The sequence below is a fragment of the Dickeya oryzae genome (assembly GCF_009372235.1).
GTDB lineage: Bacteria > Pseudomonadota > Gammaproteobacteria > Enterobacterales > Enterobacteriaceae > Dickeya > Dickeya oryzae.
Genome location: NZ_ML762920.1, coordinates 625,325 through 682,995, shown reverse-complemented (window position 1 = coordinate 682,995; position 57,671 = coordinate 625,325). Strand labels below are relative to the sequence as shown.

Below are 57,671 nucleotides of genomic sequence, written 5' to 3'. Positions count from 1 at the left end.
GTTGGGCTTACCCACTATGTTTATATTTTTGTTGGTCATGGACTCGGTGCCGGGATTATCGTTGACGGTTTGCCGTTTCAAGGTGCCTTCAACAATGCCGGTGAGATTGGCTTACTAAGTTGGCCATCAGAACTACAACCTGTTGCGGCTGATGTGACCCCTTTTTCATTAGAAGAACTGGCTATTACCCTGGCAGTGGATTTGAGCGCACTTGAACAGCCAGATTTTCTTAATTCGCTCTATCAGCAACGCAACAGTGAGTTGATGGCATGGCTTGAACTCAACAGTAAACGTCTGCGCATTCTGGTTTCAATCATTGAAAACATGTTTGATCCCCAAAAAATTTTAATCGGCGGATGTCTTCCTCCCGCACTTTTCGCATCGCTGGTGGATCGTACTTATCCATTACTTCCCTCTGTGGCTGCCAGAAAAGTAAGACATATGCCAAGACTGGAACATGCCAGACTGGGGGCTGAGGCCGCTGCTATCGGCGCGGCATTGCTGCCGATTATTGCGCACGGTAGCCCATTTTTCAGGCGATTGTCACTGATGCGAGCAAGGACGGTGGTGATTGACCCCGAAATCTATTTTGATCGTGTTGCTGGCCTGCCAGTAAGCTGAATAGCCATCATGAACCGATGCCGCTCGTCAGTGTTACCAGCGGTTGGTTTATGGCAGAATAACGCCCTTCGTTTTGTCGCGGCGACGCGGGTGTCGTCAGCGGTCTATCAGGAAAGCCAACGTGAAAATCCTTGTTGATGAAAATATGCCTTACGCTCAGACGCTGTTCAGCCGCCTTGGCGAGGTAACGGCGGTACCGGGCCGCCCGATTCCGACAGAGGCCCTGAACGGGGCGGATGCCCTGATGGTGCGCTCAGTCACGAAAGTGAATGCTGACCTGCTGAGCGGCAAAGCGGTAAAGTTTGTCGGTACGGCAACCGCGGGCACCGACCATGTGGATGAAGCGTTTCTGCGCCAGCAGGGGATCGCGTTTTCCGCCGCCCCCGGCTGCAATGCGATTGCGGTGGTCGAGTATGTGTTTTCCGCGCTGTTAATGCTGGCAGAACGTGATGGCTTTGCGTTGACAGACCGTACCGTTGGGATCGTCGGGGTAGGGAACGTGGGGTCTCGCCTCAATGACCGGTTGACGGCGCTGGGGGTGCGGACGTTGCTGTGCGACCCGCCGCGGGCGGATCGCGGTGACGAAGGGTCATTTGTATCGCTAGACGAGGTGGTGGAGCAGGCTGATGTGCTGACGTTCCACACACCGCTATTGAAAGCGGGGCCTTATGCCACCTTACATTGTGTGGATGCCGCACTGCTGGCGCGCTTGAAAGCTGGCACCATCCTGATTAATGCCTGTCGCGGGCCGGTGGTGGACAACGCTGCCTTGTTGGCTGCCCTTAAACGCGGCCAACACCTTAGCGTGGTGCTGGATGTGTGGGAACCCGAGCCTGAGTTATCTCTTGAACTGCTGGAGCGCGTTGATATCGGTACGGCCCATATCGCCGGTTATACGCTGGAAGGCAAAGCACGCGGCACCACGCAGGTGTTCGAAGCCTGGAGCCGTTTTATCGGTCAACCGCAGCAGGTCGCCTTGTCGTCGTTGCTACCGACGCCGGAACTGGCGGAGGTGGCCCTGACGGTGCCACTCGATGAGTATCAACTCAAACGACTGGTGCATCTGGTGTATGATGTGCGCCGCGATGATGCCTTATTGCGTCAGGTCGCTCAGATTCCCGGTGAATTCGACCGGTTGCGTAAGTGCTATCAGGAGCGGCGCGAGTGGTCATCGTTGCATGTCATCTGCGCTGATCGCGAAAGTGCCGAGCAACTGAACCGGTTAGGTTTCACCGCGTCGGTGAACGAACGCTAATTTCCTGTATCAAAATCAGAGTAATCCGGGCGATGTCATCATCGTCCGGTGTGTTTTATTCATTATTCTTGGGGAGTACAACCACATGTCCAATGGCTGGAATATCGCGTTGCTGGGAGCGACCGGCGCTGTCGGCACTGCGTTGCTGGAGCTATTGCAGGAGCGTGAGTTTCCCGTGGGTGAGCTCTATGCGCTGGCGAGTGAAAACAGCGTCGGTGAGAGTTTGCGTTTTAACGGCCGTTCGCTGCGGGTAGAAGACGCGGCTGATTTCGACTGGTCGCAGGTGCAACTGGCCTTTTTCGTCGCCGGTATCGATGCCAGTGCTCGCTATGCGCAAGCCGCAGGTGACGCCGGGTGTCTGGTGATTGACAGTAGCGGCCTGTTTGCGCTGGAACCGGATGTCCCGCTGGTGGTACCGGGGGTGAATCCGCATGTACTGGGGGATTACCGTAATCGCAATATCGTGGCGGTGGCGGATAGCCTGACCAGTCAGTTACTGACTGCGATCAAACCGTTGACGGAACAGGCTGGGTTGTCGCGTTTGCACGTCAGTAACCTGTTGTCGGTGTCGGCGCATGGTAAAGCGGCGGTGGATGATTTGGCGGGGCAAAGCGCTCGTCTTCTCAACGGTATTCCGGCCGAAGCGGGGCTGTTCCCGAAACAACTGGCGTTCAATATGTTACCGCTGCTGGCCGACAGTGAAGGCAGTGTCCGTGAGGAGCGTCGGCTGGTCGATCAGGTGCGCAAGGTATTGCAGGATGATGGCCTGCCGATATCGGTCAGTTGTGTACAATCACCGGTGTTTTACGGTCATGCGCAGGTGGTGCATTTGGAAGCGTTGCGCCCGCTGTCTGCCGATGAAGCGCGTGATGTGCTGGCGCAGGCGGCGGATATCGCGTTGAGCGAGGAAGACGACTATCCGACGCAGGTGGAAGATGCCTCTGGCAATGTACAACTGAGTATTGGGTGTCTGCGTAACGATTACGGCATACCTGAGCTGTTGCAGTTCTGGTCGGTGGCCGACAATATCCGCTTCGGCGGTGCGTTGATGGCGATAGAAACCGCGGAACGGCTGATTGAGGAGTACCTGGGGTAATGACGGCGTTGCAGCACGCGGACGATGAGGCACCGCTGAAAATCGCCCTGGGGATTGAGTATGACGGCAGTCGCTATTACGGCTGGCAGCGTCAGGCCGAGGTAGACAGCGTTCAGGGGTGTCTGGAAGCGGCATTGTCTCAGGTGGCGAACGAACGTATCGATGTGTTTTGCGCTGGCCGTACCGATGCCGGGGTGCATGCAACCGGACAGGTGGTGCACTTCACGACCCACGCGGTGCGCAAAGACGCCGCCTGGACGATGGGGGTGAATGCCAACCTACCACCGGATATCGCGGTGCGCTGGGTCAAAACGGTGGATGAGGCGTTTCACGCCCGTTTTAGCGCCACGGCACGCCGTTATCGCTATGTGATTTATAACCGGCGTTTTCGGCCAGCCATCCTGTCGCACGGGGTGACGCATTATTACCTGCCACTGGATGCCGAGCGCATGCATCGAGCCGGGCAGTGCCTGCTGGGCGAGAACGATTTTACCTCGTTTAGGGCGGTGCAATGCCAGTCACGTACGCCCTGGCGTAACCTGATGCACCTGCGGGTAACGCGTCTGGGTGATTATGTGGTGGTAGACATCAAAGCTAACGCCTTTGTGCATCACATGGTGCGTAATATTGTCGGCAGCCTGATGGAGGTCGGGTGCGGCAACCAGCCGGAAAAATGGATGGCTGAGCTGCTGGCGGCGAAAGATCGCACGCTGGCTGCCGCGACGGCAAAGGCTGATGGACTGTATCTGGTTGCCGTGGACTATCCACCGCATTTCGGGATTCCCTGCGCGTCGATGGGGCCGCTTTTTTTACCCGATGAGGTAAAAGACACCGGTGTGACGGTGATAAACGGCGAAGCCGATGTTGATATGAATTGAGTTGGTATTGAACTGAATAAGGACGCGATTATGCTCGATGTTGTACGGTTTATCATAGATTTTATCTTGCACATTGATGTGCATCTGGCTGAGCTGGTAGCGCAGTATGGCATATGGGTTTACGCCATTTTGTTCCTGATTTTGTTTTGTGAAACCGGGTTAGTCGTGACGCCATTCCTGCCTGGTGACTCGTTGCTGTTTGTTGCCGGTGCGCTGGCCTCGCTGCCGACCAACGATTTGAACGTCCACACCATGGTGGCGCTGTTGGTGGTCGCGGCGGTGCTGGGGGATGCGGTGAATTACACTATCGGTCGATTGTTCGGTGAGAAATTGTTCCGCAATCCTCACTCACGCATTTTCCGCCGCAGCTACCTGGATCGTACCCATGCGTTTTACGAACATCACGGTGGCAAGACAATAATTCTGGCGCGATTTGTACCGATTGTGAGAACATTCGCGCCCTTTGTCGCCGGTATGGGGCATATGCGCTATCGTGAGTTCGCGCTATATAACGTGACTGGGGCCGTGTTGTGGGTGTTGTTATTCACCTATGCTGGTTACCTGTTTGGCGACTTGCCGGTGGTGCAGGAGAACCTGAAGTTATTGATCGTGGCGATCATCTTCATCTCCATTTTGCCGGGGTTGATCGAGTTCTGGCGGCATAAGCGGGCCATGACACGGCAAAATATGAAATAAGTGGAAAATTATTTTAACATCCGGTTTGACCAGTTTTTTATCCACACGCCCGGATCGTTATGGTTTAATGAGCAGCATTTACGGCTGTGTTTGTATTAACAAGCCTTAATACCTATAGTCTTGCCCCGGCTTGCCGGGATGGGACATCGCTTTATCGGCGGCGTTGCCAGGGATTGGGCAACGTGTAGCAGCGTACTGGCTGGTGCCAGGTTCAAGCAGAAAGGTTATCAATGAGCTGGATTGAACGAATTCTCAATAAAAGTAATGTCACACCTACCCGTAAGGCGAATATTCCTGAGGGGGTCTGGACGAAATGTGACAGTTGCGGTCAGGTGCTTTATCGCGCTGAGCTGGAACGTAATCTGGAAGTGTGTCCGAAATGTGATCACCACATGCGGTTATCTGCCCGGGCTCGTCTCCATGCGTTTCTGGACAAGGAAGGTATGGTCGAACTGGGCAGTGAACTGGAGCCCAAGGACGTCCTGAAGTTCAGAGACTCGAAGAAGTACAAAGACCGTATTGCTTCAGCGCAGAAACAGTCTGATGAAAAAGACGCGCTGGTGGTGATGAAAGGAACGTTGTACGACATGCCGGTGGTTGCGGCATCGTTCGAGTTTTCTTTCATGGGCGGTTCTATGGCGTCGGTGGTAGGTGCGCGCTTCGTTCGTGCCGTGGAGCAGGCGCTGGAAGATAACTGCCCGCTGGTTTGCTTCTCCGCCAGTGGCGGTGCCCGTATGCAGGAAGCGCTGATGTCGCTGATGCAGATGGCGAAAACCAGTGCGGCGCTGGCGAAAATGCGCGAGCGTGGTTTGCCGTATATTTCGGTACTGACTGACCCGACCATGGGCGGTGTATCCGCCAGTCTGGCGATGTTGGGTGATTTGAATATCGCCGAACCGAAAGCGTTGATCGGTTTTGCCGGTCCGCGTGTTATTGAGCAGACTGTTCGTGAAAAACTGCCGCCGGGCTTCCAGCGTAGTGAATTCCTGCTGGAAAAAGGTGCTATCGACATGATCGTTCGTCGTGCGGATATGCGCTACAAACTGGCCAGCATCCTGTCCCGGTTGACTAATCGCCCGGAACCGCAGGAACCTGCGGTGGTGCGGTTGTCCGCCTCGCACGAAGCACAGAGTGATGCCTAATCAATGATGAACCGGGAGCAGGGCGGCGTTGTTGCCGTGTTCCCGTCAGTAATCAACCGTAAGTCAGTGAACGGGACTCATGGACAATCTTCAGACACCTCGAGCCACGTCGCCTTTGGCCACGTGGCTTCACTATCTTGAACATCTGCACAGTCAGGCCATTGATCTGGGCCTCGATCGCATCCGGCATGTCGCGGAACATCTGCAGCTACAACAACCCGCTCCCCGCGTATTTACCGTGGCGGGAACCAACGGCAAAGGCACGACCTGCTGTACGCTGGAATCCATCCTGAGTGCTGCCGGGTTACGTGTTGGGGTGTACAGTTCGCCACATTTGCTGCGTTACACCGAGCGCGTACGCATTCAGGGACAGGAATTAGCAGAATCACTGCATACTGAAGCCTTTGCGGCGATCGAAGCCGGTCGCGATGGTACGTCGCTGACCTATTTTGAATTCGGTACGCTGGCGGCATTGTGGCTGTTCAAGCAGGCACAACTGGATGTGGTGATACTGGAAGTGGGTCTGGGGGGGCGCCTGGATGCCACTAACATTGTGGATGCCGATGTCGCGGTGGTAACCAGCATCGCGCTCGATCATACCGACTGGCTGGGTAACGACCGTGACAGCATCGGTCGGGAAAAAGCAGGGATCTTCCGTGGTAACCGACCAGCAGTGGTGGGTGAGCCGGACATGCCGGTATCCATCGCCGCTGTCGTGCAGGAAAAAGGTGCCCGACTGTTTCGCCGTGGTGCGGATTGGCAGTTTTCATTGCAGGATGGCGGCTGGCGCTGGCAGAGCGGTGACGTTTGCTATGATGCGCTGCCTATCCCCTCTGTGCCGTTGGCCAATGCAGCCACCGCGCTGGCAGCGTTGCAGGTTTCTGACATTGCACTGCGTGTCGATGTCATTCGCCAGGGATTGCGTCAGGCGCAGCTACCGGGCCGCTTCCAGATTGTGAGCGAAAAACCGTTGTTGATTCTGGATGTCGCGCATAATCCTCATGCAGCCGCTTACCTTGCGGCCCGACTGGCCGATTTGCCGCGTACCGGCCAGGTGCGGGCGGTAGTCGGTATGCTGGCCGATAAAGATATTCCCGGTACGTTGGCGCATCTTAAGTCGCAGGTGGATGTGTGGTACTGTGCGCCGCTGGAAGGCCCGCGCGGTGCCAGTGCTGATCAATTGGCTGAGCATCTGGCGCGTTGTACCCGGTATTCGGATGTGGCGACAGCCTGGCGTCAGGCGATGCAGGATGCCGGAGAAAATGATGTGGTGATTGTTTGTGGTTCTTTCCATACTGTCGCGCATGTGATGGAAGCGTTGGACGGGAGCGGAATGCATGGCGAGTAAGTTTCAGAATCGCCTGGTGGGAACCGTTGTGCTGGTGGCGCTGGGTGTTATCGTGCTGCCTGGGCTGTTGGATGGCAAAAAAAAGCATTACGAAGACGAGTTTGCTGCCATCCCGCTGGTTCCCAAGCCGGGCGATACACTGGAGGCGGAGTCGATGCCGCCGGTCAATCAGTCGTTGCCTGTCCAGCCGCCTGAAGGCGCTGAAGCCGCGATGCAAAACAAAAATAACGCTGATGCCGACACGGTGCCTGAGCCGACCCCGGCACCCGCTGTACCGGAGCGGCGTGGGGCATCATCGTCGCCTTCTCATCCGGCGATGTCTGTCCCCCCGGTGGTGACCGAGCCGCGTCAGCCAGTGCAGCAGCTTGCTCCGCCAGCGATGAAAGCGCAGCCAGCGAAACCGGAACCGAAAAAGCCGGAAACGAAAGCGGACACCCGGCCTAAGCCCGACGTGAAAACGGCTGAAAGCAAAACGCCTGATAACAAGTCGTCTGACAGCAAGCCGAGCGAAAAACCGGTAGCAGAAGCTAAAACCGACACCCGATCGGCAGAAAATCGATCGACGGAAAACAAGCCAGCGGACGCTAAAGCGACATCGCAGGAGCAGGCTCCGGCTGGTCAGGCTTTTGTGGTGCAGTTAGGGGCGCTGAAGAACGCTGACAAGGTCAATGAAATTGTCGCGAAGTTGCGCTTGTCGGGATATCGTGCCTATACCGTGCCATCGGCACCGGTAGCCGGGCAGATTACCCGTATCTACGTCGGGCCGGATGCATCGAAGCAGAAACTGCAGTCAGCATTGGGAGACTTGCAGCAACTGAGTGGGTTGAGCGGGCAGGTCCGGTCGTACAGCGCGCGCTGAGTCGGCCAATCGTCAGTCAGTACATCGAGGGGTAGGGGAGCATAGCGACCTTGCCCCTTGTGTTTTGTGGGGCAGGGCAATACGGCAGGTAGCGAACAGCAGGCGTTATTTGTCTCGCGACAGGCGGTTTTTTTAATTTCTTCGCCTATCGAAAAAATCGGCAGGAAATACGCTACGCAAACGTTTTCTTTTTCTGTTAGAATGCGCCGCGAACAGGATGAGCGGCGTTATGATTGTCATCGTTCATTATTAGGATAGTTCATGGTTTGGGTTGATTACGTCATTATCGGTATTGTCGGATTCTCGGCTTTGGTCAGTCTCATCCGGGGGTTTGTACGTGAAGCGCTGTCGCTGGTGACCTGGGGGGCGGCGTTCTTTATCGCCAGCCACTACTATGCCTATCTCGCGGTCTATTTCACGCGGTTTACTGATGAGCTGGTGCGCAACGGTATCGCTATTGCCATTCTGTTTATTGCGACGTTGATTGTGGGTGCTATCGTCAATTATGTGATCGGTTCGTTGGTGGAACGCACAGGATTATCAGGCACTGATCGGGTACTGGGGATTTGCTTTGGTGCCTTACGGGGGGTGTTGATAGTCTCTGCGTTACTGTTTTTTCTTGATACCTTCACCGGTTTTTCACAGAGTGCCGACTGGAAGCAGTCCCATTTAATCCCGCAGTTCAGTTATATCATCAGGTGGTTTTTTGACTACCTGCAAAGCACGTCGAGTTTCTTGCCGCGGCACATCTAGCCGCGGTAGCGCTGATGAGGAAAAGACCACATGTGCGGTATTGTCGGTATCGCCGGTTTTACACCGGTCAACCAGTCGATTTATGACGCGTTAACGGTGTTACAGCACCGTGGGCAGGATGCCGCAGGCATCGTCACCATTAATGAGACCAATTGCTTTCGCCTGCGTAAAGCCAATGGTCTGGTGAAAGATGTGTTTGAGGCCCGGCACATGCAACGGTTGCAGGGCAATATGGGGATCGGCCACGTGCGCTATCCCACCGCGGGCAGTTCCAGCGCCTCAGAGGCTCAGCCTTTCTATGTCAACTCCCCGTTCGGGATTACGCTGGCTCACAACGGCAACCTGACCAACGCCCATGAGTTGCGTCAAAAGCTGTTTGAAGAAGGCCGTCGTCACGTCAATACCACATCGGATTCCGAAATTCTGCTGAACGTCTTTGCCAAAGAGCTGGACCGTTTTCAGCATTATCCGCTGGAAGCGGATAACATTTTTGCAGCGGTGGCAGCCGTACATCAGCAAATTCGTGGCGCTTACGCATGCATTGGCATGATTATCGGCCATGGCATGGTGGCGTTCCGCGATCCAAATGGTATCCGTCCGCTGGTGATCGGCAAACGTGAGTTGGAAGATGGGCGTAACGAGTATATCGTGGCCTCGGAGAGCGTCGCGTTGGATACGTTGGGCTTTGAGTTTCTGCGTGATGTGGCACCGGGCGAGGCGGTATACATTACCGAAAACGGCCAGCTGTTTACCCGTCAGTGTGCGGAAAACCCGAAAAGTCACCCGTGCCTGTTTGAGTACGTCTATTTCGCGCGCCCTGATTCCTTCATCGACAAAATTTCAGTCTACAGCGCGCGTGTGCGTATGGGGCAGAAGCTGGGTGAGAAAATTGCCCGCCAGTGGGAAGAACTGGATATCGATGTTGTGATTCCGATTCCAGAGACCTCTTGCGATATCGCGCTGGAAATTGCTCGCATTATCAATAAACCGTACCGTCAGGGGTTTGTGAAAAACCGCTATGTCGGCCGTACTTTTATCATGCCGGGTCAGCAAACCCGCATCAAATCCGTGCGCCGTAAGCTGAACGCTAACCGGGCCGAATTCCGCGGTAAAAACGTCCTGCTGGTGGATGACTCTATCGTGCGTGGCACCACGTCCCAGCAGATTGTGGAGATGGCACGTGAAGCGGGCGCTCGCCGGGTCTATCTGGCGTCTGCCGCACCGGAAATTCGCTTCCCGAACGTATATGGTATTGATATGCCAAGCGTGAATGAGCTGATTGCTCATGGCCGTGAAGTGGACGAAATCTGTAAGATCATTGGTGCCGATGCCCTGATTTTCCAGGACCTGAACGATTTGATCGAGGCGGTGCGGGAAGATAATCCGGAAATCGTCCAGTTCGAATGTTCAGTGTTCAACGGTGTTTATGTCACCAAGGATGTGAATCAGGACTATCTCGACTACCTGGAAGCGTTGCGCAATGACGATGCCAAAGCGATGCGTAGCCAGAATGAAGTCGAAGATCTGGAGCTGCACAACGAAGGTTGAGCATCATCAGCTATCGACCGATAACGATACAGGGAGCGCAAGCTCCCTTTTTTGTTGCTGTTATTCTTGCCAATCTGTAGGTGATGCGGCAAAGTCAGCGCACAAGTTGTGAGTACCGCTGCGGCGGTGGTCCGTGAGGTGAAAATGAAACGACTGATTGTCGGTATTTCTGGTGCCAGCGGCGTGATATATGGGGTGCGGTTGTTGCAGGTGCTGCAACCGGTAAATGGGGTTGAAACCCATTTGGTGATGAGCCCGGCAGCCCGACAAACACTGGCGTTGGAAAGCGATCTAACCGTGCGCGATGTGCAGTCGCTGGCTGATGTGGTGCATGATTCGCGTGATATTGCCGCCAGCATTTCATCCGGTTCGTTTAAAACCGCAGGGATGGTGATCCTGCCATGTTCTATCAAAACGCTATCTGGGATTACCCACAGCTATACCGATAGTTTGCTGACTCGTGCGGCTGACGTGGTGCTGAAAGAACGTCGCCCGCTGGTGTTGTGTGTGCGGGAAACGCCGCTTCACATCGGCCATTTACGCTTGATGAATGCCGTAGCAGAAATGGGGGCTGTCATCATGCCGCCAGTGCCTGCGTTTTACCATCGCCCGCAAACTGTGCAAGATATCATCGATCAGACGGTCAATCGGGTACTTGACCAATTTGATATCGAGTTGCCGCAAGATCTCTTTACACGCTGGCAGGGTGCGTAAGCCTTTCATGTGATATCCCTTCGCGGCGCTATTATCGCGTCAGGCTGCCTGACGACAGCGTCATAAGTTGCACTATTTCGATGCATATTATTTTCATGGTGCATATCGATGCACCATGATTGTGCTCATCATGCAGGGCGGTGTTGCACTATCCCCCTCGCTATTGCTGATACCAGGATAATTTATTGATTATATTGATGTGATTGTCATGATCACGGAATCTGATTTTATGCAGAGTGGCATATTTTTTATGGCATAAAATTTGCTATATTTTGACAAAAAGCACATAAATTAATGCACACAGCAAACGTATTCATCACAACGGTTTTGCGTTCGCCGTCAACATCACTTAGGCATAGACAATCATAAAATAAGGGTAATGCAATGAAAAAAATGTTGAAACTTTTGCCCCTTGCACTGGTATTCGCTGCAGGCAGTACGTTCGCCGAGGTTCCGAAAAATATTAAAATTGGGACTGACCCGACGTACGCGCCGTTCGAATCCAAGGATGCCAGTGGTCAACTGGTCGGTTTTGATATCGATCTGGCAAAAGACTTGTGCAAACGCATTCAGGCCAATTGCACCTTCGTGGAAAGTGATTTCGACGCGTTGATCCCGTCGCTGAAAGCGAAAAAGATCGATACCATCATCTCCTCCTTGTCTATCACTGAAAAACGTCAGCAGGAAATTGCGTTTACCGACAAGCTGTACGCTGCGAATGCTCGCCTGATCGCGAAAAAAGGCTCACCGATTGTGCCGACATTGGACGCACTGAAAGGTAAGCGTGTCGGCGTATTGCAGGCATCCACGCAGGAGGCTTACGCCAACCAGTACTGGCAGCCGAAAGGGGTGGATGTGGTGGCCTACCAGAACCAGGATCTGATCTATGCCGACCTGACTTCCGGGCGCATTGATGCCGCCTTCCAGGATGAAGTGGCGGGCAGCGAAGGTTTCCTCAAGCAGGCTGCGGGTAAAGATTATGCGTTTGCTGGCCCGGCGGTGAAAGACGACAAACTGTTTGGCGTTGGTACCGGTATGGGGCTGCGTAAGGACGAGACCGATCTGAAAGTGGCGCTGGATAAAGCGTTTGCTGATATGCGTAAAGACGGTACCTACGACAAACTGGCGAAGAAGTACTTTGACTTCAACGTGTACGGTGATTAAGCCTTCCTGATTAACCACTGCCTGCCCGGTGCGGGCAGTGGCATGTCTTTTCTGAGCGGATTGATGTAATGCTTTATGGCTATTCCGAGTTAATCATGGATGGCGCGCGCATGACGCTGCAACTGGCGTTGTGCTCACTGGTGCTGTCACTGCTGATTGGTCTGGTGGGGGCGGCGGCGAAGCTCTCATCCAGTCGATTGCTGTCCGGCTTTTTTTCTGGCTATACCACCCTGATTCGCGGCGTACCAGACCTGGTGCTGATGCTGCTGATTTTTTATGGGTTGCAGATGGTGCTTAACAGCATCACCGAAACGCTGGGCGCGGCTCAAATCGATATCGACCCGATGGGTGCCGGGATTATTACGGTGGGATTCATCTACGGCGCGTACTTCACTGAAACCTTCCGTGGTGCCTATCTGGCCGTGCCGCGTGGCCAGATTGAAGCGGCTGTGGCGTTTGGCTTTACGCCGATGAAGGTGTTTTGCCGCATTATGTTTCCGTCGATGATGCGTTTTGCGTTGCCGGGCATCGGCAACAACTGGCAGGTTATCCTGAAAGCGACGGCGCTGGTGTCGCTGCTGGGGCTGAGCGATGTGATCAAAGCAACGCAATTGGCGGGGAAAGGTACGCACCATCCGTTCTTTTTCGCCATTGTTGCCGGTGTGCTGTATCTGATTTTTACCACCCTTTCCAACGGGGTGCTGTGGTGGCTGGAAAAACGCTACTCGCAGGGAGTCCGGAAAGTAAATTATGAGTGAGATTCTACAACAATATTGGCAGGCACTGCTGTGGAGCGACGGCTATCGCCTTACCGGGCTGGCGATGACACTGTGGCTGCTGATTATCTCGGTGACCCTCGGTGGTCTGATGGCGGTTCCGTTGGCGGTGGCCCGCGTTTCGCCGCGTCGTCGTTACTGGTTGCCGGTATGGGTTTTTACCTACGTGTTTCGCGGTACACCGCTCTACGTGCAACTGCTGGTGTTTTATTCCGGCGTGTACAGCCTGGAGATTGTGCGCGGTACCGATTTGTTGAACGCCTTTTTTCGTAGTGGTCTGAATTGCGCTATTCTGGCGCTGGCGCTCAACACCTGTGCCTATACCACGGAGATTTTTGCCGGTGCTATTCGTTCGGTGCCGCATGGTGAAATCGAAGCGGCACGTGCCTATGGCTTTTCGCGTTTCAAACAGTATCGCTGCATCATTTTGCCGGGCGCATTGCGTATCGCCTTACCGGCTTACAGCAACGAAGTGATCCTGATGCTGCATTCTACTGCGCTGGCGTTTACCGTCACGGTGCCGGACTTGCTGAAAGTAGCGCGCGATATCAATGCCGCCACCTATCAACCGTTTTACGCCTTTGGCATTGCGGGGGTGATGTACCTGGCGATATCGTTTGTACTGATTGCGTTGTTCAGGAAGGCAGAACGCCGCTGGTTACGGCATCTTCACACCCGTTCATCCCATTAACCGTTCATTCCATGAAATAGTGCAGGAACAGATAAAGCATGCAGAATAATAAGCTGATGGTGACGGAATTGCGTAAGCGTTATGGTCAGCATGAGGTGCTGAAAGGCATTTCATTAGAGGCTAAAGCCGGGGACGTTATTTCGATTATTGGATCATCAGGGTCGGGGAAGAGCACCTTATTACGGTGTATCAACTTTCTGGAAAAACCGTGCGAAGGATCTATCCATGTGAATGGACAGGAAATCCACATGGTGCGGGACAAAGACGGTCAGCTCAAGGTCTTTGACAAAAAGCAGCTACAGTTGCTGCGTACCCGGTTGACGATGGTGTTTCAGCATTTCAACTTGTGGAGTTTCATGACGGCGCTGGAAAACGTTATGGAAGCGCCGGTACAGGTGTTGGGGCTGAGTAAGGCGGAAGCCCGTAAACGCGCGGAGTTCTACCTGAATAAGGTTGGGATCACCGGGGCGTCACAGGAGAAATACCCTTCTGATTTGTCGGGTGGTCAACAGCAGCGTGTTTCCATTGCCCGCGCACTGGCGATGGAGCCGGATGTGTTACTGTTTGATGAGCCGACTTCCGCGCTGGATCCAGAACTGGTGGGTGAAGTGCTGCGCATCATGCAGCAACTGGCCGAAGAGGGTAAAACCATGGTGGTGGTGACCCACGAAATGGAGTTTGCCCGGCATGTGTCGAGCCATGTGATTTTCCTGCATCAAGGGGTAGTAGAAGAGGAGGGCCCGCCGGAGGCCGTATTCGGCAACCCGCAAAGCCCTCGTTTACAGCAGTTCCTGTCTGGTGCGCTGAAGTAACGCGGCGTACGTCACACGCTCCTCGCGCTGGTTGATATAATTCAGCTGGCGCGAGGGTGCAACAAGTCGTTCAAGGCTTCTTCCAGCTCGAAAAAGCGAAAACCGAACCCGGCTTTCTCCAGTTGTTGGGGAATGGCACGTTGTCCACCCAACAACAGTGTCGCGGCTTCGCCCATCACTATCCTGAGTGCCCAACCGGGTGTGCGCATAAAACCGGGGCGATCCAGCACATTCGCCAACATGGCGGAGAATTTCTCGTTACGCACCGGATAAGGCGACACCATGTTGAAGGGGCCATTCAGCATGGGGGTATCCAGCAGGTATAAAATAGCGTTGGTCATATCATCAATATGAATCCACGGCAGGTATTGCCTGCCAGAGCCTATCGGGCCACCTAACCCGAGGCGGAAAACCGGCAGCATTTTTGCCAGCGCGCCGCCTTCTGCCGATAACACCACCCCGGTACGCATCAGGCATACACGGGTCTTATCGCTTTCAGCCTCCAGTGCCAGTGCTTCCCAACGGGCGCAGAGTTCATGGGTAAAGTCATCGTGAGGCGGTTCATCTTCGGTTACCAGCGCTTGCCCCTGATCGCCGTAATAACCAACGGCTGAGCCGGACAAAAACACCGCTGGCGGCGTCTGACTGTGGCGGATCAACTGTGCCAGTTGCCGGGTGATGTCCCAGCGGCTATGGCACAGACGGGCTTTCTGGGCTTTGGTCCAGCGCTTATCAGCGATAGGCTCCCCCGCCAGATTGATAACGCCATCAAAGCCATCCAACGAGGTCTTATCTTCCAGTCCATGCCAATACGTAACCTGATCGCCCAGAAGTCGTCGCGCGCGTTCCGGCGAGCGGGAAACGACAGTGACCTGATGTGACAGGGACAACAAACGCGCAATCAGATGACGCCCAATAAGGCCGGTTCCCCCAGTAATCAGTAGCTTCATAAGCTGGCCTCGCTTCGTGTATCAGGTTATTCCCCTGGGAGTGATGGTGGTGTTTTATACGCTGGTATCGCGTTGACTCACTCTGATTTCAGCATAGATGATTCATCTGCACCTGCCGGTGATATTACCCACATCTCAGGGAATTTTTATCAGTGGAACAAGCACTTTTCAGGGTAGTCGAAACAGCATAGCGTGCTGGGATGACAACACAAAGTGCAGTGACAGCCTTCGTGGCGATAGCGAAGGGAGAGGAAGTGCGAGGAAGGGAGGACGAAACCACGCCCGGTACACCGGACGTGGCACTTTCATCCGATTTTTATCAGGCTTTGGTTGCCAGTTGGTAGGCGCGCTCTGTGGCCGGACGTTCGCGGATGCGCTCAAACCAGCTTTTCACCGCCGGGAAGTCGTCAAGGTCAATACGCTGGCGTTCATGTGACACCACCCAGGGATAGGTGGCGATATCGGCAATACTGTACTCATTGCCAGCAAGCCAGGTGTGCTCGGACAACTGTGTGTTCAACACGCCGTACAGGCGTTCCGTTTCTTTCTGATAGCGGTCGATAGCATAGGGCACCGGCTGCGGCGCATAGTGATTGAAATGATGGTTTTGTCCCAGCATTGGGCCAAAGCCTGCCATCTGCCAGAATAACCATTGCAGGGTGGTAGCGCGCTCCCGCATGTCAGTACTCAATAGCTTGCCGGTTTTTTCCGCCAGATAGAGCAAGATAGCCCCGGATTCGAACAGGCTGAGCGGAGCTCCCTGATCTGCCGGTTGGTTATCCACAATCGCGGGGATTTTGTTATTCGGGGAAATCGCCAGGAACGCGGGCTTGAACTGGTCGCCTGCGCTGATATCTACCCTGTGCAATTGGTAAGGTAATTGTGCTTCTTCCAGGAACAGGGTGATTTTGTGGCCGTTAGGCGTCGGGGCGTAATACACATCAATCATGAATCATCTCTCCAGTGAGGGAGTCATTGACCTGAGGTTGAAGACTCCGAAAAGCAATCGGCAGACAAAAGCCTAGCACCTTCGCGGATAAGACATAAATAACCGTTATGGCTATTCTTTTCCTTTCATACAGACAGCGCTACGGTATGGGCTCCTCTCGAAAAGCGTCAGGGCTGATAATTTTGCCTGTGATGACATGGGTTTTTGGTACTATAGCGAGACTGAATGTATTCACACATCGGGATAGAACCATGAAACTGATGTTTGCCTCTGACCTGCATGGCTCACTGTCAGCCACTGAAACCCTGTTGGAGCGTTTTGAACAAAGCGGTGCCGACTGGCTGATTCTGTTGGGCGATTTTCTTAATCACGGCCCCCGCAACCCGTTACCGGATCGTTATCAACCTGCGGATGTCGCGAGTTTGTTGAACCGTTATGCGTCGCAGATTATGGCGGTGCGGGGAAATTGCGACAGCGAGGTTGACCAGATGCTGCTGCAATTTCCCATTACTGCCCCCTGGCAGCAGGTGCTGTTACCGGGCAACCGCTTATTTTTAACCCACGGGCACCTTTATCATCCGGAAAAACGACCACCGCTGCACGCTGGTGATGTGCTGGTGTTTGGTCACACTCATATCCCGGTAGCCGAGCGACGTGATGATATTTTTTGCTTCAACCCCGGTTCCGTCAGCCTGCCGAAGGGCGGTTACCCTGCCAGTTACGGCTTACTGGAAAACGGCGTGTTGCAGGCTGTGCCATTACAAGGCGGGGAGACTATTGCACAGGTTGCGATTAGCCACTAATTTAGACGCTACTACTCTCAGGTTACATCGATAATTCCAATATTTCTAAAAACTGATGCGCATCAGCGCGTGATGACGAAAGGGTTTCAGAGGATGGTGGAACAAACACAGACGGCAGGTACAGAGTGGGTCGACATCGTTGATGAGAACAACGAGGTGATTGCCCAGTCGAGCCGCCAACAGATGCGTGCTCAGCATCTGCGACACCGCGCTACCTATATTGTCGTACATGATGGCATGGGCAAGATTCTGGTCCAGCGCCGTACCGAAACCAAAGATTTTTACCCCGGCTGGCTGGATGCGACCGCAGGCGGCGTGGTGCAAACGGGTGAGAATCTGCTGGAGTCGGCGCGCCGTGAAGCGGAAGAGGAATTGGGTATCGCGGGTGTTCCGTTTGCCGAACACGGCCTGTTTTATTATGAAAGCGATGATTGCCGGGTGTGGGGCGCGCTGTTCAGTTGTGTCATGCATGGCCCGTTTGCCTTGCAAGCTGAAGAGATTGACGAGGTGAGCTGGCTGACACCAGAGGAGATTACCGCGCGTTGTGATGAGTTCACCCCAGATTCACTCAAAGCATTATCGCTTTGGCTAAGCCGCAACAGTGGCAGCAACAATGATTACATCAAGCCGACACGTGTGACGTCACGCGCTCAAAACGAGGAGCCAAGCGGAACACAAGACCATGATACCGTAGAAGAAGAGCATTAATTGTCGTTGCGGTAATAATGGGTTGAATAAAAAACGCCAGCGGATGCTGGCGTTTGTGTTTCTGTCGTAGCGACGTATCAGTTGATGCGCCGCCACACCCTCATCAGGCAATCTGTGTTGCCTGAATAGCAGTCAGGGCTACGGTATAGACGATGTCGTCTACCAGTGCGCCACGGGACAGGTCGTTAACCGGTTTACGCATGCCTTGCAGCATTGGCCCGATGGAAATCAGGTCGGCAGAACGCTGTACCGCTTTGTAAGTGGTGTTACCAGTGTTGAGGTCCGGGAACACGAACACGGTGGCTTTACCCGCAACCGGTGAGTTCGGTGCTTTGGACTGGGCAACGTCAGCCATGATAGCCGCGTCGTACTGCAGCGGGCCGTCAATGACCAGATCCGGGCGTTTTTCCTGCGCCAGACGGGTTGCTTCACGAACTTTATCTACATCGCTGCCCGCACCAGAGTTACCGGTGGAGTAGGAGATCATCGCCACACGCGGGTCGATGCCGAAGGCGGCAGCCGAGTCGGCGGACTGGATAGCGATTTCAGCCAGCTGTTCGGCTGTCGGGTCCGGGTTGATGGCGCAGTCGCCATACACCAGCACCTGCTCTGGCAGTAGCATGAAGAACACGGAAGACACCAGTGAGCTGCCCGGTGCGGTTTTGATCAACTGCAACGGCGGACGAATGGTGTTAGCGGTGGTGTGAACGGCACCGGAGACCAGACCGTCAACTTCGCCTTGTTCCAGCATCAGGGTACCCAGAACCACGTTGTCTTCGAGTTGTTCGCGGGCGACCACTTCGGTCATGCCTTTGCTCTTACGCAGTTCAACCAGACGCGGGACATAGCGTTCACGGGCTTCAACCGGGTCGATAATCTCGATACCTTTGCCCAGTTCAACACCCTGTGCAGCGGCGACACGCTGGATTTCATCCGGGTTGCCCAACAGCACGCACTGTGCGATACCGCGTTCGGCACAGATGGAAGCGGCTTTAACGGTACGCGGTTCGTCGCCTTCCGGCAGTACGATACGTTTGCCAGCCTGACGTGCCAGTTCGGTCAACTGATAGCGGAAGGCTGGCGGAGACAGGCGACGTGAACGCTCAGAGGTAGCGGTCAGGGAGTCGATCCACTGGGCATCGATGTGGCGAGCTACGTATTCCTGCACTTTTTCCACACGCTCATGGTCGTCCGGCGGCAGTTCCAGATTGAAGCTCTGCAGGTTCAGTGAGGTCTGCCAGGTATTGGTCTTGACCATGAATACCGGCAGGCCGGTTTGGAAGGCACGTTCGCACAGCTTGCTGATAGCCGGGTCGATTTCGTAACCGCCGGTCAGCAGCAGGGCACCGATTTCAACACCGTTCATGGCAGCCAGACAGGCGGCAACCAGTACATCCGGACGGTCAGCAGAGGTCACCAACAGTGAACCAGGGCGGAAATGCTCCAGCATGTGCGGAATGCTGCGGGCGCAGAACGTTACCGATTTCACGCGACGGGTCTGAATGTCGCCGGTGTTGATAACGCGTGCGTTCAGGTGGTTGGCCATATCGATAGCGCGGGTGGCGATCAGATCGAAACTCCAGGGTACGCAACCCAGAATCGGCAGCGGGCTGTTGGCAAACAGCAGCTTCGGATCGATGTTGGCCACGCTGGCTTTGGTCGAGTCGTCAAAAATCTCAGACAGATCAGGACGGGTGCGACCCTGTTCATCGACCGGTGCATTCAGTTTGTTGATGATAACGCCGGTGATGTTTTTGTTCTTGCTGCCGCCGAAGCTGGAACGGGCGATGTCGATACGCTCTTTCAACTGTGCCGGGGAGTCATTACCCAGCGCCAGTACGAAGACGATTTCCGCATTCAGCGTTTTGGCGATTTCATAGTTCAGCGCGTTGGCGAACTGGTGTTTACGGGTCGGAACCAGACCTTCAACCAACACGACTTCTGCGTCTTTGGTGTTTTCGTGGTAGCGAGCGATGATCTCTTCCAGCAGAACGTCCTGCTGGTTGCTGCTCAGCATGGATTCCACGTAGCTCATTGCCAGCGGTTCAGCGGCTGGAATGGCGGATGTGGCACGAACGATAGTGGTGGTCTGATCCAGTGTGCTATCACCAGAACGCGGCTGGGCGATAGGCTTGAATACGCTCAGGCGCACGCCTTTTTGTTCCATGGAACGAATGACACCCAGGCTGACGCTGGTCAGGCCCACGCTGGTGCCAGTAGGAATCAACATGATTGTACGGGACACGGCTTAACCTCTGTTTGCGGTTGCTCGTTGTTCAAAAACGATGCGGCTAAAACAACTCCGTCAGCCTGGGCTGACGGAGTGGGGGAGACTTAGGCGGTCAGGCTCAGTGCATCCTGAGCGATGACCAGTTCTTCGTTGGTCGGGATAACCAATGCCGGACGGGTACCGTCTTTAGCGACGTTGCCACCTTTGCCGAAGCGGGCAGCCAGGTTGCGCTCATGGTCAACTTCGAAGCCCAGCAGACCCAGTTGCTTCAGCGTCAGCTCACGCACCATGGCGGCGTTTTCACCGATACCACCGGTGAAGATAACCGCGTCCAGACGGCCTTCCATCAGCGCGGAGTAAGAACCGATGTACTTGGCCAGACGATGGCAGTACACGTTCATCGCACGCTTGGCGTCTTCTTTGGTCTCGTAGTTATCTTCCACGTAACGGCAGTCGCTGGTCACTTCAGTCAGGCCCAGCAGACCAGATTCTTTGGTCAGCATTTTGTTGATGCTGTCTACGCTCATACCCAGGGAATCGTGCAGGTGGAAAACCACCGCCGGGTCGATATCACCACTGCGGGTACCCATCACCAGACCTTCCAGCGGTGTCAGACCCATAGAGGTATCAACGCATTTGCCGTTGCGAATCGCGCTAACAGAACCGCCGTTGCCCAGATGGCAGGTAATGACGTTCAGTTCGTCTACTGGCTTGTTCAGGACTTTTGCCGCTTCACGGGAAACAAAGTAGTGGCTGGTACCGTGAGCGCCGTAACGACGGATGTGATGTTCTTTGTATAATTTGTACGGCAGGGCGTACAGGTAGGCTTCTTCCGGCATAGTCTGATGGAACGCGGTGTCAAAAACAGCGACGTTCTTGTCTTTCAGGTGCGGGAATTCTTTCAGTGCTTCTTCGATGCCGATCAGGTGAGCCGGGTTATGCAGTGGTGCGAATGGAACCGCATCTTTGATACCCTGCAACACTTCGTCGTTGATCACAGCGGACTGGGTGAACTTTTCGCCGCCATGTACGATACGATGACCAATCGCTACCAGTTGAGCGGAGAGTTCCGGCTTCTGACTGAGGATGGTGTTAACGATAAAACTCAGTGCTTCACTGTGGGCGGCACCGGCACCCAGTGCGGCTTCCTGTTTGCCGCCATCGATTTTCCATTTGATGCGCGCTTCGGGCAGATTGAAACATTCGGCCAGACCAGACAGGTATTCATCCCCGTTAACGGCATCAATGATGGCGAACTTCAGAGAAGAACTACCGCAGTTAAGAACCAGTACTAACTTACTCGACATGGAAGTACCTACTTGTTATACGTGGTTAAAAAATGTCATACAACGACTAGCGTAGCGCAGAAGACGGTCGACATTTATGATTAACATCATGGCCGGGTCAACTTTCCAGCCATGACAACGGAAAGCACCGATATTGATCGACTGGCGGCGTATGGACGCCCTGACGAAGTGACATCGGCGCAGCAAAAAACGGCGACAGCAAAAAAACGCGAGGTGCGCTGCGCGCTAAATCAACAACAACAGTGGGCCGACCCGCTGAATGACAGGGTAACATGCTGCCTGAAAATACACAGATACGACAGTAACACGACAGCGAATACCAAACGGCGTCAGACGGCTTTTATCGCGGCCAAAAGGCTATTTTAGAATACCGATAGCAATCATTAAACACAAAATATATTTTAAGTTTGTCAATTGCAGTTGGTGATTTGTACAAATTTTTTATTTTTTATACATGAAATTGAGGTTAAGCGTGACAACGAAACCCTCCGGTAAAACAGGATGGCTACAACGGTTCCGTCTTGGTCAGCACTATATGAAAACCTGGCCTGCGGATAAGCGTCTGGCGCCGGTGTTTCCTGAAAATCGAGTGGTGCGAGCCACCCGGTTTGCCATTCGCATCATGCCACCACTGGCTGTATTTACCCTGACCTGGCAAATTGGATTGGGCGGGCAATTAGGCCCGTGCGTGGCAACGGCGCTGTTTGCGCTTAGCCTGCCAATGCAAGGGTTATGGTGGCTGGGACGTCGTTCGGTGACACCGCTACCGCCTTCTTTATTACACTGGTTTCATGAAATTCGTCATAAGCTGCTGGCGTCGGGGATGGCGTTGGCACCGGTGGAGGGGGAGCCCACTTATCAGATGCTGGCGGATGTGCTGAATCGTGCCTTCAAGCAACTTGATAAGACATTCCTGGACTCTCTTTGATGTAAACCCGGTTTTTAGCCAAAGACGCTGAATTTTTTTCCATTCGATTCTGTTTTAAATCAAGAAACGACTGCCAGTCAGTGTGCGATTCTGCTGTCAATATCCCTTTCGTCGGAATCAGATTCAGGAGTGCACCATGGAAATGACCAATGCTCAAAGACTTATCCTGTCTAACCAGTACAAAATGATGTCGATGCTGGATCCCGATAACGCAGAGCGTTACCGTCGCTTGCAAACCATTATTGAGCGAGGATATGGGTTGCAAATGCGGGAGCTGGATCGTGACTTTGGCGATTTGAGCGAAGAGGTATGCCGCACCCTCATCAATGTCATGGAAATGCACCATGCGTTGCAGGTGTCCTGGGCCAACCTGAAAGAAAAACCGGATATGGATGAGCGCCGCCTGGCGTTTCTAGGGTTCGATGCGGCAACGGAGGCGCGTTATCTTGGCTACGTGCGCTTCATGGTGCATGTGGAAGGCCGTTATCCTCATTTTGATTCCGGCACGCATGGCTTTAACTCACAGACCAAAATGTGGGATAAATACGTCCGCATGCTGGCGATTTGGCAATCCTGCCCGCGTCAGTATCACCTGAGTGCGGTGGAGATCGCGCAAATCATCAATGCCTGATTAGGTTCAGGGGCAGATAAGTAAAGAAGGGGCTTTTTGTGGAGTGTAAAGGTTTTCTGTTTGATCTTGACGGCACGCTGGTGGATTCATTGCCCGCGGTGGAGCGGGCCTGGAGTAACTGGGCACGAGATCATGATATTGCGCCGCAAACGGTCCTGGATTTTATTCATGGTAAACAAGCTATTACCTCGTTGCGTCATTTTCTGGCAGGTGCCAGCGAAGAGACTATCCAACGCGAGTTTGTTGAGCTGGAGCAGGTTGAAGCGACGGATACGGCAGGTATTGTCGCCATGCCAGGCGCACAGGCGTTGCTGACCCGTCTGGACGAACTGGATATCCCGTGGGCGATAGTGACGTCAGGAACGGTGCCGATTGCCCATGCCCGCCATCGCGAGGCGGGGTTGTCTGCTCCGCATGAGTTTATTACCGCGGAGCAGGTAGCACGGGGTAAACCGAACCCGGATGCTTACCTGCTGGGTGCCGAACGATTGGGGTTGTCACCCGCAGAGTGTGTCGTGGTGGAAGATGCGCCAGCTGGCGTGCTGTCGGGTTTAGCCGCCGGGTGCAAGGTTATCGCGGTGAAGGCACCTGCCGATACACCACGTCTGGATGAGGTGGATGCCGCATTATCTTCTCTTGAGCAATTGCAGATTTCGCGTACAGCAGATGGCTGGGTGAATATCACCCTGAAATGATGACACAAACCCCGCTAACCATGATCAAGAGGGTTTTTTTTATGGCATTCTGGACTTAAGCGGCTCCTTTGGAAGAACCACTTCTGACCGGAGTGCCGCCTGATGAATAAGGACTGTTAACGTCAGGAGGAGGCATGTTGAGCAGTTCGCTAGTCTGGGTCGTCATTCTGTTATCGATTGCGATTGTGTTGTTTGCCACCGGTAAGCTGCGCATGGACGTGATCGCGTTGCTGGTGATCGTCGCGTTTGTCTTGAGTGGTACGCTAACGCTGCAGGAGGCACTGATTGGTTTCAGTGATCCAAACGTATTCCTGATCGCGGCGTTGTTTGTGATTGGTGAGGGTCTGGTGCGAACGGGCGTCGCTTATCAGGTCGGCGACTGGCTGATGCGTGTGGCCGGGCAGAGTGAAACCCGCATGCTGATTTTGCTGATGTGCACGGTGGCGCTGCTGGGGGCTTTCATGAGCTCGACCGGCGTGGTGGCTATTTTTATTCCCGTTGTGCTGAATGTTGCCGCACGAATGAAAACGACGCCAGCTCGTCTGATGATGCCGCTGGCTTTCGCCGGGCTTATCAGTGGGATGATGACATTGGTGGCGACGCCACCCAATATGGTTGTCAGTAGTGAGTTGATGCGAACCGGAATGGCCGGGTTCAGCTTTTTTAGCGTCACGCCTATCGGTGTCGTCGTTCTGTTGACCGGGGTCGTGTATATGCTGGTTGCGCGTTTCTGGCTGACCGCAACCGATAGCGATGGCCAGAAAGACAGGTGGAAGCGTAAAACGTTTCGGGACCTTATCAGGGAGTATCGGCTGACCGGACGGGCGCGTCGGCTGGCAATCCGAACCGGATCACCGCTCATCGGTCAACGTCTGGACGATTCGCAATTGCGCCAGCGCTATGGTGCCAATGTGGTCGGGATTGAACGCTGGCAAAAATTCCGGCGTATTATGGTGAGCGTCAGCGGTAATAGCGAGTTACGGCTCAATGATGTGCTGCTGGTGGACATGTCGGCATCGGAGGTCGATCTGCGTGAGTTTTGCGCTACCCAGCGGCTGGAACCGATGGTGCTGCGTGGCGAATATTTCTCTGAGCAGGCTCGCGATGTCGGTATGGCAGAGGTCTCGCTTATCCCGGATTCCGGGCTTTTGGGTAAAACGTTGCAAGAGGTCACATTTCGGAGTCGCTATGGGCTAACGGTTGTCGGCATTCGCCGGGGCGGAGAGGCGATGGAAGGGACACTGGCTGACGAAGCATTGAAGCTGGGCGATATCCTGCTGGTTATCGGCGACTGGAAAAACATCCGTTTGTTACACCAACATAAGCGTCATTTTATTGTGCTCAATTTACCAGCGGAAGTCGATGAAGTCGCTCCCGCCAGTAATCAGGCCCCACACGCATTATTTTGTCTGGCGCTGATGGTGGCGATGATGCTCACCGACGAAATTCCTAATGCGATTGCTGCCTTGATTGCGTGTCTGTTGATGGGGCAGTTCCGCTGTATCGACATGGAAAGCGCCTACCGCGCAGTACACTGGCCGAGCCTGATTCTTATCGTCGGGATGATGCCGTTTGCGCTGGCATTGCAGCAAACAGGTGGGGTCGCGCTGGTGGTAAAAGGGCTGATGGAAATTGGCGGTGATGCCGGGCCGCATGTGATGTTGGTATGCCTGTTTCTACTGTGCGCATTGACGGGGTTGTTTATTTCCAACACGGCGACAGCGGTCCTGATGGCGCCGATTGCGATTGCTGCGGCAGAACAGATGCAGGTTTCGCCTTACCCGTTTGCAATGATCATCGCGATTGCTGCTTCGGCTGCATTTATGACGCCGGTTTCCTCGCCAGTTAATACGCTGGTACTGGCACCGGGTGGATATCGTTTCAGCGATTTTGTTCGGGTCGGCGTACCCTTTACCCTGGTGGTGATGATCGTTAGTGTGGTGATGGTGCCCTGGTTATACCCATTCTGACCGCGAACGAGGAGAACAGCCTGAGGCCTGACTCAGGCTGTTTGAGTTGACCTGCAAGAGCGATTACAGCGGCGATTCCTGGCTGATTTCGTCCAGCGACAGGCTAAAACTCGGAATAAACACCGTCATGAAGTAATCCATTTCCGGGCTATGGCGTTGCTGGAGCGTTTTTTCCAGTCGCGCTTTGGCCAGCAGAAACTCATTATTGCCTGCCGACAGCTCCTCCAGACACTTCAGGTACGCGCAAAGCGCATCCGCCTGTTTAACAATCGCCTGTTCCTCTTCACTGATGTGGGATTCGTCCAGCAGTGGGCTGAAGTCCTGTTGCAGTTCGGCAGGTAACATAGTGATCAGGTTATGGCGGGCAATTTTTTCGATTTTCTTATATTCGTGGGCAATCTGTGCGTTGTAATACTTAATCGGCGTGGGCATATCGCCGGTCAACACTTCGCTGGCATCATGGTACATGGCCAGCAAAGCAATACGGCCAACATTGATATTGCCGTTGAATTTACGGTTTTTGATCACGGCCAGCGCGTGCGCGACAAAGGCGACCTGCAAACTGTGTTCTGAGACATTTTCTGTCCGGACATTGCGCATCAGCGGCCAGCGGCTAATGAGTTTCAGGCGGGATAAATGAGCGAAGAAGTGACTCTGGACCATGAACATCTCTCGGCGTAAGGCAATAGAGGTTTATTGTGGCGGCTCTGACAGCAAGAAGCAAATCAGGGCTAGCCTGAAAAAGCAGCTGTGGTGAAAGGGGCAGGAGAAGATAACGGGTCAGAATAATAGGAAGGTTCGGAATAAAGGTTCGGAATAGATAGAAGGTGCGTCCGGCACCGTGCAGCGCCGGACGCAACGCATTACTGGTGATACCCTTCCAGGAAACGGCCCAGTTTGCTGATTGCCATGTCCAGATCATCAACACGCGGCAGCGTCACGATACGCAGGTGGTCCGGTTCCGGCCAGTTAAATGCGGTACCCTGTACCAGCAGCACTTTTTCTTGCAGCAGCAAGTCCAGTACCAATTTCTGGTCGTCGTGGATGTTGAACCGTTTGGCGTCAATGCGGGGGAACATGTACAGCGCGCCATTCGGTTTTACACAGGAAACACCGGGAATCTGGTTAATCAGTTCCCATGCACGATTGCGCTGTTCATACAGACGCCCGCCCGGATGAATGAATTCACTGATACTCTGGTAACCGCCCAGCGCCGTCTGGATCGCATGCTGCATCGGCACATTAGCGCACAAGCGCATGGATGCCAGCATTTCCAGGCCTTCAATATAACCGCGGGCGTGTTTTTTCGGGCCATTGAGCACCATCCACCCCTGGCGGAACCCGGCGACACGATAGGTCTTGGACAGGCCATTGAAGGTCACGGTCAGCAAATCGGGTGCCAGTGCGGCAATGGAATGATGTTGGGCGTCGTCATAAAGGATTTTGTCGTAAATCTCGTCGGCAAAAATGATCAGGTTATGCTGACGCGCGATTTCAACCACTTCCAGCAGCAGTTCTTTACTGTATACCGCCCCGGTCGGGTTGTTCGGGTTAATAATGACGATCCCCCTGGTACGAGGGGTGATTTTGCTACGGATATCATCCAGATCCGGGAACCAGTCGGATTCTTCATCACAACGGTAGTGCACGGCGTTACCGCTGGAAAGCGAAACGGCGGCTGTCCACAGTGGATAGTCCGGTGCAGGCACCAGCATTTCGTCACCGGTATTCAGCAACGCCTGCATTGACTGGACAATCAGTTCGGATACGCCATTACCAATGTAGACGTCTTCCAACGTGACATCACGCATATCGCGCGCCTGATAGTGCTGCACGATAGCTTTACGGGCAGAGTACAACCCTTTTGAATCACAGTAACCTTGCGCGGTTGGCAAATTGCGGATGACATCCACCAGAATTTCATCCGGAGCATCAAACCCAAAAGGCGCCGGGTTGCCAATATTCAGCTTAAGTACCTTGTTGCCTTCTTCTTCCAGTCTTTTTGCTTCTTTTAGTACTGGGCCACGAATATCGTAACAAACGTTTTCCAGTTTTTTCGATTTTTCTATCGGTGACATGTAACAAGCCTTTTACAGGATCCTATTCCTGATGAGTAATCGCCTAACGATACTAATGTACTCTTCTCGTTGTGTGTTTTGAAGAATCATTACTATGGCTGTGATGATGCTTCCAGATTAGTGATTATCGACATAGCGGCGATAAAAAGTGCTTTTTGTTAACGGAATGTTCTGAAATTGTGGCAGCGTTTTTGTTTTTCGACCACATCCCGAAGTAGATGGCCAGAAAAAACCATCTGGATTCGTTCGATAATTCGATCTGGCTCGCATAACGACATGTTAATCATCTTATGGTGAAGGGATGGGAAATAATTTCGGTCACGTATTGACGTAATTGAGATACCCGTTTTAAGTGCTGAAACCGGTATCATAAAATGGGCGATGAGTTCTGGTGTCATAAAAACCATTTTTTAAATAAGGTAATAACGGAAGCACAAGCAAATGTTTCTCTGTGGAGCAGCACGAAAAGTTCCCTTATTGGTGATGAAATAAAAACTATCCAGGCTTCTGATAATAAAAAACCAGACTATTTAACCGAATAGCGTAAATGATGGTACGGGAATAAAAAGAGCAGGCCTATCTTGCCGTGAATACGATAATTATTTTCCGTTGGAACTCGCAGCATATAACTTCATGGAAGTTTATGTTACATGTGACATTTTTGTGTATTTTTTAATTCATTTACAAAAAAGAAATAATCTTTACATAAAAGATATGCCGTAGGGCGATAGTAACTCACTGTATTATTTATGATTGTGCCTACAGATTGCAGGGCGATTACGGATAGCAGATTAGCGGCAGGATCATCGATAGATGCAGATTAATCAGGCCGGCTGATGGGTTTTCGACAGGATTAAATCAAGATTTCAACCGTAATAGTGTGATTTGACGGTCTGCCGATGTTTTGTACGTAATGTCTTTTTCAAGCAAACAAACAATCAATGATGCACAAAGCATGCGTCAAAAGTGAAAAATAAGAGATGTCGTATATTTTGATGGTAGCGGCTCGTAAAGTAAGCGCAATCAGAATCTTATATCTGCTGACAGTCAATTTCAGCGCAGTGAGATAGCTGGTGTTTTTTTCATTTTTATTTTACTATCTAAAATAATAAAAGGGTCCTTCTTGATGGTCTGATTCCGTAATAAGATGCTTAAATAGGGAGGGTAGGGGAGAGAGGTGATTCGGGGAAAGGAATATAGTAGAGATAGCCTTTTGCCGTAACCGTTCGTCTGCGATACTGTTCGTCTTTTATTGTGCATCCGGCCTTTGTCGGGGCATCAACATCAACACCAGGTATGTTTGTTAAAAATTAAAATAGATAAGTGAAGAGCCGTATGACAAATACAAGTCGCCCTGTCCTCAACCTTGATCTCGATCTGTTGAGAACGTTCGTCGCTGTTGCAGATTTGAATACGTTTGCGGCAGCCGCTGTCGCTGTGTGTCGAACACAGTCGGCGGTAAGCCAGCAGATGCAGCGTCTGGAGCAGTTAATTGGTAAAGAGCTGTTTGCCCGCCACGGGCGAAACAAGCTGCTGACTGAGCATGGCATCCAGTTTCTCGGGTATGCCAGAAAAATTCTGCAGTTTAATGATGAGGCGTGTGCCTCACTGATGTATAGCGATATCCAGGGGACACTGACTATCGGTGCTTCGGATGATACGGCAGATACTATTCTCCCTTTCATCCTGCAGCGTGTGACTACCGTATTCCCGAAATTGTCGATTGCGGTCAGTATCAAACGCAGCGCAGAAATGGCAGATATGCTGCAACAGGGGAAAATTGATCTGGTCATTACTACGTCTAATGCCGAGGATTTACCCCATGTGTTGCTGCGTACATCACCGACATTGTGGTATTGCGCTGCCGACTACCAGTATCAGCCGGGAGAGACCGTTTCCCTGGTGGTATTGGATGAGCCGAGTCCGTTCCGTACGCTGGCGCTTGAGCAACTGACTGCGGCGGGTATTCCGTGGAAAATCTCTTATGTCGCTTCTACGTTGTCTGCCGTGCGTGCGGCGGTGAAAGCGGGCCTGGGGATTACGGTTCGTTCAGTCGAAATGATGAGCCCGGAGTTGCGCGTGTTGGGCGAAGAGGAAGGGCTGCCCAAGCTGCCTGATACTCGCTACTACCTGTGCAAAAATCCGGATCATGACAACGAGCTGACGAATGCTATTTTCAGCGCTATCGAGTCGGGTACGCGGTCTCATCTGCTGCCGGTGAGTGCTGGGGGAGAAAACGATATGCGTGAGCCGCCCAACGACTGATCCGTTACGCGATATTATCAATATACCAACATGGCGGGGCGATAAGCCTCGCTATGTTGCTTTTTTTGAACGTCTCTTTTGCCCCGCCGACTTACTCTCCGCTTTCCCCTGATGAAGGGTTATCACTACATTTTCCAATCGCTTATCATTATTCTGCACGTCGTTGCGTTCCCATTTTATTAAAACTGCTTTTCTTTTTTTTTAAAGCTATGTTGATCGAATGGAAAGGCGAATGGGTGAGCAACTGGCGCAATTTTTTTACTAACATAAATGAAAAAAGTGTGTTCTGGATCAAAAAATACCCCTATTAACTCTATGGGGGAACAGGAATTCTTGTCGAAAATGGTATAGTCACCCAGCCTCTTAAGGGGTTTTTGCAGGAGGAATCGTTAACGTGAGGTGATTGACTGACTCGATTTAGTTACCGTGTTACACACAAAATGTTAACGAAACCACGTGCATGTAAAGTAATGTGCTGTTATTTTTAGTGGCGTTGAAAATAAGGTTACATAACAGGGAATCAGACCGCATTAAAGCGCTGCTTAACCTTATACGTTGTGGCGTTTTTGTGGCGAAAAATCCTTCCTTTTAATCGATGTGGCGACAAACTGCCGGGTAAAGAGCAGGTGTCTGATCACTTTTGATGAGTAAGCAAGAGTATGTCAACAACTACTGAAGTCCTCGCCCATCACTGGGCCTTTGCGCTATTCGTTATCATTGCTGTAGGTCTCTGCGGCTTTATGTTACTCGGCGGCTTCCTGCTAGGAGGCAGAGCCCGGGCACGACACAAAAACATCCCTTATGAATCAGGTATCGCTTCTGTTGGCTCAGCGCGGTTGCGCCTGTCTGCCAAGTTTTACCTGGTCGCCATGTTTTTCGTTATTTTCGACGTTGAAGCGCTCTATCTGTATGCCTGGTCAGTTTCTGTCCGGGAAAGCGGGTGGATAGGCTTCGTCGAGGCTACAATTTTCATTTTGGTGCTGTTGGCTGGTTTGGTCTATCTGGTGCGCATCGGCGCGTTGGACTGGACGCCTGTGCGTTCCAAAAGACAAGTCGTGAAATCCAATGTCGTGACCCAGACCACTAACACTCATCAGCAGTAATAGCGAGGCATTTAGAAGATGGATTATACGCTCACCCGCATTGACCCGGACGGTGAGAACGACCGTTACCCCCTCCAGAAGCAAGAGATTGTCAGCGATCCGCTTGAGCAGCATGTCAATCGCAGCGTTTTCATGGGCAACCTGGAACAGTCGCTGCACAGCATGGTCAACTGGGGGCGCAGCAATTCCTTGTGGCCTTATAACTTCGGTCTTTCCTGTTGCTATGTAGAAATGGCGACATCCTTTACCTCAGTGCACGATGTGGCGCGCTTTGGTTCCGAAGTTATTCGTGCTTCACCGCGTCAGGCGGATTTCATGGTCGTGGCCGGTACGCCGTTCTTAAAAATGGCGCCGGTCATTCAGCGTTTATACGACCAGATGTTGGCACCTAAATGGGTTATCTCCATGGGAGCCTGTGCGAATTCCGGCGGTATGTACGATATTTATTCCGTAGTGCAGGGAGTGGATAAGTTCCTGCCGGTCGATGTGTACATCCCTGGATGCCCGCCACGCCCGGAAGCCTACATGCAGGCACTGTTGCTGCTGAAAGAGTCTATTGGTAAGGAACGCCGTCCTCTGTCATGGGTGGTAGGCGATCAGGGGGTTTACCGCGCGAACATGCAATCCGAGCGCGAACGTAAACGAGGCGAGCGCATTGCGGTAACCAACCTGCGTTCTCCTGATGAGATTTGACCCCTGTGAGTGAAGGCTGTAGTGGCTACGTAAGATCACGGTAAATTCATATCACGATAAACGTGTGTAGCCATCATCAGTCACAGAAATAGCACATTTACTGTGGTGACATAATTTATGACAGATTTAACGACGCACGATGTCGCTCTGCCTGCATGGCAAACCCGTGATCACATGGATGATCCGGTCGTTGGCGAGCTGTGTAACCGTTTTGGGCCGGAAGCATTCACCATCCAGGCAACCCGTACCGGTCTGCCGGTAGTTTGGGTGAAACGTGAGCAATTGCTGGATGTAGTGGTTTTCCTGAAAAAACAGCCTAAACCCTATGTGATGCTGCTTGACCTGCATGGTGTGGACGAACGTCTGCGTACCCACCGCCAAGGGTTGCCGGATGCTGATTTTACCGTTTTCTACCACTTTATTTCGATTGAGCGTAACCGCGATATCATGCTGAAAGTGGCGCTGTCTGAAAACGATCTCAACATGCCTACCCTGACCAAACTGTTCCCTAACGCCAACTGGTATGAGCGTGAAGTGTGGGACATGTTTGGCATCACCTTCAAAGGTCACCCTCACCTGACGCGCATCATGATGCCGCAGACCTGGCAGGGTCACCCGCTGCGTAAAGATTTCCCGGCGCGTGCTACCGAGTTCGATCCTTTCGTGCTGACCAAACAGCGCGAGGATATGGAGATGGAGTCCCTGACCTTCAAACCAGAAGAGTGGGGGATGAAGCGCGGTACGAATAATGAAGACTTCATGTTCCTGAACCTGGGGCCGAACCACCCGTCTGCGCATGGTGCCTTCCGTATCATCCTGCAGCTCGACGGTGAAGAGATTGTCGATTGTATTCCTGATATCGGCTATCACCACCGTGGTGCGGAAAAAATGGGTGAACGCCAGTCCTGGCACAGCTATATCCCTTACACCGACCGTATCGAATACCTCGGCGGTTGTGTAAATGAAATGCCTTATGTGCTGGCGGTAGAAAAACTGGCGGGTATCGAGGTGCCGGAACGCGTGAAGGTGATTCGCGTCATGCTGTCCGAACTGTTCCGTATCAACAGCCACCTGCTGTACATCAGTACCTTTATTCAAGACGTTGGTGCCATGACACCGGTGTTCTTCGCGTTTACCGATCGTCAGAAAATCTACGACTTGGTCGAAGCGATTACCGGCTACCGTATGCACCCGGCCTGGTTCCGTATCGGTGGTGTTGCACATGACCTGCCGCGTGGCTGGGAGCGTCTGCTGCGTGAGTTCCTTGATTGGATGCCGGCTCGTCTGGACACCTACATCAAAGCTGCGCTGCAAAACAGTATTCTGAAAGGGCGTTCACAAGGTGTTGCCGCTTACAACGCTAAAGAAGCGTTGGAATGGGGTGTGACTGGTGCAGGCCTGCGTGCTACCGGCATCGCATTCGATGTGCGTAAAGCCCGTCCTTACTCTGGCTATGAAAACTTCGATTTTGAGATACCGGTGGGCGATGGCATTAGTGATTGCTACAGCCGCGTCATGCTGAAAGTAGAAGAGCTGCGTCAGAGTCTGCGTATTCTGGAACAGTGCCTGAAGAACATGCCGGAAGGTCCGTTCAAGGCTGATCATCCGCTGACTACGCCGCCACCGAAAGAGCGCACGCTGCAACATATTGAGACGCTGATTAACCACTTCCTGCAGGTTTCCTGGGGCCCGGTGATGCCGGCTAACGAATCATTCCAGATGATCGAAGCGACCAAGGGAATCAACAGTTATTACCTGACCAGCGACGGCAGCACCATGAGTTACCGAACCCGTATTCGCACGCCGAGCTTTGCGCACCTGCAACAGATCCCGGCGGTGATTCGTGGCTGTCTGGTATCCGACTTGATCGTATACCTCGGTAGTATTGATTTTGTCATGTCAGATGTGGACCGCTAATTATGCACGACCATAACAACACTCAGGATTCTATCGATGCTCCGGCGCAGGCCGCCAGCGATGTTTTTGTGTTAAGTGACACAGAGCGTGATGCTATCGAGCATGAAAAACACCACTACGAAGATGCGCGCGCGGCGTCTATCGAAGCGCTGAAAATTGTACAGAAACAGCGTGGATGGGTACCGGATGGCGCGATTAACGCCATTGCTGATGTGCTGGGTATCCCGGCCAGCGATGTGGAAGGCGTAGCGACGTTTTATAGCCAGATTTACCGTCAGCCGGTAGGCCGCCATGTTATCCGCTACTGCGACAGCGTCGTGTGCCACATCACGGGCTATCAAGGCATTCAGGCTGCGCTGGAGAGAAAGCTGAATATCAAGCCGGGCCAGACGACATTTGATGGTCGTTTCACATTATTGCCGACCTGCTGTCTGGGGAACTGCGACAAGGGGCCGACGATGATGATCGACGAAGATACCCACAGTCAGTTGAAGCCTGATGATCTCGATTCGTTACTGGAGCAGTATCAATGAGTAAAAACATTGTTCTGACGGCTGAACAGCATCCTTTGACCTGGCGCTTGCGTGCCGACAAGCAGCCGGTATGGTTGGACGAATACCGCAGCAAAAATGGTTATGCCGGTGCTAAAAAAGCACTGACCGGTATGGCGCAGGATGAGGTTGTCACCCTGGTTAAAGATGCCGGGTTGCGTGGTCGCGGTGGTGCAGGTTTCTCCACAGGTCTTAAGTGGAGCCTGATGCCGAAAGACGAAAGCATGAATATCCGCTACCTGCTGTGCAACGCGGATGAGATGGAACCGGGTACCTACAAAGACCGCCTGCTGATGGAGCAAATGCCGCATCTGCTGGTGGAAGGCATGTTAATCGGTGCTTATGCGCTGAAAGCCTATCGCGGTTATATCTTCCTGCGCGGCGAATACGTTGAGGCGGCGGCCAATTTACGTCGTGCTATCGCTGAGGCGACACAAGCAGGGCTGCTTGGCAAAAACATCATGGGCACCGGCTTTGATTTTGAGCTGTTTGTCCACACCGGTGCGGGTCGTTACATTTGCGGCGAAGAAACAGCGCTTATCAACTCGCTGGAAGGTCGTCGCGCCAATCCTCGCTCTAAACCACCGTTCCCGGCTTCTGCTGGTGCGTGGGGTAAACCCACCTGCGTTAACAACGTAGAAACGCTGTGCAACGTACCTGCCATTATTGAGCATGGTGTTGAGTGGTATCAGGGGCTGTCAGCTGGCAAGAGTAAAGATGCCGGCACCAAACTGATGGGCTTCTCCGGCCGTGTGAAAAATCCAGGTCTGTGGGAACTGCCGTTTGGCACGACTGCCCGTGAAATCCTGGAAGACTATGCCGGTGGGATGCGCGATGGTCTGACCTTAAAAGCGTGGCAGCCTGGCGGAGCCGGTACCGACTTTCTGACCGATGCCCATCTCGACTTACCGATGGACTTCGAAAACATCGGTAAGGCGGGTAGCCGTCTGGGTACGGCGCTGGCGATGGCAGTTGATAATGAGATCAACATGGTATCGCTGACCCGCAATCTGGAAGAGTTTTTCGCCCGTGAGTCCTGCGGCTGGTGTACGCCTTGCCGTGACGGCTTGCCGTGGAGCGTGAAGATTTTGCGTGCGCTGGAGCGTGGTGAAGGGCAACCCGGCGATATTGAAACGCTGGAACAATTGTGCCGCTTCCTGGGGCCGGGTAACACCTTCTGCGCGCATGCGCCGGGTGCGGTCGAACCGTTGCAGAGCGCCATTAAATATTTCCGGGACGAATTCGAGGCAGGCATCGCCAGACAGGTTGTCAGTAACGCCAAACCGATTGGCGGTATTCAGCCCAACCTGCTGAAACAGCGCTGGTAATCACGTTGCCCGGTGTGTTGAGCATCATGCCGGGAGTCAACGTCGATTCATCCCGCAGACAGAATTTTTGATTAGTGCCCGCCTGAGGTGGGCTGTTATGGAAGCATGCTGACTATGGCAACGATTCATGTAGACGGCAAAGAATATGAAGTGGACGGAGCGGATAACCTGCTGCAGGCTTGTCTGTCTCTGGGACTTGATATTCCTTACTTTTGCTGGCATCCGGCGCTGGGGAGCGTCGGTGCTTGCCGCCTGTGTGCGGTCAAGCAGTATCAGAACGCGGAAGATACCCGTGGTCGTCTGGTAATGTCCTGTATGACGCCAGCGTCGGATGGCGCTTATATCGCTATTGACGATGACGAAGCAAAGCAGTTCCGCAAAACCATTGTGGAATTTCTGATGACCAACCACCCGCACGACTGTCCGGTCTGTGAAGAGGGGGGGAACTGTCATCTGCAGGATATGACCGTAATGACGGGCCATAACTTCCGTCGTTACCGTTTCACCAAGCGTACGCATCACAACCAGGATCTTGGCCCGTTCATCTCCCATGAGATGAACCGTTGTATCGCTTGTTACCGTTGCGTGCGGTATTACAAGGATTACGCCGACGGTAAAGATTTGGGTGTTTACGGTGCGCATGACAACGTCTATTTCGGTCGTCCGGAAGATGGCGTGTTGGAAAGCGAATTTTCCGGCAACCTGGTGGAAGTATGCCCGACTGGGGTATTCACCGACAAAACCCATTCTGAACGTTACAACCGTAAATGGGATATGCAGTTCGCGCCGAGCATTTGTCAGCAGTGCAGCGTGGGATGTAACACCAGTCCTGGCGAGCGCTATGGCGAATTGCGCCGCATCGAAAACCGCTATAACGGCAGCGTGAACCATTATTTCCTGTGCGACCGCGGTCGTTTCGGTTATGGCTACGTCAACCTGAAAGACCGTCCTCGTCAGCCATTGCAACGTCGTGGCGATGACTGGATTGCCCTGAATGCCGAGCAGGCATTGCAAGGTGCCGCCGATGTGTTGCGTCAGGCTAAACGTGTCATCGGTATCGGGTCGCCGCGCGCCAGCGTAGAAAGCAACTTCGCGTTGCGTGAGCTGGTCGGTGCCGACAACTTCTACACCGGTGTATCGCAGGCTGAGCAAAACCGTCTGCAATTGATGCTCAACGTGCTGAAAGAGAGTGGTGTCCGTACGCCTTCTCTGCGTGAAATCGAAAGCTATGACGCTGTGCTGGTGTTGGGTGAAGATTTAACCCAGACCGGGGCGCGTATTGCACTGGCGGTCCGTCAGGCAGTGAAAGGCAAAGCCCGTGAGCTGGCGGCAGCCCAGAAAGTCGCTGACTGGCAGATAGCCGCCATCTTGAATATCGGTCAGCACGCCAAACACCCGCTGTTTGTGACTAACGTCGATAGTACCCGTCTGGATGATATCGCGGCGTGGAATTACCGTGCACCGGTAGCAGAACAGGCTCGCCTGGGCTTCGCGATTGCTCATGCACTCGACAATGCGGCCCCGGCCGTTAGCGATTTACCTGCTGATCTTACCCAGAAAGTGGACGTCATCGTTCAGGCACTGGCTGGCGCTCGCAAACCGTTGATTATCTCTGGCACCAATGCCGGTAGCGACGACGTGATTGCAGCGGCTGCTAACGTTGCCAAGGCGCTCAAAGCCCGCGGTTCTGACGTCGGCATTACGTTTGTCGCCGCCGCTGCCAACAGCATGGGTGTGGCGATGATCGGTGGTGGTTCGCTGGATGATGCACTGTCTCAGTTGGAAACCGGCGAAGCCGACAGTGTGGTGGTGTTGGAAAATGATCTGTATCGCCATGCGCCTGCGGCACGTGTCGATGCGGCGCTGGCAAAAGCAACCAATCTGATTGTGTTGGATCACCAGCGTACGGCGATCATGGATAAAGCCAGTCTGGTGCTGTCTTCCGCCAGCTTTGCAGAAAGCGACGGTACGCTCATCAGTCAGGAAGGTCGTGCGCAGCGCTTCTTCCAGGTTTACGAGCCGACCTACTATGACAACAAGGTGGTTATGCTGGAAAGCTGGCGTTGGTTGCATTCCCTGTATATCACCTATAACAGCCGTCAGGTGGACTGGACACAACTGGACCATGTTATCGACGCCTGTGTCAGCGCGCTGCCGCAACTGGCGGCAATCAAGGACGCTGCACCGGATGCCTCGTTCCGCGTCCAGGGTCAGAAACTGGCACGTGAACCACATCGTTACAGTGGTCGTACCGCTATGCGCGCCAACATCAGCGTGCATGAGCCGCGTCAGCCACAGGACCGCGACACTATGTTCGCCTTCTCAATGGAAGGGAACAACAGTCCGTTGGCCGAGCGTCAGCAGGTGCCGTTTGCCTGGACACCGGGTTGGAACTCACCGCAAGCGTGGAACAAATTCCAGGATGAAGTGGGCGGACATTTGCGCCACGGCGATCCGGGCGTGCGTCTTATCGAAGCGGGTGAGGGTTCGCTGCCATACTTCAGTCAGATCCCCGCGCCGTTTGCTCCTCAACAAGGGCAGTGGCAGGTTGCGCCTTACTACAATCTGTTTGGTAGCGACGAGTTGTCACAGCGTTCTGGTGTGATTCAGCAGCGTATGCCACAGGCTTGTGCGGTCGTGAGTCAGGCGGATGCCGCGTTGTTAGGGGTTAATGCCGGAGCGTTGCTGGACATCACCTGTGGTGGTCAGACGCTGCGCCTGCCGGTGCGGTTAAGTGCTGAACTGCGTCAGGGTCAGATTGGTTTACCGCTGGGCTTCCCGGGCGTTGCTCCGGTGCTGGCGGGTGCGACCGTTGAAATGCTGCGGGAGGCTGCACAATGAGTTGGTTGACTCCGGATGTACTGGATATTCTGGCTACCGTCGGCAAAGCAGTTGTGATTCTGCTGGTCGTAGTCAGCTGCGGTGCGCTGATGAGTATGGGGGAGCGCCGTTTGCTGGCGCTGTTCCAGGGGCGTTACGGACCTAACCGCGTAGGCTGGGGCGGTTCGCTGCAACTGGTATCGGACATGCTCAAAATGTTCTTCAAAGAGGACTGGACGCCGCCGTTTGCCGACAAGGTGATTTTCACGCTGGCACCGGTAATTGCGTTTACGTCGCTGCTGCTGTCGTTCGCTATCGTACCGGTTAGCCCAACCTGGCAGGTCGCCAACCTGAACATCGGGGTATTGTTTTTCCTGATGATGGCAGGGCTGGCGGTTTACGCCGTACTGTTTGCCGGATGGTCGAGTAATAACAAATACTCGCTGTTGGGTGCGGTGCGTGCGTCGGCGCAAACACTGAGCTATGAGGTGTTCCTCGGATTGTCGCTGATGGGGGTGGTCGCGCAGGCGGGTTCGTTCAACATGGCGGATATCGTTAACGCGCAGTCCACGGTGTGGAACGTCATCCCGCAGTTCTTTGGCTTTATCACCTTTGCGATTGCGGGTGTGGCGGTGTGTCACCGTCATCCGTTTGACCAACCGGAAGCGGAACAGGAACTGGCAGACGGCTACCATATCGAGTACTCCGGGATGAAATTCGGTCTGTTCTTCGTCGGTGAATACATCGGTATCGTGACGGTCTCTGCGCTTATCGTCACGTTGTTCTTCGGCGGCTGGCATGGTCCTTTCCTGCCGCCGTTCGTCTGGTTTGCGTTGAAAACGGCGTTTTTCATGATGATGTTCATCCTGATTCGTGCATCGTTGCCACGTCCGCGTTATGACCAGGTGATGGCATTCGGCTGGCGTGTATGTTTGCCGCTGACGCTGCTGAACCTGCTGGTGACCGCTGCGGTCATTCTGTACAACGCTTGATAGGGGTGAATAAACCATGACACTGAAAGAACTTTTGATTGGTTTCGGCACCCAGGTACGCAGTATCTGTATGGTGGGTTCCAACGCGTTTAAAAAGCGTGAAACCAAAATGTATCCGGAAGAGCCGGTGAATCCACCGCCGCGCTTCCGTGGTCGCATTGTACTGACCCGTGATCCAGACGGACAGGAGCGTTGCGTCGCCTGTAACCTGTGCGCCGTAGCCTGTCCGGTAGGCTGTATCTCCCTGCAGAAGGCGGAAATGAAGGATGGCCGTTGGTATCCGGAGTTTTTCCGCATCAACTTCTCTCGTTGCATTTTCTGCGGCATGTGTGAAGAGGCCTGCCCGACGACGGCAATTCAGCTGACCCCTGATTTTGAAATGGGTGAGTTCAAGCGCCAGGATCTGGTGTACGAAAAAGAAGATCTGCTGATCTCGGGGCCGGGTAAATATCCGGAATACAACTTCTACCGGATGGCCGGTATGGCTGTTGATGGGAAAGAGAAGGGCGAAGCCGAAAACGAAGCCAAACCCATTGACGTCAAAGGCCTGCTGCCCTAAGGAGCCAAGCATGGAATTCGCTTTTTATGCGACTGCGATTATTGCGGTACTGGCAACACTACGTGTCATTACCCATACCAATCCAGTACATGCATTACTGTATTTGATTGTTTCGTTACTGGCGGTTGCCGGTGTGTTCTTCTCGCTGGGGGCGTATTTCGCCGGGGCGCTGGAGATAATCGTCTACGCTGGCGCCATCATGGTGTTGTTCGTCTTCGTGGTCATGATGCTGAATCTCGGTAATTCGGTGGATGAACAGGAAAAACTGTGGCTGAAGCCTGCTGTGTGGATAGGACCGGGGGCGCTTTCTCTGATTCTGCTGGCGGTGATCGTCAAAGGGATCGTCAGCATCACCGACCAGAATATCGCCGGTAATATGGTTGATGCAAAAGCGGTGGGTATCAGTTTGTTCGGCCCGTACGTGCTGGCGGTCGAACTGGCATCGATGCTGTTGCTGGCCGGTCTGGTGGTGGCTTTCCACATTGGCCGTGAAGATAAGCGCGGAGAGCTGATTGCCAAAGATCAGGATACCGATAAGAAAATAACGGAGGAACGCGCATGATTCCGCTACAACATGGTTTGCTGTTGGCGGCCATCCTCTTTGTGCTGGGGCTGACCGGGCTGGTGATTCGTCGCAATCTGCTGTTTATGCTGATTTGTCTGGAAATCATGATTAATGCTGCGGCGCTGGCTTTTGTGGTTGCAGGAAGCTACTGGGGGCAATCGGATGGTCAGGTGATGTATATCCTGGCTATTACGCTGGCCGCAGCGGAGGCCAGTATTGGTCTGGCGTTGCTGCTTCAGCTGTATCGTCGCCGTCAGACCCTGAATATTGATACTGTCAGTGAGATGCGCGGATGAACTTACTCTACTTAACTATTCTGTTTCCGCTGATCGGATTCCTGTTACTGGCTTTCTCTCGTGGACGCTGGTCGGAAAATGTTTCCGCGACTATCGGGGTGGGGTCGATTGGCCTGGCTGCGCTGGTTACCGGCGGAGTGGTGATGGATTTTCTCAGCCAGCAACAGCCTGGCGGGGTGACCTTCTTCAGTCAGCACCTGTGGAGCTGGATGACGGTAGGCAAGTTCGACATCGGCGTTACGCTGGCGTTGGACGGTTTGTCGTTGACCATGCTGTCGGTGGTGACTGGCGTGGGCTTCTTCATCCATCTGTTTGCCTCCTGGTACATGCGCGGTGAAGAGGGGTATTCCCGCTTCTTTGCCTACACCAACCTGTTCATCGCCAGCATGGTTGTGCTGGTGCTGTCAGACAACCTGTTGCTGATGTACCTCGGCTGGGAAGGGGTGGGGCTGTGCAGTTACCTGCTGATTGGCTTCTACTACACTAACCCGAATAACGGTGCGGCGGCGATGAAAGCCTTCATCGTTACCCGTGTGGGCGACGTGTTCCTGGCGATTGCGTTATTCATCCTGTATCGCGAATTGGGTACGTTGAACTTCCGTGACCTGATGGTGTTGGCACCGCAGCATTTTGCTGAAGGCTCACCGGCTATCACCTGGGCAACGCTGATGCTGTTGGGTGGTGCGGTAGGTAAATCGGCTCAGTTGCCGTTGCAAACCTGGCTGGCGGATGCGATGGCTGGTCCGACACCGGTTTCCGCGTTGATTCACGCGGCAACCATGGTGACCGCAGGTGTATATCTGATCGCCCGTACCCACGGCCTGTTCCTGCTGGCACCGGATATATTGCATCTGGTGGCCAATGTGGGTGCTATTACCTTGCTGCTGGCGGGTTTCGCCGCACTGGTACAGACCGACATCAAGCGTGTGTTGGCCTACTCCACCATGAGCCAGATTGGTTATATGTTCCTGGCTCTGGGTGTTCAGGCGTGGGACGCCGCCATCTTCCATCTGATGACGCATGCGTTCTTCAAAGCACTGCTGTTCCTGTCCTCCGGCTCGGTCATTCTGGCCTGCCATCATGAACAAAACATCTTCAAGATGGGTGGCCTGCGTAAGACCATTCCGCTGGTATACGCCTGTTTCCTGGTGGGTGGCGCGGCGCTGTCGGCATTGCCGATGGTAACGGCCGGTTTCTTCAGTAAGGACGAAATCCTGGCGGGTGCCTGGGCCAACGGTCATATCAATCTGGTAGTTGCCGGTCTGGTGGGCGCGTTCATGACGTCGCTGTATACCTTCCGGATGATTTTTATCGTGTTCCATGGTGAAGCAAAAACCAAAGCCCACGCAGGTAAGGGAATCTCCCACCACTTGCCGTTGCTGGTGCTGCTGGTGCTGTCCACCTTCGTTGGCGCTCAGATTGCGCTGCCGCTGCATGGCGTACTGCCAGCTACGACCGAACTTGAACATGGTCAGGTCATGACGCTGGAAATCGCCTCTGGTGTGGTAGCTATCGCCGGTATTTTGCTGGCAGCCGCACTGTGGCTGGGCAAACGCCAGTTGGTGACCAGTGTCGCCAACAGTGCACCGGGTCGCTTCTTCTCAACATGGTGGTTCCATGCCTGGGGATTCGACTGGCTGTACGACAAGGTGTTCGTCAAACCGTATCTGGCCATTGCGGCATTGCTGCAGCGTGACCCGCTGAATGCGTTGATGAATATTCCAGCCATTATTACCCGTTGGGGTAACCGTGCGCTGGTCGTCAGCGAAAACGGGCAGGTGCGCTGGTATGCCGCATCAATGGGCATCGGCGCTGTGGTGGTACTGGCGCTGCTGTTGCTGGTTTAAGCGATGCGGTAATGCAGAGGGGCGGGGCTCATAACATCGTGTGGCCCCGCAGGCAGCAAGTTTTTCGTTTTCTTTAATTTAGGGACACAAAACGCCATGCTACTACCTTGGCTGATTCTTATCCCCTTTATCGGCGGCCTGCTGTGCTGGCAGTTCGAGCGCTTCGGCACGCGAGTGCCGCGCTGGATCGCGCTGATCTCAATGGGGTTAACACTGGCGCTGTCATTGCAGTTGTGGCTGCAAGGCGGCTTTTCGCTGGCGACACCGACGGGCATCCCGCAGTGGCAGTCGGAGTTCATCCTGAACTGGATACCGCGTTTCGGTATCTCTATTCACCTGGCGCTTGATGGTCTGTCATTGCTGATGGTCGTGCTGACCGGCCTGCTGGGTGTGCTGGCGATCCTCTGTTCCTGGCGTGAGATTCAACGCTATCAGGGCTTTTTCCACCTGAACTTGCTGTGGATCCTCGGCGGTGTGATTGGTGTCTTCCTGGCCATCGACATGTTCCTGTTCTTCTTCTTCTGGGAAATGATGTTGGTGCCGATGTACTTCCTGATCGCGCTGTGGGGGCACAAAGGGTCTGACGGTAAAACGCGTATCGCTGCTGCGACTAAATTCTTTATTTATACGCAGGCGAGTGGTCTGGTGATGTTGATAGCCATTCTGGCGTTGGTGTTCGTTCATCATAATGCCACTGGTGAATGGACCTTTGACTATTCCCGTCTGCTGAAGACCCCGATGTCTTACGGGCTGGAATACGCACTGATGCTGGGTTTCTTCATCGCTTTCGCGGTGAAAATGCCGGTAGTACCGTTGCATGGTTGGCTGCCCGATGCGCACAGCCAGGCACCGACCGCAGGTTCTGTTGACCTGGCAGGTATTCTGCTGAAAACGGCGGCTTACGGTTTATTGCGATTCAGCCTGCCGCTGTTCCCGAATGCTTCCCATGATTTTGCGCCTATCGCGATGTGGTTGGGGATTATCGGTATTTTCTACGGCGCCTGGATGGCCTTTAAACAAACCGATATCAAACGCCTTATTGCCTATACCTCGGTATCGCACATGGGCTTTGTGATGATTGCCATCTACTCCGGCAGCCAACTGGCTTATCAGGGTGCGGTGGTGCAGATGATTGCACACGGCCTGTCAGCGGCGGGTCTGTTCATTATCTGTGGTCAGATGTATGAACGTCTGCACACGCGCGATCTGCGTCAGATGGGCGGATTGTGGGGGCGTATTCGTTACTTGCCTGCACTGTCGCTGTTCTTTGCAGTGGCTACCCTCGGGATGCCGGGTACCGGTAACTTTGTTGGCGAATTCATGATCCTGTTCGGCAGCTACCCTGTCGTGCCGGTGATTACGGTGATTTCAACGTTTGGTCTGGTGTTTGCTTCTGTGTATTCGCTGGTGATGATGCAACGTGCATTCTACGGTGCCCCTAAATCGGATGAACCGCTGCAGGGTATGACCGCACGTGAACTGTCACTCATTCTGCTGCTGGTGGTACTGCTGGTGCTGTTGGGTGTTTATCCGCAGCCGATTCTGGACACGTCCAGTGCGGCGATGGCGAATATCCAGCACTGGTTTACGTCATCGGTTCAGAGTTCAACAATTTCAACGACAGGGCTGTAATTCGCCATGACAATAACTCCTCAACAACTGATCGCGATGTCGCCACTGTTAATCGTCGGATTGACAGTTGTGGTTGTGATGCTGTGCATTGCGTGGCGACGCAACCATTTTATCAACGCAACGCTGACGGTCATCGGCCTGAACATTGCGCTGTTATCGCTGTATCTGGTCGGCCAGGTTGGGCCGACCGACGTGACTCCGCTTATCCGGGTCGATGGTTTCTCGATGTTCTATACCGGTCTGGTGTTGGCAGCGAGCCTGGCGACCAGTACCTTTGCGTACCCGTGGCTGGAAGGTTTCCCGGATAATAAAGACGAGTTCTACCTGATGGTGCTGATTGCGGCGCTGGGCGGTATTCTGCTGGCGAGCGCAAACCATCTGGCCGCGTTCTTCATCGGCATCGAGCTTATCTCTCTGCCGTTGTTCGGTATGGTGGGGTATGCTTTCCGTCAGAAGCGTTCGCTGGAAGCGGCTATCAAGTACATGCTGCTGTCTGCCGCTGCATCCTCATTCCTGCTGTTTGGTATGGCGCTGGTGTATGCCGATTCCGGCAGCCTGAGCTTCGCCAGTCTTGGCAAGAGCCTCGCTGATCACCAACTGCACGCACCGTTGCTGCTGGCTGGTCTGGGCATGATGCTGGTCGGCCTGGGCTTCAAGCTGTCGCTGGTACCGTTCCATCTGTGGACTCCCGATGTTTATCAGGGTGCTCCGGCACCGGTGTCAACCTTCCTGGCGACCGCCAGTAAAATCGCTATCTTTGGTGCGGTAATGCGTTTGTTCTTGTACGCACCGCTGGTTGATAGCGAGTCGGTACGCACTACGCTGGGTATCATTGCTTTTGCATCGATCCTGTTTGGTAACCTGATGGCGGTGGCGCAGAGCAACATCAAGCGTCTGCTGGGGTACTCCTCCATTGCGCACCTGGGGTATCTGCTGGTGGCGTTGATTGCTGTGCAGACGCATCAGCTGGCACTGGAAACCATCGGTGTGTATCTGGCGGGTTACCTGTTCAGTAGCCTGGGCGCGTTTGGTGTGGTCAGCCTGATGTCCAGCCCGTACCGTGGGCCGGATGCGGATTCACTGTTCTCTTACCGTGGGTTGTTCTGGCATAAGCCAATTCTGTCTGCGGTGATGACGGTGATGATGCTGTCACTGGCTGGTATTCCGATGACGCTGGGCTTCTTCGGTAAATTCTATGTTCTGGCGGTAGGCGTTAACGCGCATCTGTGGTGGTTGAGTGCCGCTGTCGTAGTAGGCAGTGCCATCGGTCTGTATTACTACCTGCGCGTACTGATCAGTTTGTATCTGAGCGCACCACAGACCCTGAACCGCGACACGCCAAGCAACTGGGCGTTGACCGCAGGCGGTGTTGTCGTGCTGATTTCATCGGTGCTGGTGTTGCTGCTGGGTCTTTATCCGCAGCCGCTGATTTCGCTGGTACAACTGGCGCAGCCACTGATGTAATCCTACTTTCTGTCATACTGAAAGCCGCGCATGTCGCGGCTTTTTTTACGCTGAGCATCAGGCAAAGGCAGAAGAACGTGGATGACAGATAGAGCGAATGCGCTGACGTAAGGTCAGAACGGAAAACCGGATGACTATGCTGGAGACTAAAATCAGAAAGGGTTTGAGGAAAACTAAAACCAGAAAGGAAATCGAGAATACGGCAAGGGAAACATCAGGAAGAGATAAAAACTAAAGCCGCCTGATCGAAGTGGGCGGCTTTTAGTCTGCGGCGTTCATCTTAAAACGGGCTGATGATGGAACCGATACGTTCGCAGTAGCTAACGTAGATGTCGCCGAGTTTTTTGAAGAAGCTGATGAATGCGTTCATGTGGTATCTCCATTGTTGTCGTGGGTGTTTTGTGTGACGTTCATCACGGTTTTGATAATAATGGATAAGAAACGGCATTTCAACTTTTTCGTGATAAAAGTCACATTATTTTTACGAGTGCCGTGCGTGACCATGAATGACGAGCCGCCAGCGGCAGGCTCGTCGTCAGATGGGTAACATCAGAAAGCATGCATCAGAGGGTGAGATGCCCGTCAATCAAGGTGGTGCTGTAACCGCCAATCCACGGTTGACCATCAATGTAGGAAACGGTAACCCGGCCATCGCGGTACAGCATGGTGCCCTGACGCACGCGATAACCAAGCCGATGGTCTGCCTGTTCCGGTAACGGGCTGTGCTGAATCACGCGAGCAATACAAGCGTTGGCGCTACCGGTTACCGGGTCTTCCACCACGGCATCATTCAGCATAAAGAAGGCGCGCACTTCATAGTCCGTGGGCGTGCTATCGTCATGTGGCCCATAGATTGCCACGCCATCGGTCTGGGCGAGTTGCTGCAAGCGTTGCAGATGAGCCGCGTCTGGGCGGGCATTCAGGCAGGCTCGTGCACTTTCCATTCGTACCGTCAGCCAGCGTATCCCCATGTGGACATTGATCGGGCGATGATCCGGATGGCGTAAATGGCTACCGATGGCGGCGTCGAGTAACGCGTTATGGTGAGGGTCGAGTTCGGTCATGGTGACCTCTGGCGCACGAAACGCCAGCTGACCGTCACTGCCTATCGCAACCGGTACCAGACCAACGCCACACTGCTGGATAAGCTGATGCGGGACATGTGGCGTCAGGCCCGACTCCAATAGCGCGTGCGCGGTGCCAAGCGTAGGGTGGCCCGCGAAGGGCAGCTCGTTCTGTGGGGTGAAAATCCGTACCCGATAATCAGCCACCGGGTTATCCGGTGTCAGCACAAACGTGGTTTCCGACAAGTTAGTCCAGCGGGCAATCGCTTGCATTTGTTCGTCGCTAAGCCCATCGGCATCCAGAATGACGGCGAGCGGATTGCCTTTAGTGGGGTGCTGACTGAATACATCGACCTGTTTGAAACGGCGTGATGACGGCATCTGATTTTTCCTTTTGCAAGCTGGCTCAGCGTTCATTATGTATGCCCGGTTACGCGCTGTCGTGCCTGTTTTCAATGAGTACCCGCTCAGCCTGGCACGGATGACGACCTGAAACCCGCCATCTGATTAAAAAATGTGCTTCAATCGCCGGGATTCTGGGTCTCGCTTGTGGCATAATGCGCGCCAAATCACATTCCGAATCGAGTAAGTGCTGTGCTGGTAACCAATAATATTACGATGCAATTCGGCAGTAAGCCGTTGTTTGAAAACATTTCTGTCAAATTTGGCGGCGGTAATCGCTATGGTCTGATCGGCGCCAATGGGTGTGGCAAATCGACATTTATGAAGATCCTCGGCGGCGATCTGGCACCGAGTGCGGGTAACATCGCGATTGATCCGAATGAGCGGATCGGTAAATTGCGTCAGGATCAGTTCGCGTTTGAACAATATACCGTGCTGGATACGGTAATCATGGGTCACGTCGAGCTGTGGGAAGTGAAGGAAGAGCGTGACCGCATCTATGCGCTGAGCGAAATGAGCGAGGAAGACGGTTACCGGGTGGCCGATCTGGAAGTCAAATACGGCGAAATGGATGGCTACAGTGCCGAGTCACGCGCTGGTGAACTGCTGTTGGGTGTGGGTATTCCGCTGGATCAGCACTATGGGCCGATGAGCGAAGTTGCACCGGGTTGGAAACTGCGTGTGTTGCTGGCGCAGGCACTGTTTTCCAACCCAGATATTCTGTTACTGGACGAACCGACCAACAACCTGGATATTGACACCATCCGCTGGCTGGAGCAGGTGCTGAACGAACGTGATAGCACCATGATCATCATTTCCCATGACCGCCACTTCCTGAATATGGTGTGCACCCACATGGCGGACCTGGATTATGGCGAACTGCGCATTTATCCGGGCAATTACGATGAGTACATGACCGCGGCAACGCAGGCGCGTGAACGTCTGCTTTCGGATAACGCTAAGAAGAAAGCGCAGATTGCCGAGTTGCAGTCGTTTGTCAGCCGCTTTAGCGCTAACGCGTCCAAGTCACGTCAGGCAACATCCCGTGCGCGCCAGATAGAAAAAATCCAGTTGGAAGAGGTGAAAGCCTCCAGCCGTCAAAACCCCTTTATTCGTTTCGATCAGGATAAGAAACTGTTCCGTAACGCGCTGGAAATCGACAGCCTGACCAAAGGGTTTGATAATGGGCCGCTGTTCAGCCAGCTAAAAATGCTGGTGGAAGTCGGGGAAAAAGTAGCGATTCTGGGTACCAACGGGATCGGTAAATCTACCTTGCTGAAAACACTGGTGGGTGAACTGGAACCGGAATCCGGCCTGGTGAAGTGGTCGGAAAACGCGCGTATTGGCTATTATGCGCAGGACCATGAGTACGAGTTTGACGATGAACTGACGGTATTTGACTGGATGAGTCAGTGGAAGCAAGAAAACGATGACGAGCAGGCGGTACGCAGCGTGCTGGGTCGTCTGCTGTTTTCTCAGGACGATATCCGTAAAAAAGTCAAAGTGCTGTCCGGAGGGGAGAAAGGGCGGATGTTGTTCGGCAAGCTGATGATGCAAAAACCGAACATTTTGGTGATGGACGAACCGACTAACCACCTGGATATGGAATCCATCGAGTCACTAAATATGGCGCTGGAGCTTTATCAGGGAACGTTGCTGTTCGTGTCGCATGACCGTGAATTCGTTAGCTCACTGGCAACCCGCATTGTTGAGATTATGCCAGGTAAAGTGGTTGATTTCAGTGGTAACTACGAAGACTACCTACGCAGTCGCGGAATAGAATAATATTCAGCGTATTGAAGAAAAGCAGCCATTACCGGCTGCTTTTTTTATTGCGCGAAATGTTAAAACGCCGCACCGTAGAATCACGATGGCGGTGAGATAATCAAAATCCTGAATAAAAAACCACCACAGGGCACACTTTTATCTTTGCGACTGGCAGCAATATTATCCTGCAATTACACTTTTAAAAGTAAAATAGCTAAAGTAACCGGTTGGGGCGAGAGTGAGTGATAAAGATAAATCAATAATTAAAGAATAAAATCAAATAAAGGTATGATTTAATAAAATATTTTAAAATCAATGCCATGATAATTTTATTATAACTGATATAAGGCGTAGTTAAATCGATTAAGCAATTCTGGATCACAAAAAAATATGTGTTTTTTACGCATTGAGATATTTTCTCATTTAATCGCAGTCCGGTGCTTTTAAAAAAGGAATGTCGCGAAGAACTTCACAGAAGACGCATAAATAGAATGGTTATTCCCCGGCCGATTGATAGAGATCAAGTCGGTGACGTTATTCTCCTCATTATTCTATGCCGACACGGAAATGTGTTACTCCGACTTGGCTACAGGAGAATAATAAAGAATGAATGGGGAAAATATGATGCTTTCCCATCACGGTATCAATCGCCGTGATTTTATGAAGCTATGTGCAGCACTTGCCGCCACCATGGGGTTAAAAGAGGCCGCTGCCGCACAGATGGCACAGTCACTGACGTCTCCCCAGCGTCCGCCGGTGATCTGGATTGGCGCTCAGGAATGTACCGGGTGTACCGAATCCCTGTTGCGTGCTACCCACCCGACCATTGAAAATCTGCTACTAAATACCATTTCGCTGGAATACCACGAAGTCCTTTCAGCCGCGTTTGGCGAACAGGCTGAGGAGAACAAGCACCGGGCTATCGAACAGTACAAAGGTAAATATGTTCTGGTGGTAGACGGTTCCATCCCGCTGAAAGATGGCGGCATCTATTGCATGGTGGCCGGCAAGCCGATTGTCGAGCACATTCGTGCCGCCGCTGAGCATGCTGCCGCTATCGTCGCTATTGGGTCGTGTTCTGCCTGGGGCGGGGTACCTGCCAGCGGCTCCAACCCAACGGGAGCCGCCAGCTTGCAAGCGGTGCTGCCGGGTAAAACCGTTATCAACATTCCCGGTTGTCCACCCAACCCGCACAACTTCCTGGCGACCGTGGCGCACATCATTACCTATCAGCGTGCGCCCGCACTCGACAGCCAGAATCGTCCCACCTTTGCTTATGCCCGCCTGATTCACGAGAACTGCGAACGTCGTCCGCATTTCGACGCAGGTCGGTTTGCCAAAGAGTTTGGCGATGAAGGGCATCGGCAGGGATGGTGCCTCTATCACCTTGGTTGCAAAGGGCCGGAAACCTACGGCAACTGCCCGACGCTGGAGTTTTGTGACGTGGGCGGCGGCATTTGGCCGGTGGGGATCGGGCATCCATGCTACGGCTGCAACGAGCAGGGCATCGGTTTTACCAAGGGTATTTTCCAGCTGGCGAATGTGGAAAATCCGACGCCACGTGTTGAAAAACCGTCGGTGACCAGCCCGGAAGGCGGCAACAGCTCCGCTACCGCGACAGGGCTTATCGGCGGCGTGCTGGGGGCGGTAGCCGGTGTGAGCCTGATGGCAGTACGCGAATTGGGTCGGCAGCAAAAACAGCAGGACGCCGGCAACGCATCCCGGGAGGGTTAAGCCGTGAACAGACGCAATTTTTTCAAGCTGGCGTCCGCGGGAGCATTGCTGGCGGGGACGCCGCTTGCCAGTCAGGCGCAGGCCACCAACCGGCCGCCAATTCCTGGCGCGCTCGGCATGCTGTACGACTCGACGCTGTGTGTGGGCTGTCAGGCATGTGTAAGCAAGTGCCAACAGGTCAACAAGCTGGAATATAAACCGGATAGCTCGGTCTATTCCGGTGGCGCGGCGACCTGGTCCAACAATGACAAGCTCAGCCCTTATACCAACAACATCATTCAGGTGTGGCGTAGCGGCGACGGCAAGAACAAAGATCAGGAAAAAGACGGTTACGCCTACATCAAGAAGCAGTGCATGCACTGCGTCGATCCCAACTGTGTGTCGGTGTGTCCGGTATCGGCGTTGAAGAAAGATCCGAAAACTGGCGTGGTGCATTACGACGCCAGCATCTGTACCGGGTGTCGTTATTGCATGGTGGCGTGCCCGTTCGATGTGCCGAAGTACGACTATGAAAACCCGCTTGGCAAAATCCACAAATGCGAGCTGTGCAACCAGCCTGAGCTGGCCAGACTCGACAAAGGCGGCATGCCGGGGTGTGTGGAAGTCTGTCCGACGGGTGCGGTGATTTACGGCACCCGTGAGCAACTGCTGGAGGAAGCAAAACGTCGACTGGCGCTGAAACCGGGTGATGAATACGCCTATCCACGCCAGACGTTGGACAGGAAAGACACCTACCAGCACACCGTGCCACGCTACGAACGCTATGTCTATGGCGAGAAGGAAGCGGGCGGGACGCAAGTGCTGGTGTTGTCTGGGGTGCCGTACTCAAATCTGGAAATGCCCGCGTTGGATTCGCTGTCTACCGGTGCACGCTCAGAGCACATCCAGCACACGCTGTACAAAGGTATGGTGTTACCACTGGCTGTATTGGCTGGGTTATCCGTACTGGTGCATCGCAATACCCGTGCAGAGCGCGAGGAGACGCACGACGACTCACAGGAGAAACCTCATGACGGCTCATAAAGCAAGTCCGTTGGGCGGTCGGCTGGTGAGCTGGCCGGTGATGCTGCTGGCTCCGCTGGTGGCGATTTGCGCGATCCTCATCGTGAAACGTCTGTTTCTGGGGATAGGTTCCGTTGCCGATCTTAACGGCGGCTACCCGTGGGGGATCTGGATCGCGTTTGACCTGCTGGTCGGTACCGGTTTTGCCTGCGGCGGTTGGGCGTTGGCCTGGGCGGTGTATGTATTCAACCGTGGCGAATACCACCCGTTAGTACGTCCGGCGCTACTCGCCAGCCTGTTTGGTTATTCGCTGGGTGGATTGTCCATCACCATCGACGTTGGCCGTTACTGGAACCTGCCGTACTTTTATATCCCCGGTTATTTCAATACCAACTCGGTACTGTTTGAAACCGCCGTGTGTATGACTATCTACATCGGGGTGATGGCGCTGGAGTTTGCCCCAGTCGTACTGGAACGCTTCGGTTGGAAGGTCTCGCTGAAACGACTCAACAAGGTGATGTTCTTCATCATTGCGTTGGGGGCGTTACTGCCGACGATGCACCAGTCATCGATGGGGTCGCTGATGATTTCCGCCGGTTATAAAGTGCATCCGCTGTGGCAAAGCTATGAACTGTTGCCGCTGCTGTCGCTGCTGACCGCGTTCATCATGGGCTTTTCGATCGTGATTTTCGAAGGCTCGCTGGTACAGGCTGGGCTGAAAGGGCGTGGCCCAGACGAACAGGCGTTGTTCCGCAAACTGACAGGGCTTGCCCATGTGCTGGTGCTGCTGTTTGTGGTGCTGCGCTTCGGTGAAATCATCTGGCACCAAAAAACCGCATTGTTGTTCGCTGGTGACCGGTTTGCTGTCATGTTCTGGTGTGAAGCCGCGTTGATGGTCTTGCCGCTGGTGCTGCTGCGCTTGAAACGCTGCCGTCAGGATGCCCGCTGGCTGTTCGTCAGTGCACTCTGCATGCTGTTTGGCGCGGCCCTGTGGCGACTGAGCTATTCGCTGCTGGCGTTCAACCCCGGCAACGGCTACCACTACTTTCCTAAAGCGCAGGAGATCCTGATTTCCATTGGCTTCGTCGCCATTGAGGTCTGCGCCTACATCTTGTTAATCCGCCTGCTGCCGGTACTGCCCGCGCTGAAAGGCGAACATACGCATCATCAGGCTGAGGTAAAGCATGAGCCAACGCATCACCATTGATCCCATTACCCGTATCGAAGGGCATCTGCGCATTGATTGCGAAATTGAAAACGGCAAGGTCACCAAAGCCTGGTCATCCGGCACGATGTGGCGTGGCATGGAAGAGATTGTCAAAGGGCGTGACCCGCGTGATGCCTGGATGATCGTGCAGCGTATCTGCGGCGTGTGCACCACCGTGCATGCTATCGCTTCCGTGCGTGCGGTAGAGAATGGGCTTGGCCTGAATGTGCCGGTCAACGCCCAGTACATCCGCAACCTGATTCTGGCCGCGCACAGTATCCATGACCATATTGTGCATTTCTACCAGTTGTCGGCGCTCGACTGGGTGGATGTGACCTCCGCGTTGAAAGCCGATCCGCAGAAAGCGGCGACGCTGCTTAACGGGTTATCCACGTGGCCGCTGAATACCGCTGCCGAGTTCACCAAAGTGCAGCAGAAGCTCAAAGATCTGGTTGCCAGCGGTCAGTTGGGTATTTTCGCCAACGGCTACTGGGGCCACCCGGCGATGTCGTTGCCGCCGGAAGTGAACCTGATTGCCGTCGCTCACTATCTGCAGGCGCTGGAATGCCAGCGTGATGCTAACCGTATCGTGGCGATCCTGGGCGGCAAGTCACCGCATATCCAGAATCTGGCGGTTGGCGGCGTGGCTAACCCAATCAACCTAGATGCCCCGAGCGTACTCAATCTGGAACGGTTGATGTATGTGAAGAGCTTCATCGACCGGTTGGGTGATTTTATCGAGCAGGTCTACAAAGTGGACTGCGCGGTGATTGCTGCCCATTACCCACAATGGTTGTCGCTGGGACGCGGTGCCGATCATTACCTGAGCGTGCCGGAACTGCCGACCGACAACAAGAACGGTAGCTTCCTGCTGGCGGGCGGATATATAGAAAACAGCGATCTGTCGACGTACCGACCGATCACCAGCCACAGCGATAAGTTCCTGATAGACGGTATCCGTGAGAGCGGTAAACACGCCTGGTATCAGGACGACCAGCCGTTGGCACCGTGGGAAGGGCTGACCCGACCGAAGTACACCGGCTGGCATGAAGACGGCAAATACTCCTGGGTGAAATCGCCGACTTTCTACGGTAAAACCGTGGAAGTGGGGCCGCTGGCCTGGTTGCTGTGCGGTCTGGCTGCGAAGCATAAAGACACGTTGACCCATTTCTCTCAGGTTAAAGCCGCTTATCAGACGCTCAGTGGACACCAACTGGAAGAGAAACATCTGCACTCCACGTTGGGTCGTGTGATTGGCCGTACGGTGCACTGCTGCGTACTGAAAGATACGCTAGCGCAGCAATGGCAGGCGCTGGTGGACAACATCGGTAAAGGCGATCATCAGACCTTCATCAAACCGGACTTTTCACCCGATACCGAGTTTCACGGTGTGGGCTTCGGGGAAATGCCGCGCGGCATGCTGTCGCACTGGGTGGTGTTTAAAAACGGCAAAATCACTAACTATCAGGCGGTAGTGCCGTCGACCTGGACATCCTGCCCACGTAACGGTGAAGACAAGCCCGGCCCGTACGAGCAGTCGCTGGTCGGTACACCGGTGGCGGACCCGCATAAGCCGTTGGAAGTGGTACGAACCATCCACTCCTTCGACCCCTGTATGTCTTGTGCGGTGCACGTAGTGGATACCGTGAATGGCAATGAAGTGACGCGGGTGAAGGTGCTGTGATGAATATACTGGTGTTGGGGATCGGCAATATTTTGCTGAGTGATGAAGGGGTTGGGGTGCGTCTGGTGGAACAACTGGAGCAGTGCTTTGACTGCACACCCGCCATTGATGTGGTGGACGGTGGTACCTGTGGCATGGAGCTGATGGAATACATGGCCGGGCGTGATCACCTGATCGTTGCCGATGCGGTATTGACCGGCAAGGCACCGGGCAGTGTGACGGTGCTGCGTGACCGTGAAGTCCCGGCATTGTTTACCCGTAAAATCTCCCCGCACCAGTTAGGTCTGGCTGATGTGCTGATGGCGTTGCAATTGACCGGCGAATTTCCCCGCCAACTGACACTGGTTGGCGTGGAGCCGGAAGCGCTCGATTCCGGTATCGGCTTGTCCGATACCGTGACCCGTGCGCTGGAACCGGCGTTACAGCACATTATCGTCGCGCTGCGTCAAAGTGGCGTGACGGTAACGGAGAAAACCACGCAGGAGGTGTGTGGTGACTGATATTTTTTCTGCTTCGCCACACGACGGCGGTAATAATCCGTCGGTAATACCCGACGAGCGCAAAGAATTGGCGTGGATTGCGGGGCATGATCAGAGTCCGGTGGCCTGGCTGGAAGCCGAGTTCAACCGTATTGCCCAAGAACGCATGCGGTTGTTGCCGTTTTATCGTGACGGTATTCCGGTGCGGGCCTGTGGATTTACCCTGTTTGAACAGCAGTGGTTCGGTTGCCTGTTGACGCCGTGGATGTTGAGTCTGCTGGTGCTGCCGGGGCCGGGGCAACAATGGCCCCGGCGTGATCTTTCCACCCGACTGGCGTTAGCGCTGCCGTGCGGCAGCATGAAGTTTGTGGTCAGTGAAAGTGATGACGGGCAGCAGTATCTGTCCTGTTCACTGATGTCGCCGCTGGACTCGGCACTCGGTGCGGAACAGGCGTTGCAGTTGGCACAACAAAGCGCACGTATGGCGCTGTCATTGCCGGTGCAGGATGCCGACGCACCAGAGAACCTGAGTCGCCGCGCGCTGTTCAGCCGTTATCGGAGTCAGCGGCATGCATGAAGTGTCCTTGTGCTACAACGCACTGGAGTTGATTGAACAGCAGGCGCGTCAACATGGCGCTCGCCGGGTTACCGGCGTCTGGTTGGAAATCGGCGCGCTGTCTTGCATTGAAGAAAGTGCGTTGCAGTTCTGCTTTGAGTCGGTCTGCCGTGAAACCCTGGCAGAAGGCTGCCAGTTGCATGTGTCGGTGCGTCCGGCACAGGCCTGGTGCTGGGAGTGTAGCCAGCCAGTGGAAGTGACCCACCACGACAGCGGCTGTCCGCATTGCGGCAGCCATAGTCTGCGAGTTGAAAGCGGAGGCGATAGCCTGCAACTCAAGCAACTGGCGGTTGAATAAAACACGCTACGTTTTCAACGCGACCTGTCATCAGTAGAAAGCGGTCTGGTTGACCGGAGGAGTCGTATCAATGTGTACCACATGCGGTTGTGGCGAAGGAGAACGCCGGATAGAGGGCGATGAACCTGCGCATTCACACCACCATCCCCATACGCACGATCACCACCACGAACATAGCCACAGTCATGATCATGCGCATTCGCATCCTCACCATCATGACCACGATCACGGGCATGATCATCATCATTATGATGACGTAGCGCCCGCGCCCAGTGTGATTATTCATCATCACCATTACTATTATCACCACGGCGACGTACACCATCATTATCATGGCGCATCACGTCCGCTGGCCGTGCGTCACGCGCATGAGCATCATGCCCATACGCACGATTCGCATGACCACCATGATCACGACCACCATGAGCATGCTCATCACAGCCATGCGCATCATGGTCATGACCATCACGCACATTCACACGAACACCATCAGCAGGAAGAACGGTTCCAGCCGGTAGAGCAGGAAAATCATCTGCACTATGGGCAGGGCGCGGCAGGCACCCATGCGCCGGGTGTCGGTCAGCAACGACTGCTACAAATAGAAATGGATGTGCTGAGTAAAAACAACCAACTGGCAGCGCATAACCGCGAGCATTTCGACGCCGACCAGATTCTGGCGTTGAATCTGGTGTCCAGCCCCGGTTCTGGGAAAACCACGCTGCTGACCAATACCTTGCACTTGCTGCGTGAGCGCGTACCGTGCGCGGTGATCGAAGGCGACCAGCAAACCACCAACGATGCCGAACGTATTCGGGCCACCGGCGTACCCGCGATTCAGGTTAATACCGGCAAAGGCTGTCATCTGGATGCACAGATGGTGCATGACGCCATGCACCGACTGCAACTGCCAAATCAGAGTCTGCTGTTTATCGAAAACGTTGGCAACCTGGTGTGTCCGGCTGGTTTCGATTTGGGAGAACGGCACAAAATCGCGGTCTTGTCAGTCACCGAAGGCGAAGACAAACCGCTTAAGTATCCGCATATGTTTGCCGCTGCATCGCTGATGATCATCAATAAGATCGATCTGTTGCCGTATCTGGATTTCGATCTCGACGCTTGTGTTGCTAACGCACGTCGCGTTAATCCGCAGATCGAGGTAATTGCGTTGTCTGCGCGTACTGGTGAAGGGATGGAAGCCTGGTTGGCCTGGCTGGAAACCCAGCTTTTGGGGGCGCAAACGCCGTCACAACCGTCACTGCTGTCAGGAGTCTAACCATGTGTTTGGGCGTTCCCGGTAAAGTGGTCGCTGTCGGGCCGGACCTGCATTATCCGGCACGGGTGGATGTGTGTGGTGTACAGCGCGAGGTAAATATTGCGCTGGTATGTGAAGGCGACCCGGCAGAGTTGGTCGGTCAGTGGGTGCTGGTGCATGTCGGTTTCGCCATGAGTTTGCTCGATGAGCAGGAAGCACAGGAAACGCTGGCGGCGCTGCAATCCATGCAGGCGGTTGGACTGGAGCTGGATGAAGTCAGGCAAACCGGAGCCATTTATGCAGTACGTTGATGAATTTCGTGATCCCGAACTGGCGAAATCGTTGTTACAGCGCATTCAGGCGTTGGTTGACGACATGCCGCATTTAAAGGCGCGCCCGTTGCAACTGATGGAGGTGTGCGGCGGGCATACCCATGCCATTTTTAAGTTCGGTATCGACCGGCTATTGCCGCCGGAAATTGAGTTTGTACATGGGCCGGGTTGCCCGGTGTGCGTACTGCCGATGGGGCGGA

The 57,671-nt window shown here is 53.8% G+C and carries 54 protein-coding genes (2 of these 54 running past the window's edge); 47 read left to right on the top strand and 7 right to left on the bottom strand.

Annotated features, from left to right (window positions below):
• From FAZ14_RS03010 to hisP, 15 genes are all read left to right on the top strand, one after another.
• Positions 1-621: the 3' portion of an ROK family protein gene (locus FAZ14_RS03010; RefSeq protein ID WP_038925363.1), read on the top strand. The gene continues 609 nt to the left of window position 1, outside the view; 621 of the gene's 1,230 nt are visible here — the last part of the coding sequence; the start codon falls outside the window, past its left edge; its stop codon occupies positions 619-621.
• Between the two features lie 121 nt (positions 622-742).
• A complete protein-coding gene (gene pdxB / locus FAZ14_RS03005) occupies positions 743-1,876 on the top strand; it encodes a 4-phosphoerythronate dehydrogenase PdxB (protein ID WP_016941107.1) in 1,134 nt (377 codons plus the stop codon).
• Between the two features lie 85 nt (positions 1,877-1,961).
• The gene (locus FAZ14_RS03000) at positions 1,962-2,972 is read left to right on the top strand and encodes an aspartate-semialdehyde dehydrogenase (protein WP_016941106.1); all 1,011 of its coding nucleotides are present in this window, start codon (positions 1,962-1,964) and stop codon (positions 2,970-2,972) included.
• Entirely contained in the window at positions 2,972-3,850 is an 879-nt protein-coding gene (gene truA, locus FAZ14_RS02995) for a tRNA pseudouridine(38-40) synthase TruA (RefSeq protein ID WP_153507998.1), read from the top strand. Before FAZ14_RS03000 ends, truA begins: the two co-directional genes overlap by 1 nt.
• Positions 3,851-3,880: 30 nt before the next feature.
• A complete protein-coding gene (locus FAZ14_RS02990) occupies positions 3,881-4,546 on the top strand; it encodes a DedA family protein (protein WP_016941104.1) in 666 nt (221 codons plus the stop codon).
• Positions 4,547-4,776: 230 nt separating this feature from the next.
• Positions 4,777-5,688, top strand: coding sequence for an acetyl-CoA carboxylase, carboxyltransferase subunit beta (gene accD, locus FAZ14_RS02985; protein WP_016941103.1), 912 nt, complete (start codon positions 4,777-4,779; stop codon positions 5,686-5,688).
• 79 nt (positions 5,689-5,767) lie between these two features.
• Complete coding sequence (gene folC / locus FAZ14_RS02980) at positions 5,768-7,036, top strand: bifunctional tetrahydrofolate synthase/dihydrofolate synthase (RefSeq protein ID WP_016941102.1); 1,269 nt, start codon at positions 5,768-5,770, stop codon at positions 7,034-7,036.
• Positions 7,026-7,895 carry a cell division protein DedD gene (gene dedD / locus FAZ14_RS02975; RefSeq protein WP_038925346.1) on the top strand — a complete coding sequence of 290 codons (870 nt, stop codon included), beginning with the start codon at positions 7,026-7,028 and terminating at the stop codon, positions 7,893-7,895. The genes folC and dedD overlap by 11 nt, the downstream gene beginning before the upstream one ends.
• 261 nt (positions 7,896-8,156) lie before the next feature.
• Positions 8,157-8,648: a colicin V production protein gene (gene cvpA, locus FAZ14_RS02970; RefSeq protein ID WP_012885419.1), complete on the top strand. Its 492-nt coding sequence runs from the start codon at positions 8,157-8,159 to the stop codon at positions 8,646-8,648.
• A gap of 30 nt (positions 8,649-8,678) precedes the next feature.
• The gene (gene purF, locus FAZ14_RS02965; protein ID WP_016941100.1) at positions 8,679-10,196 is read left to right on the top strand and encodes an amidophosphoribosyltransferase; all 1,518 of its coding nucleotides are present in this window, start codon (positions 8,679-8,681) and stop codon (positions 10,194-10,196) included.
• A gap of 144 nt (positions 10,197-10,340) precedes the next feature.
• On the top strand, positions 10,341-10,910 hold the full coding sequence (locus FAZ14_RS02960) for a UbiX family flavin prenyltransferase (protein WP_016941099.1): 570 nt from the start codon (positions 10,341-10,343) through the stop codon (positions 10,908-10,910).
• Positions 10,911-11,294: 384 nt separating this feature from the next.
• Complete coding sequence (gene argT, locus FAZ14_RS02950; RefSeq protein ID WP_016941098.1) at positions 11,295-12,074, top strand: lysine/arginine/ornithine ABC transporter substrate-binding protein ArgT; 780 nt, start codon at positions 11,295-11,297, stop codon at positions 12,072-12,074.
• Between the two features lie 68 nt (positions 12,075-12,142).
• A complete protein-coding gene (locus tag FAZ14_RS02945) occupies positions 12,143-12,832 on the top strand; it encodes a histidine ABC transporter permease HisQ (protein ID WP_016941097.1) in 690 nt (229 codons plus the stop codon).
• Entirely contained in the window at positions 12,825-13,541 is a 717-nt protein-coding gene (locus tag FAZ14_RS02940; protein WP_016941096.1) for an ABC transporter permease, read from the top strand. The genes FAZ14_RS02945 and FAZ14_RS02940 overlap by 8 nt, the downstream gene beginning before the upstream one ends.
• A 38-nt stretch (positions 13,542-13,579) precedes the next feature.
• Positions 13,580-14,353 (top strand): histidine ABC transporter ATP-binding protein HisP, encoded by a 774-nt coding sequence (gene hisP, locus FAZ14_RS02935; protein WP_016941095.1) that lies wholly within the window; start codon positions 13,580-13,582, stop codon positions 14,351-14,353.
• A gap of 41 nt (positions 14,354-14,394) precedes the next feature.
• Here hisP and FAZ14_RS02930 read toward each other — a convergent pair whose 3' ends face one another.
• Both FAZ14_RS02930 and yfcG read right to left on the bottom strand, forming a co-directional pair.
• The gene (locus tag FAZ14_RS02930; RefSeq protein WP_016941094.1) at positions 14,395-15,303 is read right to left on the bottom strand and encodes a TIGR01777 family oxidoreductase; all 909 of its coding nucleotides are present in this window, start codon (positions 15,301-15,303) and stop codon (positions 14,395-14,397) included.
• Between the two features lie 319 nt (positions 15,304-15,622).
• Positions 15,623-16,252, bottom strand: a complete 630-nt coding sequence (gene yfcG / locus FAZ14_RS02925; RefSeq protein WP_016941093.1) for a GSH-dependent disulfide bond oxidoreductase — start codon at positions 16,250-16,252, stop codon at positions 15,623-15,625.
• A gap of 251 nt (positions 16,253-16,503) precedes the next feature.
• Here yfcG and yfcE point away from each other — a divergent pair, with 251 nt between their 5' ends.
• Positions 16,504-17,055: a phosphodiesterase gene (gene yfcE, locus FAZ14_RS02920; protein WP_016941092.1), complete on the top strand. Its 552-nt coding sequence runs from the start codon at positions 16,504-16,506 to the stop codon at positions 17,053-17,055.
• Between the two features lie 93 nt (positions 17,056-17,148).
• Positions 17,149-17,763 (top strand): NUDIX hydrolase YfcD, encoded by a 615-nt coding sequence (gene yfcD / locus FAZ14_RS02915; RefSeq protein WP_016941091.1) that lies wholly within the window; start codon positions 17,149-17,151, stop codon positions 17,761-17,763.
• A gap of 103 nt (positions 17,764-17,866) precedes the next feature.
• On the opposite strand, the gene pta is transcribed toward yfcD, so the two are convergent.
• Positions 17,867-20,008 (bottom strand): phosphate acetyltransferase, encoded by a 2,142-nt coding sequence (gene pta / locus FAZ14_RS02910; protein ID WP_016941090.1) that lies wholly within the window; start codon positions 20,006-20,008, stop codon positions 17,867-17,869.
• Between the two features lie 89 nt (positions 20,009-20,097).
• A complete protein-coding gene (gene ackA / locus FAZ14_RS02905) occupies positions 20,098-21,300 on the bottom strand; it encodes an acetate kinase (protein WP_016941089.1) in 1,203 nt (400 codons plus the stop codon).
• Between the two features lie 111 nt (positions 21,301-21,411).
• Here ackA and FAZ14_RS02900 point away from each other — a divergent pair, with 111 nt between their 5' ends.
• The 5 genes from FAZ14_RS02900 (at position 21,412) to FAZ14_RS02880 (ending at position 25,524) form a co-directional block, all read left to right on the top strand.
• Positions 21,412-21,666: a hypothetical protein gene (locus FAZ14_RS02900; RefSeq protein ID WP_016941088.1), complete on the top strand. Its 255-nt coding sequence runs from the start codon at positions 21,412-21,414 to the stop codon at positions 21,664-21,666.
• 106 nt (positions 21,667-21,772) lie between these two features.
• A complete protein-coding gene (yfbV, locus tag FAZ14_RS02895; protein ID WP_016941087.1) occupies positions 21,773-22,228 on the top strand; it encodes a terminus macrodomain insulation protein YfbV in 456 nt (151 codons plus the stop codon).
• Positions 22,229-22,364: 136 nt separating this feature from the next.
• A complete protein-coding gene (locus FAZ14_RS02890; RefSeq protein ID WP_016941086.1) occupies positions 22,365-22,859 on the top strand; it encodes a YfbU family protein in 495 nt (164 codons plus the stop codon).
• 38 nt (positions 22,860-22,897) lie between these two features.
• Positions 22,898-23,554 (top strand): sugar phosphatase, encoded by a 657-nt coding sequence (locus FAZ14_RS02885; protein ID WP_016941085.1) that lies wholly within the window; start codon positions 22,898-22,900, stop codon positions 23,552-23,554.
• A gap of 134 nt (positions 23,555-23,688) precedes the next feature.
• Positions 23,689-25,524, top strand: coding sequence for an SLC13 family permease (locus FAZ14_RS02880; protein ID WP_016941084.1), 1,836 nt, complete (start codon positions 23,689-23,691; stop codon positions 25,522-25,524).
• 63 nt (positions 25,525-25,587) lie between these two features.
• On the opposite strand, the gene yfbR is transcribed toward FAZ14_RS02880, so the two are convergent.
• The gene (yfbR, locus tag FAZ14_RS02875) at positions 25,588-26,187 is read right to left on the bottom strand and encodes a 5'-deoxynucleotidase (protein ID WP_016941083.1); all 600 of its coding nucleotides are present in this window, start codon (positions 26,185-26,187) and stop codon (positions 25,588-25,590) included.
• A 200-nt stretch (positions 26,188-26,387) separates the two neighbouring features.
• Positions 26,388-27,602: a pyridoxal phosphate-dependent aminotransferase gene (locus FAZ14_RS02870; RefSeq protein WP_016941082.1), complete on the bottom strand. Its 1,215-nt coding sequence runs from the start codon at positions 27,600-27,602 to the stop codon at positions 26,388-26,390.
• A 1,335-nt stretch (positions 27,603-28,937) separates the two neighbouring features.
• On the opposite strand from FAZ14_RS02870, the gene lrhA reads away from it, so the two are divergent.
• The 14 genes from lrhA to nuoN all read left to right on the top strand — a co-directional run bounded on the left by lrhA (position 28,938) and on the right by nuoN (position 45,634).
• Positions 28,938-29,867: a transcriptional regulator LrhA gene (gene lrhA / locus FAZ14_RS02865; RefSeq protein ID WP_038925778.1), complete on the top strand. Its 930-nt coding sequence runs from the start codon at positions 28,938-28,940 to the stop codon at positions 29,865-29,867.
• 659 nt (positions 29,868-30,526) lie between these two features.
• Positions 30,527-30,970, top strand: coding sequence for an NADH-quinone oxidoreductase subunit A (locus FAZ14_RS02860; RefSeq protein ID WP_012885399.1), 444 nt, complete (start codon positions 30,527-30,529; stop codon positions 30,968-30,970).
• 18 nt (positions 30,971-30,988) lie between these two features.
• On the top strand, positions 30,989-31,663 hold the full coding sequence (locus tag FAZ14_RS02855) for a NuoB/complex I 20 kDa subunit family protein (protein ID WP_012885398.1): 675 nt from the start codon (positions 30,989-30,991) through the stop codon (positions 31,661-31,663).
• 117 nt (positions 31,664-31,780) lie between these two features.
• The gene (nuoC, locus tag FAZ14_RS02850) at positions 31,781-33,580 is read left to right on the top strand and encodes an NADH-quinone oxidoreductase subunit C/D (protein WP_016941081.1); all 1,800 of its coding nucleotides are present in this window, start codon (positions 31,781-31,783) and stop codon (positions 33,578-33,580) included.
• Positions 33,581-33,582: 2 nt separating this feature from the next.
• Positions 33,583-34,113, top strand: coding sequence for an NADH-quinone oxidoreductase subunit NuoE (gene nuoE / locus FAZ14_RS02845; RefSeq protein ID WP_016941080.1), 531 nt, complete (start codon positions 33,583-33,585; stop codon positions 34,111-34,113).
• Complete coding sequence (gene nuoF, locus FAZ14_RS02840) at positions 34,110-35,459, top strand: NADH-quinone oxidoreductase subunit NuoF (protein ID WP_016941079.1); 1,350 nt, start codon at positions 34,110-34,112, stop codon at positions 35,457-35,459. The genes nuoE and nuoF overlap by 4 nt, the downstream gene beginning before the upstream one ends.
• A 114-nt stretch (positions 35,460-35,573) precedes the next feature.
• Positions 35,574-38,300: an NADH-quinone oxidoreductase subunit NuoG gene (gene nuoG / locus FAZ14_RS02835; RefSeq protein WP_038925835.1), complete on the top strand. Its 2,727-nt coding sequence runs from the start codon at positions 35,574-35,576 to the stop codon at positions 38,298-38,300.
• Positions 38,297-39,271: an NADH-quinone oxidoreductase subunit NuoH gene (nuoH, locus tag FAZ14_RS02830; protein WP_016941077.1), complete on the top strand. Its 975-nt coding sequence runs from the start codon at positions 38,297-38,299 to the stop codon at positions 39,269-39,271. The genes nuoG and nuoH overlap by 4 nt, the downstream gene beginning before the upstream one ends.
• Positions 39,272-39,287: 16 nt before the next feature.
• Positions 39,288-39,830 (top strand): NADH-quinone oxidoreductase subunit NuoI, encoded by a 543-nt coding sequence (gene nuoI / locus FAZ14_RS02825; protein WP_012769140.1) that lies wholly within the window; start codon positions 39,288-39,290, stop codon positions 39,828-39,830.
• A 10-nt stretch (positions 39,831-39,840) separates the two neighbouring features.
• Positions 39,841-40,392, top strand: a complete 552-nt coding sequence (gene nuoJ / locus FAZ14_RS02820; RefSeq protein ID WP_016941076.1) for an NADH-quinone oxidoreductase subunit J — start codon at positions 39,841-39,843, stop codon at positions 40,390-40,392.
• Positions 40,389-40,691, top strand: coding sequence for an NADH-quinone oxidoreductase subunit NuoK (gene nuoK / locus FAZ14_RS02815; protein WP_012885391.1), 303 nt, complete (start codon positions 40,389-40,391; stop codon positions 40,689-40,691). The genes nuoJ and nuoK overlap by 4 nt, the downstream gene beginning before the upstream one ends.
• Positions 40,688-42,538: an NADH-quinone oxidoreductase subunit L gene (gene nuoL / locus FAZ14_RS02810; RefSeq protein WP_153507997.1), complete on the top strand. Its 1,851-nt coding sequence runs from the start codon at positions 40,688-40,690 to the stop codon at positions 42,536-42,538. Before nuoK ends, nuoL begins: the two co-directional genes overlap by 4 nt.
• Before the next feature lie 96 nt (positions 42,539-42,634).
• A complete protein-coding gene (gene nuoM / locus FAZ14_RS02805; RefSeq protein ID WP_038925775.1) occupies positions 42,635-44,170 on the top strand; it encodes an NADH-quinone oxidoreductase subunit M in 1,536 nt (511 codons plus the stop codon).
• Between the two features lie 6 nt (positions 44,171-44,176).
• The gene (nuoN, locus tag FAZ14_RS02800) at positions 44,177-45,634 is read left to right on the top strand and encodes an NADH-quinone oxidoreductase subunit NuoN (RefSeq protein WP_153507996.1); all 1,458 of its coding nucleotides are present in this window, start codon (positions 44,177-44,179) and stop codon (positions 45,632-45,634) included.
• 563 nt (positions 45,635-46,197) lie between these two features.
• Here nuoN and FAZ14_RS02795 read toward each other — a convergent pair.
• Positions 46,198-47,079 carry a PhzF family phenazine biosynthesis protein gene (locus tag FAZ14_RS02795; RefSeq protein ID WP_153507995.1) on the bottom strand — a complete coding sequence of 294 codons (882 nt, stop codon included), beginning with the start codon at positions 47,077-47,079 and terminating at the stop codon, positions 46,198-46,200.
• A gap of 213 nt (positions 47,080-47,292) precedes the next feature.
• Between FAZ14_RS02795 and FAZ14_RS02790 the strand changes: the two genes are divergently transcribed.
• The 11 genes from FAZ14_RS02790 to hypD all read left to right on the top strand — a co-directional run.
• The gene (locus FAZ14_RS02790; protein ID WP_016941068.1) at positions 47,293-48,885 is read left to right on the top strand and encodes an ABC-F family ATPase; all 1,593 of its coding nucleotides are present in this window, start codon (positions 47,293-47,295) and stop codon (positions 48,883-48,885) included.
• Positions 48,886-49,473: 588 nt separating this feature from the next.
• Positions 49,474-50,601 (top strand): hydrogenase 2 small subunit, encoded by a 1,128-nt coding sequence (hybO, locus tag FAZ14_RS02785; protein ID WP_016941067.1) that lies wholly within the window; start codon positions 49,474-49,476, stop codon positions 50,599-50,601.
• Between the two features lie 3 nt (positions 50,602-50,604).
• Complete coding sequence (gene hybA / locus FAZ14_RS02780) at positions 50,605-51,624, top strand: hydrogenase 2 operon protein HybA (protein WP_038925772.1); 1,020 nt, start codon at positions 50,605-50,607, stop codon at positions 51,622-51,624.
• Complete coding sequence (gene hybB, locus FAZ14_RS02775) at positions 51,611-52,810, top strand: Ni/Fe-hydrogenase cytochrome b subunit (protein ID WP_016941065.1); 1,200 nt, start codon at positions 51,611-51,613, stop codon at positions 52,808-52,810. Before hybA ends, hybB begins: the two co-directional genes overlap by 14 nt.
• Positions 52,788-54,494: a hydrogenase 2 large subunit gene (hybC, locus tag FAZ14_RS02770; RefSeq protein WP_016941064.1), complete on the top strand. Its 1,707-nt coding sequence runs from the start codon at positions 52,788-52,790 to the stop codon at positions 54,492-54,494. Before hybB ends, hybC begins: the two co-directional genes overlap by 23 nt.
• Complete coding sequence (locus FAZ14_RS02765) at positions 54,494-54,994, top strand: HyaD/HybD family hydrogenase maturation endopeptidase (RefSeq protein WP_153507994.1); 501 nt, start codon at positions 54,494-54,496, stop codon at positions 54,992-54,994. The genes hybC and FAZ14_RS02765 overlap by 1 nt, the downstream gene beginning before the upstream one ends.
• 46 nt (positions 54,995-55,040) lie before the next feature.
• Complete coding sequence (gene hybE, locus FAZ14_RS02760) at positions 55,041-55,550, top strand: hydrogenase-2 assembly chaperone (RefSeq protein ID WP_050544593.1); 510 nt, start codon at positions 55,041-55,043, stop codon at positions 55,548-55,550.
• The gene (gene hypA, locus FAZ14_RS02755; RefSeq protein WP_016941061.1) at positions 55,543-55,887 is read left to right on the top strand and encodes a hydrogenase maturation nickel metallochaperone HypA; all 345 of its coding nucleotides are present in this window, start codon (positions 55,543-55,545) and stop codon (positions 55,885-55,887) included. The genes hybE and hypA overlap by 8 nt, the downstream gene beginning before the upstream one ends.
• A gap of 70 nt (positions 55,888-55,957) precedes the next feature.
• Positions 55,958-57,160, top strand: a complete 1,203-nt coding sequence (hypB, locus tag FAZ14_RS02750) for a hydrogenase nickel incorporation protein HypB (protein WP_153507993.1) — start codon at positions 55,958-55,960, stop codon at positions 57,158-57,160.
• A gap of 2 nt (positions 57,161-57,162) precedes the next feature.
• Positions 57,163-57,450 carry a hydrogenase maturation factor HybG gene (hybG, locus tag FAZ14_RS02745; RefSeq protein WP_013318684.1) on the top strand — a complete coding sequence of 96 codons (288 nt, stop codon included), beginning with the start codon at positions 57,163-57,165 and terminating at the stop codon, positions 57,448-57,450.
• Positions 57,437-57,671: the 5' end (the start) of a hydrogenase formation protein HypD gene (hypD, locus tag FAZ14_RS02740; RefSeq protein WP_038925770.1), read on the top strand. 881 nt of this gene lie beyond the right edge of the window; only the first 235 of its 1,116 coding nucleotides appear in the window; the start codon lies at positions 57,437-57,439; its stop codon lies beyond the right edge, outside the window. Before hybG ends, hypD begins: the two co-directional genes overlap by 14 nt.

Excerpts from the sequence above, each read along its gene's own strand:
- FAZ14_RS03000 (WP_016941106.1), top strand. The coding sequence starts at position 1,962 with ATGTCCAATGGCTGGAATATCGCGTTGCTGGGAGCGACCGGCGCTGTC.
- truA (WP_153507998.1), top strand. The coding sequence starts at position 2,972 with ATGACGGCGTTGCAGCACGCGGACGATGAGGCACCGCTGAAAATCGCC.
- FAZ14_RS02990 (WP_016941104.1), top strand. The coding sequence starts at position 3,881 with ATGCTCGATGTTGTACGGTTTATCATAGATTTTATCTTGCACATTGAT.
- accD (WP_016941103.1), top strand. The coding sequence starts at position 4,777 with ATGAGCTGGATTGAACGAATTCTCAATAAAAGTAATGTCACACCTACC.
- folC (WP_016941102.1), top strand. The coding sequence starts at position 5,768 with ATGGACAATCTTCAGACACCTCGAGCCACGTCGCCTTTGGCCACGTGG.
- dedD (WP_038925346.1), top strand. The coding sequence starts at position 7,026 with ATGGCGAGTAAGTTTCAGAATCGCCTGGTGGGAACCGTTGTGCTGGTG.
- cvpA (WP_012885419.1), top strand. The coding sequence starts at position 8,157 with ATGGTTTGGGTTGATTACGTCATTATCGGTATTGTCGGATTCTCGGCT.
- purF (WP_016941100.1), top strand. The coding sequence starts at position 8,679 with ATGTGCGGTATTGTCGGTATCGCCGGTTTTACACCGGTCAACCAGTCG.
- FAZ14_RS02960 (WP_016941099.1), top strand. The coding sequence starts at position 10,341 with ATGAAACGACTGATTGTCGGTATTTCTGGTGCCAGCGGCGTGATATAT.
- argT (WP_016941098.1), top strand. The coding sequence starts at position 11,295 with ATGAAAAAAATGTTGAAACTTTTGCCCCTTGCACTGGTATTCGCTGCA.
- FAZ14_RS02945 (WP_016941097.1), top strand. The coding sequence starts at position 12,143 with ATGCTTTATGGCTATTCCGAGTTAATCATGGATGGCGCGCGCATGACG.
- FAZ14_RS02940 (WP_016941096.1), top strand. The coding sequence starts at position 12,825 with ATGAGTGAGATTCTACAACAATATTGGCAGGCACTGCTGTGGAGCGAC.
- hisP (WP_016941095.1), top strand. The coding sequence starts at position 13,580 with ATGCAGAATAATAAGCTGATGGTGACGGAATTGCGTAAGCGTTATGGT.
- FAZ14_RS02930 (WP_016941094.1), bottom strand. The coding sequence starts at position 15,303 with ATGAAGCTACTGATTACTGGGGGAACCGGCCTTATTGGGCGTCATCTG.
- yfcG (WP_016941093.1), bottom strand. The coding sequence starts at position 16,252 with ATGATTGATGTGTATTACGCCCCGACGCCTAACGGCCACAAAATCACC.
- yfcE (WP_016941092.1), top strand. The coding sequence starts at position 16,504 with ATGAAACTGATGTTTGCCTCTGACCTGCATGGCTCACTGTCAGCCACT.
- yfcD (WP_016941091.1), top strand. The coding sequence starts at position 17,149 with ATGGTGGAACAAACACAGACGGCAGGTACAGAGTGGGTCGACATCGTT.
- ackA (WP_016941089.1), bottom strand. The coding sequence starts at position 21,300 with ATGTCGAGTAAGTTAGTACTGGTTCTTAACTGCGGTAGTTCTTCTCTG.
- FAZ14_RS02900 (WP_016941088.1), top strand. The coding sequence starts at position 21,412 with ATGACAACGGAAAGCACCGATATTGATCGACTGGCGGCGTATGGACGC.
- FAZ14_RS02890 (WP_016941086.1), top strand. The coding sequence starts at position 22,365 with ATGGAAATGACCAATGCTCAAAGACTTATCCTGTCTAACCAGTACAAA.
- FAZ14_RS02880 (WP_016941084.1), top strand. The coding sequence starts at position 23,689 with ATGTTGAGCAGTTCGCTAGTCTGGGTCGTCATTCTGTTATCGATTGCG.
- yfbR (WP_016941083.1), bottom strand. The coding sequence starts at position 26,187 with ATGGTCCAGAGTCACTTCTTCGCTCATTTATCCCGCCTGAAACTCATT.
- FAZ14_RS02870 (WP_016941082.1), bottom strand. The coding sequence starts at position 27,602 with ATGTCACCGATAGAAAAATCGAAAAAACTGGAAAACGTTTGTTACGAT.
- lrhA (WP_038925778.1), top strand. The coding sequence starts at position 28,938 with ATGACAAATACAAGTCGCCCTGTCCTCAACCTTGATCTCGATCTGTTG.
- FAZ14_RS02860 (WP_012885399.1), top strand. The coding sequence starts at position 30,527 with ATGTCAACAACTACTGAAGTCCTCGCCCATCACTGGGCCTTTGCGCTA.
- FAZ14_RS02855 (WP_012885398.1), top strand. The coding sequence starts at position 30,989 with ATGGATTATACGCTCACCCGCATTGACCCGGACGGTGAGAACGACCGT.
- nuoC (WP_016941081.1), top strand. The coding sequence starts at position 31,781 with ATGACAGATTTAACGACGCACGATGTCGCTCTGCCTGCATGGCAAACC.
- nuoE (WP_016941080.1), top strand. The coding sequence starts at position 33,583 with ATGCACGACCATAACAACACTCAGGATTCTATCGATGCTCCGGCGCAG.
- nuoF (WP_016941079.1), top strand. The coding sequence starts at position 34,110 with ATGAGTAAAAACATTGTTCTGACGGCTGAACAGCATCCTTTGACCTGG.
- nuoG (WP_038925835.1), top strand. The coding sequence starts at position 35,574 with ATGGCAACGATTCATGTAGACGGCAAAGAATATGAAGTGGACGGAGCG.
- nuoH (WP_016941077.1), top strand. The coding sequence starts at position 38,297 with ATGAGTTGGTTGACTCCGGATGTACTGGATATTCTGGCTACCGTCGGC.
- nuoI (WP_012769140.1), top strand. The coding sequence starts at position 39,288 with ATGACACTGAAAGAACTTTTGATTGGTTTCGGCACCCAGGTACGCAGT.
- nuoJ (WP_016941076.1), top strand. The coding sequence starts at position 39,841 with ATGGAATTCGCTTTTTATGCGACTGCGATTATTGCGGTACTGGCAACA.
- nuoK (WP_012885391.1), top strand. The coding sequence starts at position 40,389 with ATGATTCCGCTACAACATGGTTTGCTGTTGGCGGCCATCCTCTTTGTG.
- nuoL (WP_153507997.1), top strand. The coding sequence starts at position 40,688 with ATGAACTTACTCTACTTAACTATTCTGTTTCCGCTGATCGGATTCCTG.
- nuoM (WP_038925775.1), top strand. The coding sequence starts at position 42,635 with ATGCTACTACCTTGGCTGATTCTTATCCCCTTTATCGGCGGCCTGCTG.
- nuoN (WP_153507996.1), top strand. The coding sequence starts at position 44,177 with ATGACAATAACTCCTCAACAACTGATCGCGATGTCGCCACTGTTAATC.
- FAZ14_RS02795 (WP_153507995.1), bottom strand. The coding sequence starts at position 47,079 with ATGCCGTCATCACGCCGTTTCAAACAGGTCGATGTATTCAGTCAGCAC.
- hybO (WP_016941067.1), top strand. The coding sequence starts at position 49,474 with ATGAATGGGGAAAATATGATGCTTTCCCATCACGGTATCAATCGCCGT.
- hybB (WP_016941065.1), top strand. The coding sequence starts at position 51,611 with ATGACGGCTCATAAAGCAAGTCCGTTGGGCGGTCGGCTGGTGAGCTGG.
- hybC (WP_016941064.1), top strand. The coding sequence starts at position 52,788 with ATGAGCCAACGCATCACCATTGATCCCATTACCCGTATCGAAGGGCAT.
- FAZ14_RS02765 (WP_153507994.1), top strand. The coding sequence starts at position 54,494 with ATGAATATACTGGTGTTGGGGATCGGCAATATTTTGCTGAGTGATGAA.
- hypA (WP_016941061.1), top strand. The coding sequence starts at position 55,543 with ATGCATGAAGTGTCCTTGTGCTACAACGCACTGGAGTTGATTGAACAG.
- hypB (WP_153507993.1), top strand. The coding sequence starts at position 55,958 with ATGTGTACCACATGCGGTTGTGGCGAAGGAGAACGCCGGATAGAGGGC.
- hybG (WP_013318684.1), top strand. The coding sequence starts at position 57,163 with ATGTGTTTGGGCGTTCCCGGTAAAGTGGTCGCTGTCGGGCCGGACCTG.